The organism is Caulobacter sp. CCH9-E1 (assembly GCF_001556515.1).
Taxonomy (GTDB): Bacteria; Pseudomonadota; Alphaproteobacteria; order Caulobacterales; family Caulobacteraceae; genus Caulobacter.
Window position 1 is genome coordinate 1 of record NZ_LSJA01000075.1, and the last position, 45,384, is coordinate 45,384.

The following is a 45,384-nucleotide window of genomic DNA, read 5'->3' on the forward strand; positions in this document are numbered from 1 at the left end:
CGAGATGGAACGCAGAGCGGCTTAACCCCGTCCACTTTTTCGGGGGAAGATCACTCCTGCTGACCCTCGGCTGTCGGCGTGAAGAAGAAGAAACCGTCCTTCGGGTGCATCCGGACGTGGCGCGTCTTAAGCCGCTCGCGGGTCTCGGCCGCTAGAAGCTGCTTGAGGATGTTGATGTTGTCGATTTCCAGGGAGTCGGCGAGGTCTGAGGCCTCCAGCCGCTCGATCGTACCTACCTGGACTATGCTGGCCAGCCCAGTCGCCTCAAGGTCGTGGAAGGAAAACAGTTTGTTCTCATGGCAAATCCAGGCGTCGGTCTCCACGCCGTTCAGGAGCAGCGCCATCTTGACGATCGACCTGCGGCTACGTGCCTTGCCGCCGTAGCTAAGCTCCGTCCTGGCACGCGATAAAACATCCTTGTCGTCGATCTCCAGCTCCGCGACGTGGACAGCTTCGGGCAGGCGGATCGCTTGCAGGTTTGAGGTGATCGCCATGGGGGCGGCGACCGTCTCGGTGCTGTAGCTGATGAATGCGTCGACCTCGCCGAGGATATGCTTGAACTCGGCCAGGACCCGCTCCTGGGCAGCCAGCCGTAGGCCGGAGACCTCGCCCAGCAGATCGGTCAAATCGATAATGTGCTTCTTGCAGTTGAACGCGAGCTTGTCGCCAAGCAGCTCGTTAACCGAGGCCTGGCTGTAAGAGGACTGCTTCCTGGCCAGCATCAGGACGTACAATTCGTCGAAGGTGTTGTAGTAGGCTCGCTCCATGAACTGACGGACGGTGAACTTCACCTTCTCGAGAGTTGTGGTCGAGGTTAGCTGGAAGGCGACGCGATCATGGTCGTCACCCAGGTCGATCCCCGGGAAATTCTTCTGCTTGCGGTTTAGGTTGACCAGGTGCGGCAGGTTGTAGACGGATTTCAGGATCGGAATGAAAGCGTCTTCTAGAGCCAGATTGATGTCTGTGCGCCCTTGGGCCGTCGCCAGCTCCACTTGGAGCATGATGCGACTGACCACGTCACGAAGCTGGTTTTCGATTTCGAGTTGCCTCACCCCGCGCCCCTCTGCAAACGGAGATCTCTGTGATGGGAACGCACGGGGAACATTTCAAGAGGGGCAAGGTCGAAAGCCCCAAGTAGTTCTAAGCTGCCCACAGCCCACTATCCTCTCTGACGCACCCGCACTCCCCAGGGAGCTTTGCAGTTGGCTGCGTCAAAATCGGTCGCCATGAAAGTGGATGTCGAAGCGACCTAGTCGGGCGTGCCGGAGTAAGGTGGCGGCGCTGTTCAGGTGTCTATGGAATGTCGCGTTCCTGGACCTGTCCCAATGTCTGGTGATGGCGCACGACCGGCTTTGACTTTGGACGGCTCGACTTTGTGTCCAGGCGGCGACTCGGATTTTGATCGTCGCCGCGACGAGGATCCGATGAACCCTGACGAATTTTCAGCGCTGGCGGTGGGCCTTGGTCCGAGTGTCCACGTCAAGCCGATCCTCGAAGCGGTTCAGTTTCGCGTTGGTGGCAAGGCGTTCGCGACCTTGGGCTGGCCGGCGACGGGCTGGGCTGTTGTGAAGGTGGCTCCGTCGCGCCAGGTCTGGGCGTTGTCGTTGAGTGCTGGCTTGGCGCCCGAGCCAGGCCGTCGTCGCAAGTCCGGGATCGTTCTGATGCAGCTGGCGGCGATCGACGAGGCGGTGGCGGTCGACCTTTTGGCGGATGCCTGGTCTTTCGCACACCGCAGCATCGCGCCGCGAGCGCGAGGGACGGCGGCTTCTACTGGGCGAGCGCTCTCGGCCTAGGTCGACTGGACCAACGCCGCCGTTTCCCTGTCTTTGTACGCCACTGTCCGATCCGCCGATTTGGCTGTTGAGATCGACGGATTCCAGGTCTTCTTACTCATCCCCGTAAGCAACGGGGATCAGCCGTGGACCTTTCCGAAACTCAAGTTGGACGCGAACGCAGCCGCCAGATGCTGCGCACCGCGCTCGGACCGCTGCTCCTGGCGCGGCTCGAAGACCCCGGTGTCGCCGAGGTCATGCTCAACCCCGATGGGCGTGTGTGGATCGACCGGTTCGATGCGGGCCTGGTCGATGCCGGCCTATCGGTTTCGGCCGATGACGCCGAACGGATCCTGCGGCTGGTCGCTCATCATGTGGCCGCCGAGATCCATGCGCAGCAGCCGCGGCTGTCGGCCGAGCTCCCCGCCACGGGTGAGCGCTTCGAGGGCTTGATGCCGCCGCTGGCGGCCGCCCCGACCTTCTCCATTCGCAAACCCGCCAGCTTGGTTTTCCGGCTCGACGACTACGTCCGCAGCGAGATCATGACCGAGCGGGAAGCCCAGGTGCTGACCGCCGCGGTCGCAGACCGGGCCAACATCCTGGTGGCCGGGCCGACATCGAGCGGCAAGACCACGCTGGTCAATGCGCTCCTGGCCGAGATCGCCATGGGCGGCGACCGGGTCATCCTGCTTGAGGATCTGCGCGAATTGCAGTGCGCGGCCATCAATCAGGTGGCCCTGCGCACCCGCGAGGGCGTAGCCAGCCTCACCGACCTTGTCCGATCGTCCCTGCGTTTGCGGCCCGATCGCATCATCATCGGTGAGGTGCGCGGACCCGAAGCCCTCGATCTGATCAAGGCCTGGGGAACGGGGCACCCCGGCGGTGTGGGAACCCTTCACGCCGGCTCGGCTCTGGGCGCGCTGCTGCGGCTGGAGCAACTGATCCAGGAAGCGGTGGTCACCGTGCCGCGCGGCCTGATCGCCGAAACCATCGATGTCATCGCCGTGCTCGCCGGACGTGGGCGACAGCGACGCTTGATCGACCTTGTCCGCCTGGAGGGCCAGGCGCCCGACGGCGCCTACCAGCTCAGCCCCGTCTGAGACCCTAAGCCCCCAAACCCCGACATTGTTGAAGGAGATGGTCTCGTGTCCACGAGCCTTGCCCTGCCGCGCGCCTATGCGCCCGGCCTGCTGACCCGCGCGCGTCGCTTTCGTGACCGGCTTCCCAAGCTCAAGCCCTGGCTCATCGCGGGCCAGGCCGGCGGTCTGACCCTGCTCAGCGCCCAGGCCCAAGCGGCCGGCTCGGGCATGCCCTGGGAAGAGCCGCTGCAGCAGATCCTGGAGTCGGTCGAAGGGCCGGTCGCCAAGATCATCGCTGTCATCATCATCATCGTCACGGGCCTGACCCTGGCGTTCGGCGAGACCTCGGGCGGCTCGCGCAAGCTGATCCAGATCGTCTTCGGTCTCTCGATCGCCTTCGCCGCCAGCTCCTTCTTCCTGTCGTTCTTCTCGTTCGGCGGCGGGGCGCTGGTCTGATGGCCGGCGATCGCGCCCTGGGCTTCGCAGCCCCCGTCCATCGGGCCCTGACCGAACCGATGCTCCTGGCCGGCGCCCCGCGCGCGATCGCCCTGGTCAACGGCACCCTGGCCGCGGCCCTGGGCCTTGGCCTGCGCCTGTGGATCGTGGGGCTGCTGGTTTGGATGGTCGGCCATGGGCTGGCCGTCTGGGCCGCGCGCCACGACCCCCAGATCTTCGATGTCGGCCGCCGCCACGTGCGCCTGCCTTCGCATCTGGAGGTCTGAGCGTGCTCGACCTTCGCGAATACCGCCAGCGGCCGGCGCTTTTGGCCGACTACCTGCCGTGGGTGGCCCTGGTCGCGCCCGGCGTGGTGCTCAACAAGGATGGCGGTTTCCAACGCACTGCCGAGTTTCGGGGACCTGACCTCGATAGCTCGACGGACGCGGAGGTCGCCGCCGTCGCCGCGAGGCTCAACGGCGCGCTGCGGCGGCTGGGGTCGGGCTGGGCGATTTTCGTCGAAGCGCGGCGTGATCCGTCGGCGGCCTATCCGACAAGCGCCTTCCCCGATCCGGTCTCGGCCTTGGTCGAAGAGGAGCGGCGGGCCGATTTCCTGGAGAGCGGCGACCACTTCGAGAGCCGCTATTTCCTGACCCTCAGTTATCTGCCGCCGGCCGAGCAGCGCGGCCGGATTGAAAGGCTCTTCGTCGAGGGCCGCAACAGCGCCGACATCGACTGGCGCGCCGAGCTGGCCGCGTTCGTCGACCGCACCGACCGCTTCCTGGCGCTGCTCGACGGCCTGATGCCCAGCCTGGCCTGGCTGGACGACGCCGCGACGCTGAGCGTCCTGCACGGCGCGGTCTCCACGATGCGTCAGCGCGTGGCCGTCCCCGACACGCCGATCTACCTGGATACCCTTCTGGCCACGCAAGGCCTGGCCGGCGGTCTCGAGCCGCGCCTGGGCGCGGCGCACCTGCGGGTCCTGACCGTTGTCGGGTTTCCGCCCGCCACCACGCCAGGTCTTCTCGACGACCTCAACCGGCTGGCCTTCGCCTATCGCTGGTCGACGCGGGCGCTATGCCTGGACAAGACCGCCGCTACAGGCCTGCTGACCAAGATCCGCCGGCAGTGGTTCGCCAAGCGCAAGTCGGTCCTAGTCCTCCTGCGCGAGGCGCTGACCCAGGAGCCGTCGGCGCTCGTCGACAATGATGCGGCCAACAAGGCCAGCGAAGCTGACCTCGCGCTTCAAGATCTCGGCGGCGACGCTGTCGGCTACGCCTATGTCACCGCCAGCATCGTGGTGTGGGATGAGGACCCCGCTCGCGCCGACGCCAAGCTCGCCCTCGTCGAGAAGGTCGTCCAGGGCCGAGAGCTCACGGTTATCCGCGAGAGCGTCAACGCTGTCGAAGCCTGGCTCGGCACACTACCCGGTCATGTCTACGCCAATGTGCGTCAGCCGCCCCTTTCGACGCTGAACCTGGCCCACCTGGCCCCGCTGTCGGCGGTCTGGGCCGGACCGGACCGCAACCGCCACCTCGACGGACCGCCGCTGCTGATCGCCCGCACGGCGGGCTCGACGCCATTCCGGCTCAGTCTGCATGTCGACGATGTGGGTCACACCCTGGTGGTGGGGCCCACGGGCGCTGGCAAGAGCGTCCTCCTGGCGATGCTGGCTCTGTCGTTCCGCCGCTATCCCGGCGCCCAGGTCTTCGCCTTCGATTTCGGCGCGTCCAGTCGCGCTGCCGTGCTGGGCATGGGCGGGGACTTCCATGATCTGTCGGGCGAGGGCGGCAAGACGCCGACCCTGCAGCCGCTGGCGATGATCGATCAGCCCGAGGAGCGTGCGTGGGCCGCCGAGTGGTTGGCGGCGATCCTGGCCCGCGAGGGCGTGATCATCACCCCGGCCGTCCGCGAGCACCTCTGGGCGGCGCTGGGAAGTTTGGCCGGAGCGCCGGTCCCTGAGCGCACCCTGACGGGCCTGGTTGCGCTACTGGCCAGTCCGCCGCTGAAGGCGGCCCTGGCGCCGTTCATTCTGGGCGGTCCCCATGGCCGGCTTCTGGACGGGGCGGGAGAGCGGTTGGGGGAGGGCGATGTCCAGGTCTTCGAGACCGAGGGCCTCGCGCGCATCGCCGCAGCCCCGGCGGTGCTGGCCTATCTCTTCCATCGCATCGGGCGTCGCCTCGATGGTCGGCCGACGTTGATCCTGATCGACGAGGGCTGGCTGGCGCTCGATGACCCCGCGTTCGGCGCCCAGCTGCGCGAATGGCTCAAGACCCTGCGCAAGAAGAACGCGTCGGTCGTGTTCGCCACCCAGTCGCTGGCCGACGTAACCGCCAGCGCCATCGCCGCGGCGATCATCGAAAGCTGCCCGACCCGGATCTTCCTGCCCAATCCACGCGCCCTGGAGCCGCAAGGGGCCGCGGCCTATGCGCGCTTTGGGCTCAACGCGCGGCAGATCGAGATCCTGGCCCGCGCCACGCCGGCCCGCGACTACTACCTGCAATCGCGGGTCGGCGACCGCCTGTTCGATCTGGGCCTTGGCCCCGTGGCCCTGGCGTTCTGCGCGGCCTCGTCGAAGGCCGACCAAGCCGCGATCGGAAAGACGCTCAAGAGCCACGGCAAGCGCGGCTTCGCCGCCGCTTGGCTGCGCGCCAAGCGCCTGTCCTGGGCCGCCACCCTCCTGCCGGGCGGGTCGTCCGCCCCGGCGTCCGCCTCTCCGGAGACATCGTCATGAACGTCACGCGTCGCCGCCTGACGGGCGTCGTGGTCGCGAGCCTGCTCGCCGCCACACCGGCCGTCCCTTCCATGGCCTGGGCCCAGTTCACGGTCTTCGACCCGACGAACTACGCCCAGAACGTTCTGCAGGCCGCCCGCGCTCTGCAGACCATCAACAACCAGATCAGCTCGCTGCAGAACGAGGCGCAGATGCTGATCGGGCAAGCCAAGAGCCTGGCCAGCCTGCCGTACTCGTCCCTGGCGGCGCTGCAGGCTCAGGTCGACCGCACCCGTGGTCTTTTAGCTGAGGCCCAGGGCCTGGCCTACGACGTCGCCCAGATCCGAGAGGCCTTCCGCACGCAGTATGGCGCGGTCGACCTGTCGGCGACGGATGCGGCCCTGACGCAGCGCGCCGATGCTCGCTGGGGCGCGGCGGTCGCCGGGTTCCAGGACGCCCTGAAGGTCCAGGCGGGCGTGGTCGGAGGGATCGGGGCCAGCCGCGACCAGCTGGCGGCGCTGGTGGGCCAGAGCCAGGGCGCGGTCGGTGGGCTGCAGGCAGCCCAGGCCGGAAATCAGCTCCTGGCGCTGCAAGCCCAGCAACTGACGGACCTGATCGCGCTCAGCGCCGCCCAAGGACGAGCCCAGGCCCTTGAAGCCGCCGATCGTGCCGCCGCCCGGGCCGACGCCAAGGCCCGCTTCTCCAAGTTCATGGGGAGCGCAGGCACGCCGTGACCAAAGCCCTCGTTTGGGGGACAGCACTCATCATCCTACTGGGCGCCGCTGTCTTGGCGGGCGGGGCGTCCCAGCCTTCATCGATCACGCAAGCGAGCGTGTCGCCACGTGACCCGGAGCTGGCGCGATGCCGGCGGCTCGGCGAGGCGGGCGGTCAAGACGCGGCCTGCGCGGCCGCGTGGGCCTTGGCCCGCAAGCGCTCCTTCGGCGGGGCCGCGTCATGAGCGACGTCGGCGTCATCGATCGCTTCTTCGACACCTTCAACCGCTACCTCGACTCTGGCTTTGGGCTGCTGGGCGGCGAGGTCGCGTTTCTGTCGACCACCCTGGTGGCCATCGACGTCACCTTGGCGGCGCTGTTCTGGGCCTGGGCCTCGAACGAGGACGTGCTGGCCCGACTGATCAAGAAGACCCTCTATGTCGGGTTCTTCGCCTTCTTGATCGGCAACTTCCAGACCCTCTCCCTGGTGGTGCTCAAGAGCTTCTCGGGCCTTGGCCTGAAAGCCTCTGGCGCCGGGATTTCGGCCGAAGACTTCCTACGGCCAGGGCGGCTAGCGGCGCTGGGCGTCTCGTCCTGCAAGCCGCTCCTGGAGGCGGCCGCCGAGCTGGGCGGCTTTCCGGGCTTCTTCGAAAACATCGTCCAGATCGTCGTCCTGCTTCTGGTGGCGCTCTTCGTGATCGTCGCCTTCTTCATCATCGCCGTGCAGATCTTCGTGGTGCTGATCGAGTTCAAGCTCGTCACCCTGGCCGGCTTCGTTCTCGTTCCCTTCGGCCTCTTCGGACGCACCGCCTTCCTCGCCGAAAAGGTGCTCGGCAACGTCATCGCCAGCGGCGTCAAGGTCATGGTGCTGGCCATCGTCGTCGGCATCGGCTCCTCGCTCTTTTCGGAGTTCACGAACGCCGCCGGCGGCCAGCCGACCCTGGAAGAGGTCCTGGCCATGGCCCTGGCGGCCTTGACCCTGCTGGGCCTGTCGATCTTCGGACCGGGCGTCGCCTCGGGCCTGGTGTCGGGCGCGCCGCAACTTGGCGCCGGCGCGGCTGTCGGAACCGGCCTAGTCGTTGGCGGCATGGCCATGGCCGGCGCGGCCGCCGCCCAGATGGCCGCCAGCGGTGTCGCAAGCTCTGGAGCCGGCGCGGCGGCGGCAGCCGCGAGCGGCGGGCGACCGCCCCCGACCGGCTCCGCGCCCTCGGGGGGCGGGTCTCCCAATTCACCGCCTGGGGGCGGCGGCGCAGGCGCTGCCTCAACGGACGCCGCCTCGTCATCGCCCACCGGCGGCCCCAATGGCGGCAGTGCTGGCGGTGGCTCTGGCGGCCAGGGCGGCGGCGCGCGCCAAGCCCCGCCGAGTTCGCCCGGCCAACCCGACGACGGCTCCGAGCAACCCGCCTGGGCTCGGGATCTCGAGCATCGCCAGACCATGACCCATGGCGCGGCCATGGCCGTCCACGCCGCCGGCAGCGGCGACGACCACAGCGCCGGCGCGGCGCCCAGCCTTTCGGAGGATAGAACATGAGCCCCCTCAAGGGACCGGCCCGCTATGGCGCGACACCGACGCCGGAGACGGCCTATCAGCGCGCCGGCCAGGCGTGGGATCAACGGCTCGGCGCGGCCCGTGTCCAGGCGTTCAACTGGCGCCTGATGGCGCTCGGGTTGCTGGCGCTGAGCGGCGGCTTGTCGGCTGGCCTTGTCACGCTGTCGCTTCGGGGCGGCGTCACGCCCTGGGTCGTCCAGATCGACAAGCTGGGCGAGCCGCGCGTCGTCGCGCCCGCCGTGCAGGGCGCGCGTCCGACCGATGCGATGATCGCCTGGACCTTGGCGCGCTTCGTCACCGACGTGCGCACCGTCTCGACCGATCCGGTCCTGATGCGCCAGGCTTGGCTTCGCGCCTACGACTTCACGTCGACCGAAGGGGCCGCGGCGCTCTCCGATCACGCGCGGCGCGCAGACCCGTTCAGCCAGGTTGGCAAGACGCAGACGACGGTCACCGTGACCAGCGTGGTTCGCGCCTCGCCTGACAGTTTTCGCCTGGCCTGGACCGAGCAGCGCTTCGCCGACGGCCAACTGGTCGCCACCGACCGTTGGACCGCGATCCTGACCATCACCATCAAGCCGCCGCGCACCGCCGAAGGCCTTCGCGCCAATCCGCTGGGCGTCTTCGTCACTGCCCTGTCCTGGTCCAAGGAGTTCGGGGCATGACCCGCCTGGCGCCAATCGCGGGCTGGGCCTGCGTTCTCCTGTCTTCCCCCGCGTGGGCCGAGCCCGTCGAGAGCGACGCGCGCCTGGCCGCGCCGGCGGGCATGACCCGGTTCGCCTGGCGGGAAGGCCTCGTCTATCCGGTGATCGCCACGCCAGGCCGCATCACCGACATCGTCCTGGAACCGGGCGAGGCCTTGGTCGGATCGAATGCGATCGCGGCGGGCGACACCGCGCGCTGGGTGATCGGCGACACGACCAGCGGGGTCGGGTCTGAGCGTCGTGTCCATGTGCTGATCAAGCCGACCGCGACGGGCCTGGCCACCAACCTGCTGATCAACACCGACCGACGCACCTACCATCTGGAGCTTCGCGGCTCTGCACGGACGTGGCAGGCCGAGGTCTCGTGGCGCTATCCGGCGGCGGAGCCGGTCTTGATCGCGGCGCCGCCCGCGCGGCCGGCGCTCGACCTCTCGCGCGTGAACCGGAGCTACCGCATCGAGGGCGATCACCCGGTCTGGCGGCCTATCGCGGTCTTCGACGATGGCCAGCGCGCCTATGTCGAGTTCGGGCCCGGCGTCGCGCTGGACGACCTGCCGCCGCTCTATCGGGTCGGCGGCGACGGCAAGACCAGCGAACTGGTCAACTATCGCATCGAGGGGCGGCGCATCGTCCTGGATCGACTGTTCGACCGCGTGGAGTTGAGGCTCGGGATCAAACGACAAGCCCTTCGCGTGCGCATCGTTCGGCAGGCTGGTGCGACGGAGGGCTTGCGATGAGCAACGAGCGCTCCGAGGCCGAAGAGGCCATCGCCAAGACCCTCCGCCTGCGCGCAACGCCCGTCCCGGTGGCCCGCATCTCACGCCGGGCCCTGATCATCACCACCGCGATCGTTTCGATTGGCCTGTTCGGCGCGGTGAGCTGGTCGATGCTCCAACATCGGCGCGCAGCGCCGCCTGCGGCCGATACACCGGCGATCGCAACGCCTTCGGAGCGGGTAACCGCCTTGCCCAAGGGCTATATCGGTCCCGCCGGGGTCCCGGCCTTGGGACCGCCACTGCCGGGAGACCTCGGCCGTCCGATCCTAGCGGCCCAGCGCGCCGGAACCGTGGAGGGGGCAGGGCAAAGCTCGGTCGTCTCGGCCTCGTCAGTGCCGCCCGCTACCCCGCCGCCAGTTGATCCAGAGCGGGAGGCCAGGGCGGCGGTCCGCCGTGCGGCAGGTCAGAGCGCGCTCTTCGTAAGCGAGCGCGCCGAGCGGGGACCCGGCCAGGCGACAGCGTCGTCCGATGGGACGGCCCAGCCGCCCCAGGATCCGCGCACGACCAGTCCCGAACGTCTTCAGGCTCCGGCCTCTGCCTATGTGCTGCAGGCTGGCGCGGTGATCCCCGCGGCCTTGGTCACCGGGCTTCGATCCGACGCGCCTGGCGCCGCGATCGCGCAGGTCACCCAGGATGTCTATGACAGCCTCGGCGGCGGCTATCTGCTGATCCCGGCGGGCGCGCGTCTGGTCGGCGAGTACGAGGCCGAGGTCAAGGCAGGACAGAGCCGCCTGCGGGTGGGCTGGACGCGCCTGATCCTGCCGTCGGGACGCTCGATCGTGCTGGACAAGCTCCCGGCCGCCGATGCGCAAGGCATGGCCGGCCTTCAAGACGGCGTCGATCGCCACGGCGGGCGGATCCTGGCGGCGGCGGCTTTGAGCACCTTGCTGGCGATCGGCGCTGAAAGCGGATCGTCCAGCGACGAGTCCGACCTTGCCCGTGCTGTCCGAAGAGGAAGCGCGGATGCGGTAACCGACGTTGGCCGCCAGGTTGTTGGTCGCAGTCTCGATCGCGCACCCACCCTGACCATCCGGCCCGGTGCGCCTCTGCGCGTCCTGCTGACCAGGGATCTCGTGCTGGAGCCTTACAGCTCGGGAGCAGGCCGATGAGCAAGCTGAAGTTGCGCCCCCTTGAGGACGAGGCACCGGTCAAGATGACCCTAGATGTGCCGCCGGCGACCTATCGCAACCTGGTGGCTTACGCTCAGGCGCACGCCACCCAGACCGGCGGCAAGGTCGCTGAGCCCGTGCGGCTGGTCGTGCCGATGCTGGATCAGTTCATGGCCAGCGACCGGGCGTTTGTGAGGGGACGCAAGCCTCGGGAGGACTAACGAGGACTTCCATTCTGCAGATCGTCGTCGGGCCGACCCTAAGGCCGCGACGTCGGCGCTAGTGCGAGGCAAGGGTGGCCTTCGGCGTCGTTTGCTGTTAAGGATAAGGCATGGCGTACCCCGCCATGCCGTCCACAGTGGCGAAGCCTTCCGGGCAGGGGCCGACGACTAGAATGACCCTCTCACCCTTTCTGAGGTGCTGGCGGGCGTAGTGGACGCGTCATGAAACAGCACCGAGATTGGGTTTGTCATGACATTCGTTTTCCAGAATCGCGAGCGTGCGAAGAAGGCTGCGCAGCGCATTGCCAAGGCGCTTCCGGACGTCAAGCTGTCTGCCGTGCAGGAGGGCCTGGCCAGGGCCCTCGGCTACCAAGACTGGTTCGCGTTCGAGCAGAGTCCACCGGATCGATCGCCGAGCATCTTGGACCAGGATCTATCCGATCCCGAGTTCCTTGCGCGCGCAGATCACCAGATCGGCGCTCTCGCCAGCTACCTCGATATTCCCGATAGTGACGCGCAATACGCGCTATCTGCGGCGCGGCTCACTGGCGACCGAAACTGGTCACGTGAAGATCACATGATGCTGCGGCTTTCGGCTTGGCGGCGCGGCCCTTTGCTGGCGGCCAAGCCCAGGGGGCGAGGTGACCTCGTTCGCATCAAAGCGTCGGGGCGGCCTCGGGAATACGGCTACGTCCTGAGCCACGGTGAACGTGGCGCCAAGGTGCTGCTCGAGGACAGTATCCTCACCTGCGCAACCTTCGAGGTCGTTCGCCCCAAGGTTCGGCCCGCCGACTTCATCCCATCGCGCTATTGGCGGCCCTACGGTTACTGGACGCTAGAAGACGGCTCCAAGGTTCTGTTCAGCCGTGACTATTATCCACTCTGGCGCGTGGGTGGCGATAGGGTCGAGCGTCTGGGGCCGTGGCTATGGATCGGTCCGCGCAAAGGGCAGACCTACTTCTTCGATTTGTCCGGTGAGCCCAACTGGCTCCACCGAGGTGCAAGGTCGCTCTCAGAGGCCTTCCTGGAGGATCACGGTGTGCGCGGCTTGCCCATCCTGGCCGATGCGGTTCTGCAGTACTTCAACGAAGGCGTCGATAGGCCAGAGGAAGCTGTCAGGGCCGAGCACAAGCGTCGTGGTTCGCCGACCGATGCGCCCGCCTACGCGCGCCTCAACGCCATGCTCGCCTAAAGAACCCTCGCAAGATCGACCGGCGCGCCGGTCGATCTTGCGACTTCGGTAGCCATCGGCGTCTAGGCGCAGCTGGGGCAAGTCCGAACTTCGGTGCGACACGGCGCGTTGCCGTTGTAGGGATCCTTCAAGATGGCCGGGTGGTAGTGAGCGACGATCATCTCGGCCGGCACGGGTACACGCAGGTCGATGCCGAAGTCGATCTTCGGAATGAAGGTTGGCGCGTTGACCACAACACGAACCCACTCCTGAAGCAGCTTTTCGGCCAGTTCGTCCCTCAGGCCAGGCGATATCCAAGAGACCGGCAGATCGACCTCGATCATGGTCGGAATGCCGCGTCTTCGGAGTGTGTCGAAGGCGGAAGGACCAAGCGCACACGTCATCCACTCGCTGCCGTACAGCATGTAGTGGCCGATGTGGTCGAGTTGCACTTGGTCGTCGGCGCAGAGGAAGAGTTGGTCGGTATCGCGCTCTCGGGCATCGAAGGCCGCAAGGCGGCTCTCCAGCGACTTCTGCATCCAGGCGAGCTCCGCTGTCTCGGCGACGATGCGGCGGGCCTCGTCTTCGAGCACGGCGGGGTCGTTCAAGCGGATTCCCTCGCGATGAAATACCCCGGCGTCAGCGACGCGGCAGCCGTGGAAGGCGCGAAGCACTGCTCGGTTGATCACGGTGCTCAGCTGGTCGAGCACTACCTCAAGATCCTCTTTGAGATAGGGCGCGAGGATCTCGTCCAACCAATCGGTATCGTCCCAGCAAAGATCCTGTTCTGGGAGGGCCGACAAAGTTGCATAGCCGCCGTCGACAAAGTGCGGCTGGAGCCACTGCGTCAGCGTCGGATGCCAAGTCGTGCGATCCTTCCAATGCAGGAGTCGATCTCTCCACGGACAGGGCGAGGTGCGTTTGTGGGTAGCGGGCGAATCCGAGGTCATGTCGCCAGCCTAGACAAACGAGGGATCAAGCTTAAGGGCGCGCGGGGGCAGCGGTATCTGGCGGGCTATTGCGACCATTCTCTCCGGCGTCCTTCTGGCCAGGCACAACGGCGCGCATGAGGGACGTCATCGGATGGAACCCATCGATCTCCATCGTCAGCACGCCGTCTTCGCGGGCGATGACACATGTCGCGGGCAGGAAATCCGCAGGCAGCGGTACAGTCGCATTCGGATTCAAAAACAGGGTGACGCCCTGCCACCAGGTTTCCTCCGGCGCGCCGGGATCGCTCACGTCGAACTCGTATTCCCTCGGCTGCGGGTGATCGCCTTCCTCGGGCAGGAGGCACGTGCCCAAGCGCTTCGCAAAGATCGCTGTTCCAAACAGCGACGCCGAAGACAGTCGCCAGAACTTGGATACCGCAAAGCCATTGCAATAGGCGATCGCACTGATCGCGGCAGCGTCTGGGCGGGCGAAGAAACCCGCAGACCCTTTCGTGTCGCCAAATAGCATTGGGACGAGCGCGTCCGCCACGTAGAGGCTGGACCCTGCCTCGAAAGCCGGCTGAGTCATCAGCACAAGCGGTTTTCCCGCCATATGCGTCAGGGCGTCATAGCCGTGTCTCGCCTTTTTGATCAGGGCCGCGCGCATTCGGCGCGGGAAGAGGACGCTGCTGCGCTCCTGCATATCTGCGGGAGATCCGTCCTCCATGCGCAAGATGCTGATGTCGGCTTCGTTCCCGTCAGTGGGATTGGCGGTCATCGCTTCCACGGCGATCTCCAGACCTGCCTTGGAAGCCATGAAGTCTGGAGCGTCAAACGGTCGGCTTGGCGCTAGGCCGGCCGCTTCCAGATAAAGAAAGCACGCAATCTCGAATAGGCGGGCATGGAAGCCATAGCCCTGAAATTGCGAGACAAAGTGCCCGTTCGGGTCGCCCATCCGCGCGAAGGCGTCGCTGATCATCTCGCGCACCAAGGCGTGATGGTCCGACCTCAGCAATGCCGCGAAATTGGGGTGCAGCTTTGTGGGCGGCACGCATGGCGCAAAGAGATCGATACGCTGGGTCATGGTGTTCGCCCTTTGCGGTGACGGACTAGTGTTCGTCGGCCCCCAGCGACTCGATCCGCTCTGGTATCTGCAGGAGCTTCAGGGAGGGGCGCGGTGATAGCCTCCCGGATCGTCGGGAAGGTCTCAGCGGAGCTGAGCGCGACACCGTTAGAGACGGTGACGGTCGCCAGGAAGCTGTTGGCCTTCAGTGTGGCGGACAAGGTCACTTCGCTCATCGAGGGCTCATTGATGGGCTAGCGCGGCCGCCTATTGTGGCAAGTAGAATAGTGGCAAATTTTGAACCTGGACTGTCATCGCAGATATAGGCGAAACCGGCTGTGCTTTCCTCGATTCTCTTCGATACTCGGCTCACGGCTGCGGCTGCCGCGCTGATCGGAGCCTTGATTGGCGTGACGGGCACGTTGCTTGTCACTATCGTCAACGGCCTGTTCGCCCGCGACCGCCACCGGCATGAAAAAGTCTGGGAGCGTCGGCAGGAGGCCTGCAGCGAAATCATCGGAGCGCTTAGGGCCGCAAAACCCCTAGCGGAACGTATCTACGATGGGTTCGACGAGGACGTGCACGGCTACTATGCCAGCGATGCGCTCAAAACCGATCACGATCGATACTGGGTGCAGGTCGTAAAGGCGGATGAGGCCTTCAAGGCCAACTACCTGATCCTGCCAGCGCACTTTCGTGATCGCTACGAGCGCCTTCTTACCGCGCGACGTGCTTGGGACTACGACGCTGGGCCAGATGTCTATCTTGGCCCGATGGGGGAGGTCATATCCGCGACGCGTGATCTGATGGACCTTGCGCTTTCCTCTCTAGGGATCGTGCCCTGGAGCCATCGGCTCGCCATCTCGCTACGCCTGACGGGCGACAAACTCGGTCGGGCCTTCAGAGCGGTGGCGATGTGGCTACGGCGACGCTGGAAGCGCCTCTGGCGCAGGCGCGATCGAGACAGCCTCGATCCGTGATTCAAATCTAACACAGTTCTAGTCCTGCTGGGCCAACGGCTCATGCGCCGCAGATCGGGCGCTCCACTATTTTAGCTTGGGGCTCCGCCCCCGGCGCGCTTCGGATCGGCTTCCGCCCAGCTTCGGCCGGCCTATGGCCGTCCTGCAGCCGGGTCCCCGCGAAGCCGTCCCTCCGCTTGCACCCCCGGTCTCGCCGACGGGCAAGGGTTCGATGTCGAACCCCTGCCTTGAAGGATGAGGATCATGGGAAAAGCCGCTGATGATCTTGAGCCCCGTATCTATGTCGCGTGCCTGGCCGCCTACAATGGCGGCCGATTGCACGGCGCCTGGATCGATGTCGAGGACGACATCGAAGCGGTGTGGGTGGCGATCCGGGCGATGCTGGCGGCCTCGCCCGAGCCGATGGCCGAGGAGTTTGCGATCCATGACTATGAGGGCTTCGGCGGCGTAGAGATCGCCGAATATGCCAACATCGCCAGGGTCGTCGAAATCGCCGCCTTCCTGCGCGCGCGGGGTACGCTCGGCGCCCTGGTGCTGGCCGAGGTCGGAGGCGATCTCGATGCGGCCGCCGCAGCGCTCGACGACCAGTATCACGGGGTCTTCGCCAGTCTGGCCGATTGCTTTCAAGAGATGACCGAGGAGACCACGGCCATTCCGGAGACCCTGCGGCTCTACATCGACTATGAGGCCATGGCGCGCGACGCGCGGCTAAACGGCGAGTTGTTCACGGTCGAGACCGCCGCCGACCAAGTGCATGTTTTCTGGACGCGCTAGGTGCGCGGCAGAACCTGGACGAGGGCGAAGACCAAGCCCGCCGCCAGCAGGACCAAGGCGGCAAGGCCGGCCCAGCCGGCGGGGGTCAGCAGGCGGGCGGTTGGTCGGGAGCGAGCGGGCATGAGGCCATGGTACGGCGCCGCTCATGGCGGCGCTAGCTCGCGTTGAGGCCCGCCCACCAATCGGCATAGACGGTATTCTTGGCCATGTGCCGGTTGAGGTCTGGCGCTCCATCGTTCCACCACACCGGGCCGCGCTCGCCCAGCCCGACCTTGGCGGCGTCGACTTGAGCGCGAGCCTTGGCCAATTGATCTGGGTCCTCGGCCGCCAGCGCCGCCCTGACCGCGCGACGCGCATTCATCAGCGCGTTCACCAAGGTCTGGCGGTGCTCGGCCGAGAGGTGTGGATTGCTTCGTCGCCAGAGCCGCCCGCGCACGACGATGTAGCGGCCATCCGGCGTAATGGGCGCGGGGGGCTTCATCGGAGGAGCTCGATCCAGGCGGGCGCGTGGTCGCTCGCGCCGTCGAGCCCGCGCACCCATCGATCGACACCGGCGTCTTCGAGTTCGTCGGCGAGATCGGGCGACAGAAGCAGATGGTCGATGCGCAGGCCTTTGTCCTTGGGCCAGCGCTCCCGCAGATAGGACCAGTAGGTCCAGGGCGCGGCGTTCGGATGCACGGCGCGCAGGGCGTCGGTCCAGCCCTGATCGAGCAGGCGCTGGAAGGCAGCGCGGCTCTCGGGACGGAGCAGGGCGTCGCCGCCATAGGAGTGATTGGGATAGATGTCAGCTTCGGTCGGCACGACGTTGTAGTCGCCGGCCAGCACCACCGGCGCCCCGGAGTTCAGAAGGCTTTGGGCGTGGGATAGCAGGGCCTCGAACCAGGCGAGTTTGTAATCGAATTTAGGGCCGGGAACCGGATTGCCGTTCGGCAGGTAGAGGCAGCCGATCAGCACGCCTTCTACCGCCGCCTCGATGTAGCGGCTCTGGGATGGATCAGGATCGCCGGGCAGGGCGGTGCGCGTCAGGACCGGGGTCATCCCGCGCGCCAGGATCGCCACGCCGTTCCAGGTGCGCTGGCCCTTCCAGACCGCGCCGTAGCCCATCTGCTCAATGGCCTCGGCTGGAAACCGGCCCTGTTCGGCCTTGAGCTCCTGGAGACAGACGACGTCGGGCTGGGCGTCGTCCAGCCATTCGATCAGCGGGTCGAACCGGCTGAGGACGTTGTTGATGTTCAAGGTGGCGATGCGCACGCCAGGACAACCGTCACCGCCGGGACGTCGTTCCAAAGGCTAGGTGCGGAACAGTTTGGCTGGCCTGCGGATTCGTCTTTCGAAAGGGAGACTTACCGCCATGTCCAAACGTGAACTGATCGAGCCCACGCCCGGTGACAAGCGCTATGTGCGTCGCGACGACAAGGGCCACTTCTCCGAGGTGGTCGATGTCGGCAAATCGTCGGCCGCCGACCAGCGCCGCCACTCCAGCCATGACGCGGGACGCGGCCAGGGCGACAAGGGCGATCGCCAGAAGGCCTAGCCAGCCTTGCGGCGGGCCGGCGCCTTGGCGGGCGCCGGCGCCGTCGTCGCCTTCGATCGACCGCTGGCCTTGGCCGCCGCCTTGGGCGGCTTGGCCTTGGCGCCGGGCGCGCCGCCAAGGCTGGCCCGCAGCGCCGCCATCAGGTCCACGACATTGGTGTCGTCCGGCTCGGCGACCTTGGCCACCTTGTGGCCCTTGCGCTTGTCGGCGATCAGCGCCTTGAGCGCCTCCTCGTAGCGATCGGTAAACTGACTGGGGTCGAACGGGCCTTCCTGCTGCTGGATGATCTTTTCGGCGATTGAGATCATCGCCGCGTCCGGCGCCTTGTCGCTGATTGCCCCGAAAATTTCATCCTCGGCCCGGACCTCCGCATCGGTGCGCAGGGTATAGGCCAGGATGCCCTTGCCGCGCGGCTCCAGGGCTAGCAAGCGCTCGCGGGTCGACATGACCACCCGGCCCAAGGCGATCTGGCCTGAGCGCGCCATGGCCTCGCGGATGACGCTGAAGGCTTCCTGGGCCAGCTTGCCGTCGGGCGCGAGGTAATAGGGATTGTCCCAGTAGATGCGATCGATGTCGGCCTCGGGCACGAACCGCTCGATGTCGATGGTCTTGGTGCTCTCCAGTTTGACCGAGGCGATCTCATCATTGGTCAGCAGCACGTACTGGCCCTTCTCGAACTCGTAGCCCTTCACCAGTTTAGCGCGCTCGATCGGCCCGGTGTCGGGGTCGGTGGTGACCATCTTGATCCGGTTGTTGGTCTCCGGATTGATCAGGTTGAAATGGACCTCGCCGCCGGAGTTGGTCGCGGTGTAGAGCGCCACCGGACAGGTGACGAGCGAGAGGCGAAGGTGTCCCTGCCAAGTAGGGCGATAGCCGGCCATGGTCCTGTTTCCGTGAGGGCCGGCAGGATCGCCGGTCCGTGAAGACTCGACTCAACGGGGCTGGCGGTGATTCGTTCTGGCCGGCCTCTACTGGCAGGGCGCGGCCTCGCCGCTGTCCAGATCGATCCGGAAGCAGTGCTCCACGCCGCTCTCGGTCTCCCGCACGATCAGAGAGACCTCGTTGTCGGCGTCGACTGGCGGATGCCAGAGCTCGACAAAGGCCACCGCCGCGTCCTCGAAGCTGACGGCGTCGACCGCGTGCCCGTGGCTGGCGTCTTCGCCGCGCGCATGGACGCGATAGGTCTGGGTGTCGGGCATGGGAAATCTCCTGGCGCCAAGACAACGCTTCGCATGGCGAAAGGATTCTGCCGCATTGGCCGGTGTGAAACTTGGCCGGCCCGTCTGGCGCTAGAATACCGTCCGCCGCTTGAGTTTGGCGGGCGGGAAAGCCGGTCCGTCGTGTTCGCCCTCTAGCGCCCGCGGGCCGGCCAACCTCTCGAAAATTCACGGGGCGTTCCCATATCTGGGGCATGCACACGCGATCCACGGCGAAGGCCGCGCTCCTGCCGTTCGCCGAGGACCTGACGGTCGAAACGAGCGCGGAGATCCTCGATCTGGAGGGCGTCGCCGAGCGCCGCGAGCGCTTCCTGGCCCATGCCGCAGCCGCCAGCAAAGTCGTCACCTACGAGTTCGCCATTCCCGCCGAAGCCAAGGTCTCGGGTATTGGTCCGGATGGGGAGGTTCGCGACGCGCGCCCCCAGCTTGAACTGATAATCGCTCTGACCGGCGGCGCGCTGGCTAAGTTCCCGGGCGGCTTGACCGCACGCGTTCCAGTCGCGGCCGCCGCGCGCTTCGAAGACCTGGCCAAGGCCTTGATCGAGACGTTCCTCGTCAGCTGGCGCGTCTAGCGCCGCACGGTCCGAAACGTCACCGAATAGCGCAGGGCCTCGAGCGCGGGGATGCTGTGCTGCCAGTCGCTACGCGCCGGACCGGCCATCAGATAGGCCGAGCGTGGCGAGGCGATGATCGACGCGCGATCCCAGCGGTCGCCGGCCTTGCGCCTCAGGCGGAAATGACAGGGCGACAAGAGTGAAACCCCCGCGATCGCCACGGCCGGCGGCCGGTCGCGATGCCAGCCGATCCCCGCGCCCGGCGAATACTCGGTGACCAGGGCATGGCGGAAGCTGTCGCGCGCTAGGCCCGTGAAGGCCGCCACCTTGTCCAGCAACGGCAGGAGCAGGTCGGGGATGGGCTCGCCGGTTTCCACCATCCGGCCGCTCTCGTCCTGCCGCCAGCCAAAGCCGGCGATGCGGCGATTTCCGAAATAGCCCAGATGCTCATAGGCCTTGAACGGCAGGTCCTGGAAGCTAGCGACGAGCTCGCGTTCCTCGGCCGCGTCAATCAGCTCGGCCTTATAGCGAAAGCCTTCCGGCAAGGGCGTCTTGGGCGCGAGAGGAAGGTCGAAGAGCAAGGGTTGGGTGTCGATCATCGCGCGCCTCAACAGAAATTGCGGCTGCGGCGGGCCCAGGAAAGATCGCCGGCGTCGGCGCCGCGATCCTGCAGGTGCGACAGGACCGCGCCGAGGTCATGGAGCTTGTAGGCGACCAGGTGGACGACATCGCCTTCGCGCTGGATGTAGCCCTCGACGCCGAGCAGATGGGCCGAAAGGGCCACTCGGCGCTGCTTTTCGTAGAGCGTCTTCCAGATCACGAGGTTGGAAACGCCACTCTCATCCTCGAGGGTCATGAACATCACGCCCTTGGCGGTGCCCGGCATCTGGCGCACCAGCACCAGGCCTGCCGTCTTGATGAACTGGCGATCGCGACCGCTGGCGGCGGCCTGGCAGGGGCGGTAGCCCTGGGCGGCAAGTTCTTCGCGTAGCAGCGCCAAGGGATGGCGGCGTAAGCTCAGGCCCACGTGGCCATAGTCCTCGACGATCTCGCGCCCCTCGGTCATGGCCTTCAGCGCCGGGGCTGGCTCATTCAGCTCCGGCGCCTTGGCCTGATCAAACAGGGGCAGGGCGACATCACGCAGGCCTTTGATCTTCCAACCCGCTTCGCGTCGGGCAAGGCCAAGGCTTGGCCGAAAAGCGTCGGCTTCGGCCAGGCGCGAGAGGGCGCCAGGGCCGATCTGCGCGCGACGCCAGACCTCGTCGATCGATCCATAGGGCTCTTCCGCGCGGGCCATAACGAGGCGTGCGGCGTCGAGTTCGGACAGCTTGCGCACCATCCGCAGACCCAGACGCACGGCCAGCGACCCGTCCGAGGTCTCCTCCAGGATGCAGTCCCAGCGCGAGGCATTGATGCAGATCGGTCGCACTTCGACGCCGTGCTCGATAGCGTCCCTGACGATCTGGGCCGGTTGGTAAAAGCCCATCGGCTGGCTGTTGAGAAGGGCCGCGCAGAAGACATCGGGGTGGTGGCATTTGAGCCAGGACGAGGCGTAGGCCAGGAGCGCAAAACTAGCGGCATGGCTTTCGGGAAAGCCGTAGGACCCGAAGCCCTCCAGCTGGGTGAAGGTCTGTTCGGCAAATTCCAGCGGATAGCCGCGCTCGACCATGCCGCCGACCAGCTTGTCCTTGAAGTGGCTGACCCCGCCGGTGAACTTGAAGGTGGCCATCGCCCGGCGCAGCTGGTCGGCCTCGCCGGGCGTGAAGCCGGCGCACTCGATGGCCACCCGCATAGCCTGCTCCTGGAAGAGCGGCACGCCCAAGGTCTTGCCCAGCACCTTTTCCAGCTCGGGCTTGGGGAAGGTCACAGGCTCCTTGCCTTCGCGGCGGCGCAGATAGGGATGGACCATGTCGCCCTGGATCGGGCCGGGACGCACGATCGCCACCTCGATGACCAGGTCGTAGAACGAGCGGGGCTTGAGGCGTGGCAGCATGGCCATCTGCGCGCGGCTCTCGATCTGGAAAACGCCCAGGGTGTCGGCCCTGCGGATCATCGCGTAGGTGCGCGGATCCTCGGGCGGAATGGTCGCAAGATCGAGCGCGATCCCCTTGGCGTCCTTGAGTAGGTCCAGGCCGCGCTTGAGGCAGGTCATCATCCCCAGGCCCAGCACATCGACCTTCATGAACTTCAGCTCGTCGATGTCGTCCTTGTCCCACTCGATGATCTGGCGATCCTTCATTCGCGCCGGCTCGATCGGGACGAGCTCGTCCAGGCGGTCATGGGTCAGGACGAAGCCGCCAGGGTGCTGGCCAAAATGGCGCGGGGTGTTGAGCAGCACCTGGGCCAGCTCCAGGGTCAGGCGGAGGCGCCGGTCGGAAAGATCGAGGCCCATGTCGCGGGCGTGCTTTTCTTCGATGTCCTCGCGGGAAAAGCTCCAGATCTGGCTGGAGAGCCCCTTGGTCATGTCCTCGGGCAGGCCCAGGACCTTGCCGACGTCACGCACCGCGCCGCGCGGCCGAAAGCGCTGGACGACCGCGACGATCGCCGAGCGATGGCGGCCATAGGTTTCGAAGATCCATTGCATCACCGTCTCGCGTCGGGCGTGCTCGAAATCGACATCGATGTCCGGCGGCTCGTCGCGCTCGGCGCTGACGAAGCGCTCGAACAGCAGGTCGTTGCGCTCGGGGTCGATGCTGGTGATGCCCAGCACGTAGCAGACCGCCGAATTGGCGGCCGAGCCGCGGCCCTGGCAGAGGATGTCCTGGCTCTTGGAATAGCGGACGATCGAATTGACGGTCAGGAAGTAGGGCGCATAGCCCAGCTGCCCGATAAGCTGCAGCTCATGCTGAAGGATCCGGCGGACCTCCGGCGTCAGGCCGTCGGGAAAACGGTGGGCCGCGCCTTCCCACGTCAGGCGCTCCAGAGTCTGCTGGGCGGTCTCACCGTCGGCGACCACTTCACGCGGATACTGGTAGCTGAGCTCGGACAGCGAGAACCGGCAGCGCTGCGCGATCGCTACCGACGCGGCGACGGCGGCGCGGTGGCGTGGGAAGAGGCGCAGGATTTCGGCCGGGGTTTTCAGGTAGCGGTCGGCGTGCCGGTCGCGCTTGAAGCCGACGTCGTCGATCGTGGTCCCTTCGCGGATGCAGGTGACGACGTCCTGCAGCAGTCGCCGTTCCTTCTCATGGAACAGCACCCGGTTGGTGACCACCGGGGTGACGCCGGCCGCCAGGGCCATCTGTTCAAGCTCATAGAGCCGCAGCGCGTCGCCAGGACGCCGGCGCAAGGTCAGGGCGACATGGGCGTCCGGGCCGAAAATGTACGCGAGCTTGTGGAGCTGCTGGGCGGTGGTCTCGTCGGCGTCCTCGGGCACGAGGATCGCGATCAGCCCCTCGGCGTGGGCGGCGAGATCGGTGAGATCAAGGTCGCAGCCGCCCTTGCCTGCGCGGGTCTTCCCCAAGGACAGCATCCGCGAAAGGCGGCTGTAGGCGGGGCGGTCTGTGGGCAAGACCACGATCGTCATGCGGTCGCGCAGGACCAACTCGCAGCCGACGATCAGCCGAACCCCGGTTTCCTTGGCGGCGATGTGGGCGCGCACCAGGCCAGCCAGGCTGTTGCGATCGCAAATGGCCAGCGCCCGGTAGCCTAGCCGAGCGGCCTCGTCGAACAGCTCGCCCGGGGACGACGCCCCGCGTAGCAGCGAAAAGTGCGAGGCGCATTGGAGCTCGACATATTCGCCAAGATCTTCAGGTGCTTGTCCGGGTGAGTTCATCCGAACACCCCGGCCATGAACCAGCGCTGGCTGCCGGTGGCGGCGTCCTCGCCGTCGCCGTCGCGATAGATCCAGTAGCGCTCGCCGCCGTCGTCCTCGACCTGGAAGTAGTCTCTGGAGCGGGCCAGCTCGGCGTCCGCCTTCCACCACTCGCCGAACACCCGCTCGGGGCCGTCGGCGCGGCGGACCCGCCGACGCACGCCGCGCCAGGTGAACGACGCCGGCGGTTGGTCGGGGAGTAGGGCCACCGTCTCGATCGGCTCGGGACGGGGAAAGAACCGGGTCGGCCGAGGCCAGTCGACGGGCCAGGAGAAGGCGGCCGGCGTCTCGCCGGCGGGCGCCTTGCGCACGCTTCGTTCAGGCAAGTCGCTCTCGGTGCTGGCCAGGCGGTAGACCGCCTCCGCGCCGAGGCGCACCCGCAGCGTGTCGATCAAGCCCGACAGATCGGCGGTGCGTTTGCCGCCCAGCACATCGTCTTGGCTGTAGGCCAGCGGCTCAGCGTTAGACGCGGCCAGGACCATCTTGTCGACGCCGAAGCCCGGATCGACCTTCTCCAGCTTTTCGCAAAGCAACTTGGCCAGCCGACGAGCGTCGCGTGCCGGGGCGGAGAGGCCGATGCGGGCGCTCTCGACGCGGTTGTCGACCCGGTAGAACCAGGCATCGATCGTCTTGGCCCCGAGCGTTAGAGCTTCAAGCGTGGCGCAGAGTTCGACGGTCAGCTCGGTCAAGTAGCGGGCCATGGTCTCGGGCGCACCGATCGGTTCGGCGAAGATCTTGGCCGCGCGTGGGGTCTCGGGCGCGAAGACCGGCTCGATCGGCTCGCGCTCACGGGCATGGGCCTGGTCGAGCCGGCGGATCGGCTCCATCCCGAAGCGATGGGCCAACGGACCCTTGGCCGTGGCCTCCAACTCGCCAATGGTGTCGAAGCCCGGCTTAGCCAGGGCCTGGACGGTCTCCGGCTGCAGGCGCAGCGCTGCGACCGGCAGGTCCTTGAGCTGCACGCCCAGGCCGCCGGGCGGCACGACGAACACCGAGCGCCGGGAATAACGGGCCAGCGCGTGGGCGCCGCCCCAGCTGTCGGCGATCGCGACCGTGGCGGCGTAGCCGGCCTTGGCGAGGCGCCGGCGCAGGTCGATCAGCATCTTCTCTTCCCCACCGAAGAGATGCGCGCAGCCTGTGGCGTCGATGACTAGGCCGTCGGGCGGATCAGCCGCCACTGTCGGCGAGTAGAGCCGCTGGGCCCAGAGCGCCAAGCGCTGGAGGGCGGCGTTGTCGCCCTCGACGTCGAGATCATGGAGCACGAGGCCGGGGACCAGGGCCGTGGCGTGGGCGACGGCCTGGCCAAACCGAAGGCCGGTCTTGGCGGCGGCAAGGTTCATGTGCGCGACCGCGCGCCGGCGACCGACCCGTCCGACCATAACGATCGGCGTGTCAGGCGATGGCGCGCTCTTGCCCTGCAAACGGGCCAGCCGGTCGGTGGGCCAGCGGGGCAGGAAGACGGAGATGACCCTTTGCGTCACAGGCTTCTAGCTCGATGTCGAAGGCGTCGCCGGCCTTGCAGCGGAGGAGTTCGAGAAACCAGCGGGGACGACCCACGCCAGGAACGGAAGGCGGAAGTGGCGAGGAGGGCAGGGGCGAGACCCGCCACCGCGTCTCGGCCGCTGTCGGCTGGCCGAGGTCGGCCGCGTCGGCGATCCGTCGCCACCTTCGGACCGCGATGGCGATCTGGCCGCTCTTCTCGGCCGCCAGCTGCAGGCGCCGCGAGGCGGTCATCGAGAGCTTGCCGACCTCGCCGATCACCCCGGCCAAGCCCGGCCAGCGCAGACCTTCCTCCATGGCGGCCAGCACGCCGGCCTCGTCGCCGGCGTCGGCGAAGATCACCCGCTGTGGCGGCAGGCCGGCCTGGGCCAGGGAGGGGGCGAAGAGGTCCGCTTGCCGCCGGCACCAGAGAACCTCGCCCTGCGCTCGGGCCAGGATGCCGGCGGCGAACTTGGCCGCCGTCGCGCCGTAGAGCGCTTCCTCGGCGCCGCCAACCACTTCGTGCAGCGCCCCGAGCGCCAGGCCGCCGCCGGGCAGGCGCGCGTCCAAGGGTTGGACGCCGAACGGCAACACCGCGCGGGTGACGCGATCCTGGGCTTCCAGGGCGCGAACCTTGCGACGGAGCGCGTCGAGCGCGGCGGGGGATGAGGATGAGATCATGGCAAGAGAACGAATTCGTTCTAGCTTTGTTCTTGTTGCCGTTTCGGAGTCAACGGGGCCATCGGTGCGGCGCAGGCGCGCGCCCGGCCCAAGGTCCAATCGCCACAAGGGTTTGAGCGGAATCGAAATTTTTCGGGGACGACCGAAGCTGACGTAAGCGTGGCCAGAAGCGGCGCCGCCTGCGGTCGCCAAGCCTGGCCATGCGCGTTAGGGTCGTGGTCGGAGGTGGCTGATGGATGATGATGACGAGCCCCGACAGCGCCCAAGGTTTTACGAGTGGGAGGGCTGGGCAGTCTGTCTGGTCGGGGCGGTGATGCCGACGGTTGTGCTCACCAGCTTGGTTCAGATGATCGAGGGCAAGACCGAGCCGTGGTTCTTGCCTGGCCTCTTCATCGGCCTCTTCACGCTGGCCGTCCTGGCGATCCGCCCCTGGACGATGCGCTAGACGGAGGCTGGAGCGTCTTTGGATGGGGCTGCGAGCGCGGCGGCCGCCTCGCGTCGTACTTGGTCCTGGTGGGCCGCATCCAGGACGTCCCTGACCGCGGTGACATGCCAAACCCTGCCGAGGTCGGATTCCGGGTTGAGGCGGCCTGAATAGATGCCCAGGAATTCCCAGACAGACGCGCCGCTCATGACCGATGACAAAGCGCCGTCCGCTCGGCGCGTGCGGTAGGTTCCGGTGCGATAGGAGATCACCGCCGAACCCGATTGGCCTCTCCGCGCGCGACAGTCGACAAGGAACACCGGGTTGTCCGGCGTAATCAGCTCCAGCTCCTGAGCCAGAAAACCGGTCGCCCAAATTGGAAACCGGCCGAACGACGACTGTCCGAAGGGAAAACCGATGACGCTGACGGTGTCTGCGGGGCCGACGTAAATCCCCGCCCGATCCAGATCTAGGTCCATGTAGTACGCGTATTTGCTGACGTCGCCGCCCCAACTAAGGTTCAGCGCCACCAGATCGGCCGCTGCGCCGAGACGAGGGTGCTCGATCCAATACGGCGTGCCGTCGTCCCGAAACAACGGCAGGCGGATTTCAACCCATTCCCCGACATGGCCGGCCTTATGGAAATGGATGACGATGGCGTCCGGCTCGGCGCCCTGGCTGTGCAGGCACTGTCCAGAATCCTGGTCGCGCCCGGTGACGTTGTGCCGGTTGGTGATGAAAGCGCAGTGCGACTGCCGGTCGTTTGCCGCCAGGAAGCCGGTGCCGGACGCCAGCTTCAGCTCGCCCCGGAACATTTCGATGTAGAGCGACTTCATCGTCGGGATTGCGATTTGCGATCCGACTTGGTCCTCAGTCATGTCCAAGCGGTCTCTCCTGAGTGCTGGCTAGGACGGCTCGCCCTGGCTCAAGGCCTCGATCTGGCGCGCCGGGTCCGCCTCGATGGCGCGCCATAGCGCACCGGCAAGAAGGTCCTGGTAGGCGGCCAGGGCGGTGACGGCTGCGCTCCGCTCCAAGGCCATGATCAATACGGCGTGCGCGGCGATCAAGGGCAGGTCACGCGTTGCGGTGACATCCTGATGCACCGCAATCGCGGCGAGCGCCGCGCGGCGCGTCCAACCGTCCAGCGGCCCGGTCAGTTCAGCGACCAGCACGGGGCCCTCGACTTCGCGTCGCACGCAGAAACCAAGCGCCAGGACGCCGCGGCGAGATACGGCCCGCCAGTAGTCGATCGGTTCCAATTCGGGGTTCGGCGGCTGCGTCATTGGGAGGTTTATAGCGCCACGATGACGAACGCCTACGGTCCGAGGCTAGACGGGTAGGGTGGCCTGGGCCTCGATCGGGGCCGGAGCGAAGCTCGACACGGTCACGCCCAACAATCGCACGCCCGCGCGCAAAGGGTACACTGATCGCACCAGATCCTGGGCCACGCCTTTCAGGGTCGTCGCGTCAGCGATGACGTTGGGCAAAGAGCGCCGCCGCGTGGCCTGCTCGAAGTCGGCATACTTGATCTTCACCGTCGCTGTGCGCCCAAACGCCTGGGTCTTTTCGCACCAGCCGAACACCTTGTCGGCCAAGGCGGCGATCTCGGTCTCAATGAGATCGGGATCGGTGAGGTCGGTCTCGAAGGTCGTCTCCGAGCCTGAGGACTTGCGCTCGCGATCGGGATTGACCGGGCGCTCGTCGACACCGCGGGCGATCCCGTAGAACCATGCTCCGCTGTTGCGGAAGTGGTGAACAAGGAAGTCCAGGGTCTGATTGTAGAGGTCCTCGCCGGTCTCGATGTCCAGCGCCTTCATCTTGCGCTCGGTGACTTCGCCTACGCCGTAGAAACGGCCGATCGGCAAGGTAGCCACGAAGGCTTGGCCCCGGCCAGGCGCGACCAGGAACTGGCCGTTGGGCTTGTTCTGGTCGCTAGCCATCTTGGCCAAGAACTTGTTGTAGGAGATGCCCGCCGAGGCGGTGAGGCCCGTCTCGGCCAGGATGCGCGCCCGGATCTGCCGCGCGGTCTCGGTGGCGCTGCCGACGCCGGCCTTGTCGGCGGTGACGTCGAGATAGGCCTCGTCCAGCGACAGCGGTTCGATCAGGTCGGTGAAGTCAGCGAAGATCTCGTGGATCTGGCGCGAAACAGATTTGTAGACCTCGAACCGAGGCGGCACGAAGACGAGCTGCGGGCATTTGCGTAGGGCCGTGGTTGACGGCATGGCCGATCGCACACCGAACCGTCGGGCCTCATAGCTGGCGGCCGCGACCACCCCGCGCCGTGCCCCGTGGCCAACGGCGAGGGGCTTGCCCTTAAGGCTGGGATCATCGCGCTGTTCGACCGACGCATAGAAGGCGTCCATGTCGATATGGATGATTTTGCGAGGCGGCGAGTCCATGTCCCCAGCAAGCTAACACCCTGTGAACGAAACGCGAACTTTCTCCTTGAGCGGGCGGCTGAGATCGGGTGAAACCACGGGTCTTGCGACGCCGCGTCGCAGCGCGAAGGGCCGCTCGGGTGGTCCATCGTGGGGCCAGTCGGGGAGTGCCAGACGTGTCGCGTATCGAGGGTGAATTTCTGAGCCTGGCCCTGGAGATCGGCCTAGCCGAAGCGATTGCCGAGACCCTGCGCGACATCGATCGGGCGATGGCCGAACTACCGCCAACAGACCACGGCTCGCGCTATCGTAAGCGCCTGGAAGATCAGCGGGCCAGTTTGCGCAACCCGACCCTGCGCACGACGGCCGCTCTAGTCGTAGCGATGTGCGTTAAGAACCCGGCGCTAACGCCGAGAATCCGCAAGCCTTTCGCGCACTTGGTCGACCGGCATCCAGAGCTGATCTGGCTCTTTCCGCAGTTGCCTGCCGATCCCAAGCCGACGGAGTTGCGTCGCGCGGGCTAAGCCTACTGCACGCGTGGCGGCGGATCGTAGGGGCGGTCGTCGTCTGGAGACAAAGGTGGTCCTGGCTCGTTGAACGGGACGATCGGCTCGTCGAGCTCAGGCGGCGGGCCGTCCGGCGGGATCTCCAGCGGTGGAGCACCAGGTTCCGGATGGGGCGGTGGGGGTGCGAACGGATCGGACATGGATTACCTCATGATCCGAACGCCAGGGGCGCGCGATCGCTCCTTACGGGATCGAACGACGCCGATGATGTCGATCACGAGGAACAGACCGCCGACATGTCAGAGCGCCCGCCTTCGACGCTGAAGCGACCGCCGGAACAGCTCATTCGGCGCTTCCATCTCGGTCAGGTGGGAAGCGATACGGTGCGCACCTACCTCACCAAGGGCTATTCTCTCGCGATCTGCTGCAAGGACTGCCCTCGGTGCCTGGAATGGACTCCCGAGGATCTTGTCGAGAAATTTGGCGAGCGGACGCACATTAAGATCGCGGATATCGCCGCGCGGCTATCCTGCAGCGGCGAAGAAGGATGCAGGTCCAAGGAGGTGGCTGTCTTCCCGCATCTCTACGACGGCCCTTGGTCTTGGACCCCGCCGGACGACGAGGGCTAGGCGGGGACAACCTCGTCGCTCTTGCCGCCAAAGGCGACGATCTTCAGACGGTCCGGAAGCGGACGCTGGAGCGACTTGACCTCGTCCCAGGGCGCGTCGCTCATCCAGAGGTCCCACTCCTCCGGTTCGGTGAGGATCACCGGCATGGCCTTGGAGTGATAGGTCTTCACCGGCTCGGCGGAATCCGTCGTGAGGAAGCCGTAGGCCACAATCTCTTCCCAGCCCTTGCTGATCATCCGCACGCAGGCGTGGGGCGTCCAGATGCCGGCGAAGAAGGCCAGGGGGCGGCCTTCGTCCAGCGCGAACCAGACGTTCTTGCGGTCTTTCTTGTGGTCCTGATCGGGCTCGGCGAAGGAGGTGAACGGCACGAGGCAGCGACTGCCGGCGCCTAGCCACGGCGCCCAGTGCCGGTTGGTTTTGCCCGTCTTCTTGCTGATCGCGTAGCGGATGTTGGTGGTCCCCTTGTCGGGCTCCATCTTCAGCAACTCGGCGAAGTCGAACTCCGTGCCCTTGGCGCGCAATTTGTCGGCCCGCAGCGTGGCCGCGTCGAACAGCGCTTCCTTTGATGACGGCATGCCCCACCTCGCGTCGCGCATGATCCGCTGACCGTCTTCGCCTTGGGTGATGATCGGCGCGGCGTAGTCAGGATAGATGCCCGGCATAGGCGGCTGGTTGTTATTGAGGTCGGTCATCGCCCGCGCCAGCGCCGCCACTTCAGCGCGCGCCTTCATCAGGGCGTAGAGATTGCACATTCAAGAGGTCTCCAGGCGGCCGTTCAGCCGACGCTAGCGGTCAGCCATCAAACTGCAAGCCGACGTACCGAACGTCTCTAGGCTGCCTTCAACCACACGCGCGCGTGCCACCATCCGCGCGGGGCGTGCTCTGGATCGCCCAGACCATCGAAGAACATCTCCACGTGCTGGGCGCGCGGATGGTCGACAAGCGCTTGGCAGGGTGCGCCCTGGCCATGCAGCTCGACCTCGTGCGGGCGATCAGGACGGGCCTCATCGAGCGCCGGCGCGGCGTCGATCGTGCGGTCAAGCCAGATGACCAAGCCGCCATCGCGGCCGGCTTCCACATGCCGGACAGCGGGGAGGGTTTCCAGGTATCCGGGTGCGCCGACTAAGCCGTCGATTTCCACGGCAGTCAGCGGTTCAGCGGTGACGGGATGAGCGTGGTTCATGGGAACGAATATAGAACATCCTGATGTGAAAGGCGAGTCGACGTGAGGTCGCAGAGGGTGGCCCGAAGCACGAGGCTTCGGGCCGGGCTCCAGGTATCGTCGCTGCTCAAAGGAATGGCGGCGAGTCAGTCCCGAGCCCATGGGGACCGCGCCGCCGCGAAGCGGGGCGCACGAGTCCCCAGTCTGATGGGGATCAGCGCAGCTGGCTGTCTTTGCTGCCGCGGCGATTGATGCTGCTGAACACCACTTGCTTGTCGCGCCCAGCCTGGCACTCGATGCAGGTCCGGCAGCCGGGTAGGGCGCGTCGGCGAGCTTCGGGAATGTCCTCGCCGCACTCGACACAGAAAAAGAAGCTTTCTCCAGCGGGTAGCCGAGCACGCGCGTTGAGGACGCCGTCGGTTACCGTATCTTCGATCTGATCGAGAACGCCCCCGTCATGGGTCCAGCCGCCTGCCATCCGTTCGAAAGCTCCTTTAATCCAGAAGCTTAGATGGTGTTTCTTCCGGCGTTCTCCAGTGGCGCGGGCGGGTTCGGGGCCATGCCAAATTGCCGCATTTCCGCGACGTCCAACGGGTTGGATGTATCACTGGCGGCAATGGAGTAGAGTTCGCGGATGACCGGCAGCGATCCTCATCTCAACGCCTGGGCCATTGGCCAACTTCAGGAAACGCAGGCCCAAGTCGACCATGTGGTCTTCGATCTTGGCGTCGATACCGATGTCGGCATCCCGGGCGCCGGCGGGGTATCGATCGCCAGCGAGGATAACAGGCAGGGCTTGCGAACGCTGTTTCTGACCGCACGCCCGGTCCTTCTGGGTCAGGTCGAGTTGCTCGCCGAGCTGATTACCCAGGCGCCCGACAAGAAACCGCATAGGAAGATCGCCAACCTATCGGCAACGCCCGATGCTCTACGAGACCTGGCGCGCGTGCTCCTCGAGGCGGCCGATGCAGCCGACGAACTGCGACCGCGTCCGACCCCTGTCGGTTAGTCGTCCGGATCCGTCCACGTCTGAAGCTGGGCGACTGCCGCATGGACGGACTTGGCTTTGATGTGCGTGTAGCGGCGCAGCATTTTCCAATCCTTGTGACCGGTGATCAGGGCGACCTGCTCGATCTTCAGGCCTGCCTCGAAGAAGCGGCTCGTGGCTTCATGGCGCGTGTCGTGGAAATGCAGGTCATCGATCTGCAGCTTGGCGGCCGTGCGCGTGAACGCCGCGCTGATCGCTGTCGCCGTGTAGGGGAAGATCCGATCGTCGAAATTGCTACGGATCGCCCGCTGCTCCTCGATCAAACCTAGAGCATCATAGCCATTGATGTTGACGAGCGGCACACGCTGATCGTTGCCGTACTTGTCGCGCGGGTCCTTGCGGTCGCGGATGATGATGGTCTTGGCCCGCAGGTCGAGATCGCTCCAGGTGATCCGGCAGATCTCGTCCTGACGCATGGCCGTGGCGATCGCGAACTGGATGATCCGCGTCATCGGGTTGCGCTGCCAGAGGTTCTCATCGAACGACTTGAACAGCCGATCGAGCTCTTCCTGGGTTGGGCGGCGATCGCGTTCCTGGCTTTTGCCAATCAGGCCCAGATGCTTCAGCGCCAATCGGCCCTTTTCGATCGGCTCGATCTTGGTCTCGATCTCGTGGACGGCCGAGGCGTGGGCGAAGACCAGCTTGATCCAGCCGACATACATGCCGATCGTGACCGGGCCGGTCCCGCCCTTGGCGCGCTCGCGTCCAAAATCGATGATGAACTGCCGGTCGATCTTGGCAAAACGCGTTTCGCCAATCGTCCGGCGCAGATGGAGCAGCGCCTCAAGCTTTGTACGGCCGATGGGCTTTTTGGCTGCGGCGAGATCGTCGATGTGTAGGTCGATAAGATGGGCGAGGGACGTCTTCGTGGTCACATACGTCTTCTTCGGCGCCGCACCGTTGTCGATCGCGCTCTCCTGTGCCGTGGCCCATCGCCGCGCGTCCTCGCGTAGCTTGAACGTCTCGCTTATATAGCGCCCCTTCCGACGGACGATGGCTCGCCAGGCGCCGGAGGGCAAATTCACAAAGGTCGCCATTTTCGTGTACGCCATGTGTACAGTGGAATGTCGGAACATAGAGAAAACCTGCGTACACTCGCGTACGTTCTTCGGTTTTCGGTATCTCCTAACGCATTGAATATACGATAAAAATGACGCGATTTGAACCCCATAGATTTTCTGTTGCGCCCATGATGGACTGGACCGACCGCCACTGCCGGTCGCTGCACCGCGTGCTGTCCAGCCGCGCGCTGCTGTACAGCGAGATGGTCACGAGCGGCGCGGTGGCGCACGGCGATCGCGAGAAGCTGCTGGGCTTCGACGCCGGCCAGCATCCGGTGGCGCTGCAGCTGGGCGGTTCGGACCCCGCCGAGCTGGCCCAGGCCGCGCGGATCGGCGAGGACTGGGGCTATGACGAGATCAATCTGAACGTCGGCTGCCCTTCGGACCGCGTGCAGAGCGGCCGCTTCGGCGCCTGCCTGATGCGCGAGCCCGACCTCGTGGCCGAATGCATGGCCGCGATCAAGGACGCGGTGAAGGTCCCGGCCACGGTGAAGTGCCGGATCGGCGTCGACGACCAGGACCCGGAAGAGAGCCTCTTCACGCTTGTCGACCGTTGCGCGGCCGCCGGGATCGACAATTTCATCGTCCACGCCCGCAAGGCCTGGCTGCAAGGCCTGTCGCCCAAGGAGAACCGGGACATCCCGCCGCTGGACTATGAGCTCGTCTATCGGCTCAAGCGCGAGCGGCCGAGCCTGACCATCGCCATCAACGGCGGCGTGCCCAGCGTCGACGCGGCGCTGGAGCATCTGGCCAACGGCGTCGATGGGGTGATGCTGGGCCGCGCGGCCTATCACGAGGCGGGCCTGTTGGGCGAGGTGGACCGCCGCGTGTTCGGCCTGGATGTCGCCGATGTCGACAGTTTCGAGGCGGTCGAGCGCTATCGGCCTTATCTGGCGCGGGAGCTGGCGGCCGGAACGCATCTGGCGGCGATGACCCGGCACATGCTGGGGCTGTTCCACGGCCTGCCGGGCGCGCGGGCGTGGCGGCGCATCCTGACGGTCGAGGGCGTCAAGCCGGGCGCGGGTCTCGACGTGGTCGACCGCGCGCTGGACGCGGTGCGCGCGGCGCTGGCCTCGCGCGAGGAGCGGACAGCGCCTGTCGCCTGAGGCTCAGGGGTGCAGGATCAGCGCTTCGGGGGTGGCCTCGAACCGCGATAGGCGGCCCAGATAGCTCATGCCCAGCAGCGAATTCTCAAGGCCCTTCTCGATGACCAGGGCGTCGACGTCGCGGACCCTGGCGCCGGCGATGGCGACGCTGGCCAGCTTGACCGAGGCGGCGCGGGTGCGGCCGTCGGCGGTGATGACGTTGTAGTCGTAGGTCAGCTTGCTGGTGTCGATGCCCAGGCGCTGGGCGTCTGCCATGCTGAGCGAGACGGCGGTGGCGCCAGTGTCGACCAGGAAGCGGACGTCGTGACCGTCAACGGCGGCCTTGGCCCAGAAGTGGCCGTCGCTGTCCTTGGCGATCTGGGCGGAGCCGCCTTCGGCGTCGCCCAAGGTGGCGGCGGCGGCCGACGGCGCGCGGAGCTCGGGATGGCGCAGATCGTCCAGCGACACGACGGCCTTGGCCGCGCCCACGGCCGACAGGGCGCCCACCAGAGCGATCGCCGCAAACCTAAACATCGAAGACATCCCGCCTTATAGGCTCCCAAGACCGCTTCTCGGCCCCGTTCAATCATTAGGAGCCAGGCGTTTTCAAGGCGTGAATCGGGCGGGCGTTTTTCGCGCCGGAATCCATCAATCCCATACGCGCGATACGACAGGTCTATTATCGGCGATAAGATTACGCGATCGTAATATATCCTGGATTTTGCGATCTATATTAATGTATTCGATTTAACTTCATCCGAATTTGGGGCGGGTCTATTCCACCAATGGGCTAGTAAACGGCTCATCGAGGGAACGCACCATGAAAGCGCTTATTGTCACAGCCGCCGCCTTCGCGGCCTTTGCCGGCGTCGCCCAGGCCGGAGTGTCGAACCTGAACTATCTGGAAGCGGCGCGGTGCCGGGGGCTGGCGGCCTCCGAAAACCTCGGCAAGCTCGACACCACAACTCTGGACGCCTTCCTGCGCGACGAGGGCGCGGCCCGTGATCTCGCGGTCCGCACCTCGGCCATCAACAAGATGCAGGCCGCCTTGAAGGAGGCCAACGCCGCGGACGGCGAAAAGAAGGCCAAGCTGCTGGCTCAGCGCGACGGCGCCTGCGCCGCCTTTATCGCGGGCGGAAAATAGCGCCTATCGCCCCGTGGTCGCCGCCATCAGGGCGATCATCGGGTCCGGCCGATCGGTGAGGGTGGCGGTGATCGTCGCCCGTTCCTCGTCGCTGAACCGCGCCCAGCCGGCGATCTCCGCCAGGGTGCGGCGACAACCCAGGCAATAGCCGCTGGCGCCGTCCACCGCGCACACCTTGACACAGGGCGTGGCGATCGGGCGGGGCGGTTTGGCTGGAGGCGTCATTGTCATGGCGACAAACATCTCCATTCCCTTGATGGCGCGCAAGGCGCGTCGATCTTGAGGTCATCGGGGCTTGCTTTGGGCGCGGACGGGTTTAAGTCCGCGCCCATGACCGCTTCCCCCTTCGCCGACATCCGCCAACTCGCTGTCTCGCCGCCCGCGCCGGGACCGTCTCCGACGCTGGAACAGGGCGGGCGGCTGGCCGAGATCTCGGCCTGGCTCACCGCGTGGAGCGGCAAGAGCCCGCCGGCGGTGAACCGGCCGGTCGTGGCGCTGTACGCCGGCGCGCGACAAGGCGTCGGGCCGCGCGGCTACGCCCGCGATCGGCTGGAGGCCATCGCCTCGGGCGGCGCCACCGTCTCGCGGTTGGCGGGCGTCCAAGGGGCGGGCCTCGAAGCCTTCGACCTCGCCATCGACCGCCCGTCGCCGGACTCCGTCGAGAAGGCCTCGATGAGCGAGAAGGAAGCCGCCGCCACCATGGCCTTCGGCATGGAAGCCTTGGCCAAGCAGCCCGACCTGCTGATCCCAGGCGTCATCGTCGCCGAGCCGGCCCGCACCGCCGCGGCCCTATGCCTGGCGTTGTTTGGCGGCGAGGCCTCGGACTGGTCGGACGATCCCGAGCCGGTCGCCGCCGCCGTCGCCCGCGCCAAGGCCGAGGGCATGACTGACGACCCGCTGGACATCCTGCGCCAGCTGGGCGGGCGAGAGACGGCCGCCGTGCTCGGCGCGATCCTGGCCGCCCGCGTTCAGAAGGTCCCGGTGCTGCTGGATGGCTACGCCGCCTGCGCCGCCGCCGCCATTCTGCGTTCGGTCGAGCCGACGGCGATCGACCATTGCCTCGCCGCGCATGTCAGCCCGGCGAAGGGCCACGCCCGCCTTCTGGAAATCCTCGACAAGCGGCCGCTTCTGGCGCTCGATACCCTCGATGAGGAAGGTGTCGGCGGCGCCTCGGCCCTGGCGCTCGTCAAGCTGGCCTGCGAGGTTCGGTAGGCGGTTCGGCGTCAGCTCAACTGAACGCGGATCACGTTTGCTTCCGTTGACGCTAACGTCATCTTTCCAAACGGTCGTTCGACCGATATCGTGGCGCTCGAAACGCAATAACGGCCTCCCCTAGAGAGGCCGATTGGAACGGGAGCTGGCCATGAATCTCGACTTCTCGCCCGAGGACCTCGCCTTCCGCGATGAGGTCCGCGCCTTCATCGCCGAGAACTATCCGGCGAGCTTGCGCGACAAGCAGGAGGAGGGCGAGGAAATGGCCAAGGAAGATTTCCTGGCCTGGCATCGCATTTTGGCCAACAAGGGCTGGGTGGCCCCGGCGTGGCCGACCCAATATGGCGGTCCGGGCTGGACCTCCGTTCAGCGCTACATCTGGTCGGAAGAGACCGCTCGCGCCGACTGCGTGCCGATCCTGCCGTTCGGCATCAACATGGTCGGCCCGGTGATCTACACCTTCGGCACGCCCGAGCAGAAAGAGCGCTTCCTGCCGCCGACCCTGTCGGGCGACATCTGGTGGAGCCAAGGCTATTCCGAGCCGGGCGCCGGCTCCGACCTCGCCAGCCTCAAGACCAAGGCCGAACGCTTCACCGGCGACGACGGCAAGGAATACTATCTGGTCAACGGCCAGAAGACCTGGACCACCCTGGCCCAGCACGGCGACTGGATCTTCTGCCTGGTCCGCACCGACCCGAACGCCAAGATCCAGGAGGGCATCTCGTTCCTGCTGATCGACATGAAGTCGCCGGGCGTGACCGTCCGCCCGATCATCACCCTGGGCGGCGAGCACGAGGTCAACGAGGTCTGGTTCGAGAACGTCAAGGTGCCGGTCGAGAACCGCATCTACGAAGAGAACAAGGGCTGGACCTGCGCCAAGTTCCTGCTGGCCCACGAGCGCTCCGGCATCGCCGGCGTCGCCCGCTCCAAGCGCGGTATCGAGCGCATCCGCCAGATGGCCTCGACCGAGCTCGGCGATGACGGCTCGGCCCTGATCAAGGACCCGATGTTCAAGCGCAAGGTGGCCGAACTGGAGATCGACCTGACGGCGCTGGAATACACCGAACTGCGCACCCTGGCGGGCGAAGCCGCCGGCAAGGGTCCTGGTCCGGAATCCAGCCTGCTGAAGATCAAGGGCACCGAGATCCAGCAGCGGATCACCGAGCTCGTGCTGGAGGCGGCCGGCCACTACGGCGCGCCGTACTTCCGCGGCTTCCCGACCGACGGCGACAACGCCCACCCGATCGGCCCCGACTTCGCCCACCGCGCCGCCCCGACCTATTTCAACGTCCGCAAGACGTCGATCTACGGCGGCTCCAACGAGATCCAGCGCAACATCATCGCCAAGATGGTGCTGGGGCTCTGATATAAGCAAAGCACCCCTCCCCCTTGCGGGGAGGGGATGGGGGTGGGGGTGTCAGCACGGACGCCAGGAGCTCTGCACCATTCCGACCGAGCCGATCGCTCGGCCAAGCGGATGCGTCGCGAGCCGACCCTGGCGGAGAAGCTGTTCTGGAAGGCGCTGCGACAGATCGAGATCCCGGGGTCTCACTTCCGTCGCCAGGCGCCGTTCGGACCCTACATCGTGGACTTTGTCTGCCATCATCATCGGCTGATCGTCGAAGTGGATGGCGCGGTTCACGACCTGGATGACGTGGCTGCCCGCGACGCCGAACGCCAAGCCTGGCTCAAGGCGCGTGGGTACCGGGTGATCCGGGTTTCCAATTCGCAGGCCATCAACGACCCGTACTCGGCGGTCGAAAGAATACTGGCGCTCATTGGCGCCGACACCCCCACCCCCGGCCCCTCCCCGCAAGGGGGAGGGGAGCTGGTCATAGAATAATAGAGGAAACCCAGGGATGGATTTCAACTTCACCGAAGAACAGTCGATGCTCCGCGACACGGTCGCGAGCTTCCTGCAGGACAAGTACGACTTCGACACCCGCCGCAAGATCGTCAGCTCCGACAGCGGCTGGCGGGCCGACTACTGGAAGGCGTTCGCCGAGGAGCTGGGCATCCTGGGCGCGCCGTTCTCGGAAGAGCTGGGCGGTCTGGGCGGCGGCGGCGTCGACAACATGATTGTCATGGAGGAGTTCGGTAAGGCGCTCGTCATCGAGCCCTACCTCGGCACCGTGGTGATCGGCGGCGGCTTCCTGAAGCACTCGGGTTACGCCAGCGCGGCCTCGGTGATCGAGGGGATCATCGGCGGGACCACCACCATCGCCTTCGCCTATGGCGAGCCCCAGGCCCGCTACACCTGGCGCGACCTGAAGACGACCGCCAAGAAGGACGGCGCGGGCTGGGTCCTGAACGGCCACAAGGCCGTGGTGATCGGCGCGCCGTTCGCCACCCACCTGATCGTCACCGCCCGCACCGGCGGCGCCCAGCGCGACGCCGGCGGCGTCGGCGTGTTCCTGGTCGACAAGAGTCTGCCGGGCATCGTCACCCGCGACTACCCGACCGTCGACGGCAACCGCGCCTCGGAAGTCTATTTCGAGAACGTCTCGGTCCCGGCCGACGCCCTGATCGCCGAGGATGGCCTGGCTTTGGTCGACAAGGTGATCGACGAGGCCACCGCCGCCGTCGGCGCCGAGGCCGTGGGCGTGCTGCGCAAGCTGCACGAGGGCACGCTGGACTACGCCAAGCAACGCAAGCAGTTCGGCACGGCCATCGCCAACTTCCAGGTGCTGCAGCACCGGATGGTCGACATGTTCATCGAGGTCGAGCAATCGGTGTCGATGACCTACATGGCCACCATCAAGCTCGATGAGGACGCCGCCGAGCGCGCCAAGGCCGTGTCGGCGATGAAGGTCCGCATCGGGCGCGCCTGCAAGTTCGTGGGCCAGAACGCCATCCAGATCCACGGCGGCATGGGCATGACCGACGAGCTGGCCATCGGCCACTACTTCAAGCGGGCCACGATGATCGAGGGCCTGTTCGGCTCGGTCGACCACCATCTGAAGCGCTACGAGTCGCTGTCGTTCGACGCGGCGGCCTGACGAACGCCGTTCGGCGTACGGAGCAATAGGCCAGAATGGAGAGGCCGCCTGCGTCACGCCGACGCGGGCGGCCTTCTTCATGGCTGGGCGTGCTTCCGTCGCATGGGGCGCCGGCGACAGGCGGTCGGGGGGCTGGATGGGGGGAGGCGGATCAGGCGGAACGCCAGCGCCCCTTGCTCCGCTTGAGCCGAGGGCGCCCCGCCAAGGCCGGAGATCGCCCCTGGTTGTGCGTGGACTGATAAATTTTCCTTTGTGACGCGGGTGTTTAGGCGACAGACGGACGAGCTCGCCTGCGCGCTTTGTCGCGTTGCCGACGCACGCTAAGGGCGCAAACTTCACCTCGACGCGCTGACGACTAGGAGGGGACCGCCCCTGTAAGCCGCGCGCGTCTCCTGGTCCTAAAGGTCAATCTGGGAGACGCCGCCATGACCGTATCGAAGATGAACCACGCCATGTTCTCGTTCGCCCTGATGGGCGGCATGCTGGTGGGAGGCCGGTCCTATCCGAAGCCCGCCAAGTCGTCCGCCAAGTCGGAACGAAAGTAAGCTTGCCAGTGGCTTCAGGGTCCCACGCCCTCGAACAAGAAGGCCTCCGTCGTTTCCGGCGGAGGCCTTTTTTCAGCTTAGCCCTTGGGCTTGGCCGCCGCGTTGCACTCGGCGAGGGCGGCGTCCTCGAGCGGTTCGCCGCGATAGTTGAAGGCGGTCAGCTCGCCCAGTTGACCGGCCAGCTTGCGGCAGGCGCGGGCGACAGGCAGGGCCCGGACCTTGGTGGTCGAGCACATGTCGTCCTTGCAGCGCCAGACCGAACCGTCCTGGATGAACTGAGCGGTGGTGGGCGGCGTCTTCAGCTTGAGCCAGGCGCCTTCGCTATCGGCGGCGAAGGCGGTTCCGGCCGACAGGCCAGCGACAAGAGCGCAGGCCATCAGGCCCGCGTGAACAGCGGTACGCATTCCTTTAGTCTCCTATCCCCGCGCCGGATGGGAGTTCCGGCGCACGAGCACACGCGGTCCATGTTGACCGTCGGCTCAAGGACATAGTGCGTCTTTTTTAGAAACTAAGTCAACTGGCGAAGCGTAGCCGGCGCGCCAGCCACGTCGATTTCCTGGTTCCAGGTCAGCAGGGCGGGGGTTACGTCCTCGGCCTTCTCGACCGCGCGCCAGGCGTTCAGCAGGCTGGGCGGGGTCAGGCCCAGATCGACCGTGTGTCGGATCAGGGTGAAGAACGGATCCCAGAAGCCGGCGGGGTTATGGAACACGATCGGCTTCTGGTGAAGGTCTAAACGGCGCCAAGACAGCAGTTCGACGATCTCTTCCAGCGTGCCGATGCCGCCGGGGAGCACGACGAAGGCGTCCGAGCGTTCGAACATCATCATCTTGCGTTCGTGCATCGTCTCGACAACTACGGTCTCTACGTCGTCGAAGGGCTGTTCGCGACCGCGCAGGAAACTTGGGATGACGCCAAGGACAGCGCCGCCCGCTGAATGCGCCCCGCGCGCGGTAGCACCCATCAGGCCGACGCCGCCGCCGCCATAGACCAGCTTCAGGCCGGCCTTGGCGAAGCTCTCGCCGATCTGATGAGCATCGGTCAGGTAGCTGGGCTCGACGGTGTTGGACGATCCGCAATAGACGCAGACCGAGCCCAGACGGCTAGACTCGTTGGGCATCGTCGTCCACTCCACACAAAAGACGAAAGGCGCACGGGCTCGCGCGCCTTCGAACCGTTCCTATTTGAGGGCGCATGATCAGGATTCGCTTCTTGGGTTGCAAGCCGCCGATCGTCGCGGGGGGATTGGCCGCGGCGCTGCTCGCCGCCTGCTCGCCCAGCGCGCCCAAGCCCGCGGATGCGCCCAAGGCCGATGACAGCGCCGAGGCCGGCTATGTCGGCCCGCCCGTCGTCGAGACCGTCCAGCGCGTGAGCGGCGCCCTGGCTCTGTCGGGCCACGGCGCGCCGGAAGCCGACGTTCGCCTGCGCTCGCCCGCCGGCGAGACCTTTGCCGGGCGGACCGATCGCGAAGGACGCTGGAAGCTCACCGTTCCCAATGTCGAGGGCGTGCGCCTCTTTGGCCTGTCGACGACCCGCGCCGGACGCACCGTGCAGGCCGAGGGCTATGTGATGGTGGCGGACGGCGGCGACGTGGCGCTGCTGCGCGCGGGCGCCGGGGCCAAGCGCCTGGCTCCCGGCTCATCGTCGCCCCGCATCCTGACGATCGACGTTGATCGCGAGGGCGGGGCGGTGGTGTCCGGCGTCGCCGCGCCGGACGCCGGCCTCAACGTTCGGGTCGATCGCGTCACGCGCGGCGGAGGGCGGGCCGACGAAGACGGACGGTTCTTTATCTCGCTGACGGCCTCCCTGGCGCCGGGCGGCCACGACATCCAGGTCGCGGGCGACGGCGGGGAAACCGCGGTGTCGGTCGTCACCTCTCCGCCTCAGCCGCTGGTGACCGGGCCGGTGCGCGCGGAGCGTACGCCGCAAGGCTGGCGAGTCGATTGGATGACGCCCGGCGGCGGCGTCCAGACCACCATGCTGATCGGCGGTCCGCGATGAGGGGCATGGGCGGCCCGCCCTCCGCCGGACGCGCGGCCGTTCCCGGCGCGATCGCCAAGGCTGATCAGCCCGTGCGCTTCTGGAGCGCCATGGGCGATTTGGCGCGCCTGGTCGTCCGCTCCGGCGCGCCAGGACTGCGCTGGCGAGTGACGGTCGCGCTGATCCTGACGCTGACGGGCAAGGCGCTGGGCGTGCTGGCGCCGCTGATGCTGGGCAAGGCGGTCAATCAGCTGTCGGCCGGCCAGAGCGCGGCGGTCGCCGTGACCTGGGCCTTTGCCGGCCTGGCCCTGGGCTGGGCGTTCGTGCGGTTCGTCTCGGCCGCCGCGCCTCAGGCCCGCGACACGATCTTCACGCCCGTCGCCCAGGCCGCCCAGAACCGGGCGGCGGTCGAGACCTTCTCGCACGCCCTGTCGCTGTCGATCGACTTCCACCAATCCAAGCGGACCGGCTCGCTGTCGCGGGTGATCGATCGCGGCGCGCGGTCGATGGACTTCCTGCTGCGCAGCCTGGCCTTCAACCTGGCGCCCACGGGCGTCGAACTGGTCATGGCGGCGGTCGTGCTGGCCAAGGCCTATGACTGGCGGTTCGCGGCCATCGCGCTGGGCACCGTGGCCGTCTATGGCTACCTGACCTTCGCGATCTCGGACTGGCGCATCGGCCATCGCCGGGCCCTGAACGAGGCCGACGCCGAAGCCGCCGGCCGGGCGGTCGACGCCTTGCTGAACTATGAGACCGTCAAGTCGTTCGGCGCCGAGGCGCGGGCGGTGGCGGGTTATGGCGGCGCGCTGGATCGCTATGGCGAGGCGCAGATCAAGGCGACCAACTCGCTGAACCTGCTGAACATGGTGCAGGCGGCCGTGATGAGCGTCGGCCTGGGCGGCATGGCGGTGCTGGCGGGCGCCGAGGCCGCGGCCGGCCGCATCGGCCCCGGCGACGTGACGGCCGCCATCCTGATCCTGATCAACCTCTACGCCCCGCTGAACATCCTGGGCTTCGCCTATCGCGAGATCCGCCAGTCTCTGATCGACATGGAGGCGATGATGGACCTGCGCCGTCAGAGCGCCGACGTGGCCGATGCGCCGGACGCCATCGACCTGCCGCCCAGTGTCGACCACCGAGGCGGGGCGGTGGCGTTCGAGACGGTCTCCTTCCGCCACGGCGCGCGGTCCGAGGGTCTGGCGGACGTGACCCTGAACATCGCGCCGGGAACGACGGTCGCCATCGTCGGCCCCTCGGGCGCGGGCAAGACGACGCTGGTGCGGCTGGCGTTGCGGATGATCGATCCTCAGGCGGGGCGGATCACGCTGGACGGCCACGATCTGCGCGCCCTGACCCAGGCTTCGCTGCGTCGCGCGGTGGCGCTGGTGCCGCAGGACGTGGCGCTGTTCAACGACACCCTGGCCGCCAACATCGCCTTCGCCCGGCCCCAGGCCACCGAGGCCGAGGTCTGGGCGGCGGCGGAGGCGGCGGAGCTTGGCGAGTTCATCCGCAATCTGCCGGACGGCATGGCCACCAAGGTCGGCGAGCGCGGCTTGAAGCTTTCTGGCGGCGAGCGCCAACGGGTCGGCATCGCCCGCGCCCTGCTGGCCGATCCGCGCGTGCTGATCCTGGACGAGGCGACCAGCGCGCTCGACAGTCGCACCGAGGCGGCCATCCAGGCGACGCTGCGCAAGGCGCGGGCGGGGCGCACCACCCTGGTCGTGGCCCACCGTCTCTCGACCATCGCCGACGCCGACGAGATCGTGGTGTTACGGCGGGGCAGGGTGGTCGAGCGCGGCCGCCACGAGGCGCTGCTGGAGGCCGGCGGCGAGTACGCGGCCTTGTGGCGCCGCCAGACCCGCGAGCGCGAGCCGGTTTAGGGCTTCGCCGCGCCCGGCGGGGAGACTATATCGACGACGTTTTCCAGAGGAGTTCCGCCTTGCGCTATCTGCACACCATGGTCCGCGTTCGCGATCTGGACGCTTCGCTGCGGTTCTATTGCGAGGGCCTGGGCCTTCAGGAAGTGTCCAGGATGGAGAACGACAAGGGCCGCTTCACGCTCGTCTTCCTGGCCGCCCCGGAAGACGTCGAGCTGGCCAAGGAGCGCAAGGCGCCGCTGGTCGAGCTGACCTACAACTGGGACGACGAGGAATATCTGGGCGGGCGCAACTTCGGTCACCTGGCCTATCGCGTCGACGACATCTACGAGACCTGCCAGCGCCTGATGGACATGGGCGTGACGATAAACCGTCCCCCGCGCGACGGCCACATGGCGTTCGTGCGCTCGCCGGACGGCATCTCGGTCGAACTGCTGCAGGACGGCAGCCTGCCGCCGGCCGAGCCCTGGGCCTCGATGCCCAATACCGGCGCCTGGTAGGCGCGGGGCTAGACGAGACGCGCGCGGGCCAGGTCTTCCAGCCGTCGGACCGGCGCGTCGGCGATGGCCTTCCAGATCACCCGCGCCAACTCCACGCGATAGGCGGTCTTGTAGCCGGTGACGAACGGCGAGCGCGCGCCGCCGGGCGCTTCGGTGTTCAGCGCGTCGGCCAGCGCCTGGCGCACCTTGCGCGCCTGGGCGTCGAACGCGCCCGGGCCGGGCAGGGAGATCAGTCGGTCGACCTCCAGGCCGGCGTGCACCGCCGTCGCCACCAGCGCGGGAAGCGCGGACAGGTTGGAGGGGGCGAATGCGCACATCTTGAAGCTGGGCTTCGTGGTGTTGGCCCCGATCTTTTCGCCGGTGAGCTTGAAATCCAGGATCGCGGCGACGCGGTTCAGCGTCTCTGGCCAGTGATCGTCAGCATTCGCCATTTACTTGTTGTCCCCCTGGGGGCTCCCGATAACCGGGTTCATTGGGCGAGGAAAGCACTCCCAGCGCGAACTTCGCGTTTTGGGTATAGGCTGGCGCTGGAAATACGTCGGACGAGACGCCAAATGCCGACGGCTCCGCTCCGGAGCGGAACACGAGGCTTGAAGCCATGTCGGATCTGTCCGCCTTTCCGATCACTCGCCGCTGGCCCGCCCAGCATCCCGACCAGATCCAGCTGTATTCGCTGCCGACCCCCAACGGCGTGAAGGTCTCGATCATGCTGGAGGAGACGGGGTTGCCGTACGAGCCGCACCTGATCGACATCGGCAAGAACCAGACGTGGGAGCCGGAATATCTGTCCCTGAACCCGAACGGCAAGATTCCGGCGATCCTCGATCCCAACGGTCCGGACGGGAAGCCGCTGGCCCTGTTCGAATCCGGCGCGATCCTGGTCTATCTGGCCGACAAGAGCGGCCAGTTCCTGCCGAGCGACCCGGCCGCGCGCTACGAGACCCTGCAATGGGTCTTCTTCCAGATGGCCGCGATCGGGCCGATGTTCGGCCAGCTGGGCTTCTTCCACAAGTTCGCGGGCAAGGACTACGAGGACAAGCGTCCGCGCGACCGCTACGCCGCCGAATCAAAGCGGCTTCTGGGCGTCTTGGAGGGGCGCCTGGCCGACCGTTCGTGGATCATGGGCGACGACTACACGATCGCCGACATCGCCACGCTGGGCTGGGTGCGAAACCTCGTGGACTTCTACGGCGCGGGCGATCTGGTCGACTACGCGGCCCTGAAACACGTTCCCCGCTGGCTGGAGCAGGGTTTGGCGCGTCCGGCGGTGCGGCGCGGCCTCGACATTCCCAAGCGCGGGTGAGGCCCAAGCAGTGGCTGGGCCGCCTGCGACCTTTTCGCCCCGGCGTTAAGAATTAAGGCCTGATTAACCACGATCGCCCGACCCTGTGCGCGTCTTCTTTGGAAGGCGCACCACCATCACTGACTTTCCACAGCCCGGTCTCGTACCGGGCTGTTTTTTTGGAATAAGGCGCTTGCATCGCCGCGGGGAGGCGGCTATCACGCGGCCTCTTCTGAGAGCGACCTGTTCCGCGGTAGCTCAGTGGTAGAGCAGCCGGCTGTTAACCGG

General features: G+C 66.7%; 56 protein-coding genes. 33 read left to right on the forward strand and 23 right to left on the reverse strand.

Annotation, left to right across the window (positions count from 1 at the left end; all coding sequences use genetic code 11):
- Positions 1-50: 50 nt before the first annotated feature.
- On the reverse strand, positions 51-1,052 hold the full coding sequence (locus AX690_RS03980; protein WP_156449560.1) for an SMEK domain-containing protein: 1,002 nt from the start codon (positions 1,050-1,052) through the stop codon (positions 51-53).
- Positions 1,053-1,325: 273 nt separating this feature from the next.
- Between AX690_RS03980 and AX690_RS03985 the strand changes: the two genes are divergently transcribed.
- From AX690_RS03985 to AX690_RS04040, 13 genes are all read left to right on the forward strand, one after another.
- Positions 1,326-1,793 carry an MmcQ/YjbR family DNA-binding protein gene (locus tag AX690_RS03985; protein ID WP_156449561.1) on the forward strand — a complete coding sequence of 156 codons (468 nt, stop codon included), beginning with the start codon at positions 1,326-1,328 and terminating at the stop codon, positions 1,791-1,793.
- Between the two features lie 170 nt (positions 1,794-1,963).
- Positions 1,964-2,872: a P-type conjugative transfer ATPase TrbB gene (gene trbB, locus AX690_RS03990; protein ID WP_062093663.1), complete on the forward strand. Its 909-nt coding sequence runs from the start codon at positions 1,964-1,966 to the stop codon at positions 2,870-2,872.
- 144 nt (positions 2,873-3,016) lie between these two features.
- Entirely contained in the window at positions 3,017-3,307 is a 291-nt protein-coding gene (locus AX690_RS03995; RefSeq protein WP_062093664.1) for a TrbC/VirB2 family protein, read from the forward strand.
- Positions 3,307-3,573 carry a VirB3 family type IV secretion system protein gene (locus AX690_RS04000; RefSeq protein ID WP_062093608.1) on the forward strand — a complete coding sequence of 89 codons (267 nt, stop codon included), beginning with the start codon at positions 3,307-3,309 and terminating at the stop codon, positions 3,571-3,573. Before AX690_RS03995 ends, AX690_RS04000 begins: the two co-directional genes overlap by 1 nt.
- A gap of 2 nt (positions 3,574-3,575) precedes the next feature.
- A complete protein-coding gene (trbE, locus tag AX690_RS04005) occupies positions 3,576-6,020 on the forward strand; it encodes a conjugal transfer protein TrbE (protein ID WP_062093609.1) in 2,445 nt (814 codons plus the stop codon).
- Positions 6,017-6,733 (forward strand): P-type conjugative transfer protein TrbJ, encoded by a 717-nt coding sequence (gene trbJ, locus AX690_RS04010; protein ID WP_066683924.1) that lies wholly within the window; start codon positions 6,017-6,019, stop codon positions 6,731-6,733. Before trbE ends, trbJ begins: the two co-directional genes overlap by 4 nt.
- Positions 6,730-6,957 (forward strand): putative entry exclusion protein TrbK-alt, encoded by a 228-nt coding sequence (gene trbK-alt, locus AX690_RS22015; RefSeq protein WP_082749312.1) that lies wholly within the window; start codon positions 6,730-6,732, stop codon positions 6,955-6,957. The genes trbJ and trbK-alt overlap by 4 nt, the downstream gene beginning before the upstream one ends.
- Positions 6,954-8,243: a P-type conjugative transfer protein TrbL gene (trbL, locus tag AX690_RS04015; protein WP_062093611.1), complete on the forward strand. Its 1,290-nt coding sequence runs from the start codon at positions 6,954-6,956 to the stop codon at positions 8,241-8,243. Before trbK-alt ends, trbL begins: the two co-directional genes overlap by 4 nt.
- The gene (gene trbF / locus AX690_RS04020) at positions 8,240-8,926 is read left to right on the forward strand and encodes a conjugal transfer protein TrbF (RefSeq protein WP_062093612.1); all 687 of its coding nucleotides are present in this window, start codon (positions 8,240-8,242) and stop codon (positions 8,924-8,926) included. Before trbL ends, trbF begins: the two co-directional genes overlap by 4 nt.
- Positions 8,923-9,702 carry a P-type conjugative transfer protein TrbG gene (gene trbG / locus AX690_RS04025; protein ID WP_062093613.1) on the forward strand — a complete coding sequence of 260 codons (780 nt, stop codon included), beginning with the start codon at positions 8,923-8,925 and terminating at the stop codon, positions 9,700-9,702. The genes trbF and trbG overlap by 4 nt, the downstream gene beginning before the upstream one ends.
- Positions 9,699-10,850 carry a TrbI/VirB10 family protein gene (locus AX690_RS04030; protein ID WP_062093614.1) on the forward strand — a complete coding sequence of 384 codons (1,152 nt, stop codon included), beginning with the start codon at positions 9,699-9,701 and terminating at the stop codon, positions 10,848-10,850. Before trbG ends, AX690_RS04030 begins: the two co-directional genes overlap by 4 nt.
- A complete protein-coding gene (locus tag AX690_RS04035) occupies positions 10,847-11,071 on the forward strand; it encodes a DUF2274 domain-containing protein (RefSeq protein WP_062093615.1) in 225 nt (74 codons plus the stop codon). Before AX690_RS04030 ends, AX690_RS04035 begins: the two co-directional genes overlap by 4 nt.
- 250 nt (positions 11,072-11,321) lie before the next feature.
- Positions 11,322-12,263, forward strand: a complete 942-nt coding sequence (locus tag AX690_RS04040) for a hypothetical protein (protein ID WP_062093616.1) — start codon at positions 11,322-11,324, stop codon at positions 12,261-12,263.
- Between the two features lie 62 nt (positions 12,264-12,325).
- Here AX690_RS04040 and AX690_RS04045 read toward each other — a convergent pair whose 3' ends face one another.
- Together AX690_RS04045 and AX690_RS04050 are read right to left on the reverse strand one after the other, a co-directional pair.
- A complete protein-coding gene (locus tag AX690_RS04045) occupies positions 12,326-13,192 on the reverse strand; it encodes a hypothetical protein (RefSeq protein WP_127846982.1) in 867 nt (288 codons plus the stop codon).
- A gap of 31 nt (positions 13,193-13,223) precedes the next feature.
- Positions 13,224-14,258 (reverse strand): hypothetical protein, encoded by a 1,035-nt coding sequence (locus AX690_RS04050; RefSeq protein WP_062093618.1) that lies wholly within the window; start codon positions 14,256-14,258, stop codon positions 13,224-13,226.
- A gap of 317 nt (positions 14,259-14,575) precedes the next feature.
- Between AX690_RS04050 and AX690_RS04055 the strand changes: the two genes are divergently transcribed.
- Together AX690_RS04055 and AX690_RS04060 are read left to right on the forward strand one after the other, a co-directional pair.
- A complete protein-coding gene (locus tag AX690_RS04055) occupies positions 14,576-15,217 on the forward strand; it encodes a hypothetical protein (protein WP_062093619.1) in 642 nt (213 codons plus the stop codon).
- Between the two features lie 243 nt (positions 15,218-15,460).
- Entirely contained in the window at positions 15,461-15,991 is a 531-nt protein-coding gene (locus tag AX690_RS04060) for an antirestriction protein ArdA (protein ID WP_062093620.1), read from the forward strand.
- On the opposite strand, the gene AX690_RS23915 is transcribed toward AX690_RS04060, so the two are convergent.
- Genes AX690_RS23915 through AX690_RS04070 form a run of 3 tightly spaced genes read right to left on the reverse strand, consistent with a single transcriptional unit; the run spans position 15,988 to position 17,242 of the window.
- Positions 15,988-16,113, reverse strand: a complete 126-nt coding sequence (locus tag AX690_RS23915; protein ID WP_255357051.1) for a hypothetical protein — start codon at positions 16,111-16,113, stop codon at positions 15,988-15,990. The two genes, AX690_RS04060 and AX690_RS23915, sit on opposite strands and share 4 nt — an antisense overlap.
- 32 nt (positions 16,114-16,145) lie before the next feature.
- Positions 16,146-16,472 carry a hypothetical protein gene (locus AX690_RS04065; protein WP_168193664.1) on the reverse strand — a complete coding sequence of 109 codons (327 nt, stop codon included), beginning with the start codon at positions 16,470-16,472 and terminating at the stop codon, positions 16,146-16,148.
- Positions 16,469-17,242, reverse strand: coding sequence for an exodeoxyribonuclease III (locus tag AX690_RS04070; protein WP_062093621.1), 774 nt, complete (start codon positions 17,240-17,242; stop codon positions 16,469-16,471). The genes AX690_RS04065 and AX690_RS04070 overlap by 4 nt, the downstream gene beginning before the upstream one ends.
- Positions 17,243-17,342: 100 nt before the next feature.
- On the opposite strand from AX690_RS04070, the gene AX690_RS04075 reads away from it, so the two are divergent.
- Positions 17,343-17,525, forward strand: coding sequence for a hypothetical protein (locus AX690_RS04075; protein ID WP_062093622.1), 183 nt, complete (start codon positions 17,343-17,345; stop codon positions 17,523-17,525).
- On the opposite strand, the gene AX690_RS04080 is transcribed toward AX690_RS04075, so the two are convergent.
- Both AX690_RS04080 and AX690_RS04085 read right to left on the reverse strand, forming a co-directional pair.
- Positions 17,522-18,406 (reverse strand): Ku protein, encoded by an 885-nt coding sequence (locus AX690_RS04080; RefSeq protein WP_062093623.1) that lies wholly within the window; start codon positions 18,404-18,406, stop codon positions 17,522-17,524. The two genes, AX690_RS04075 and AX690_RS04080, sit on opposite strands and share 4 nt — an antisense overlap.
- 87 nt (positions 18,407-18,493) lie before the next feature.
- On the reverse strand, positions 18,494-18,724 hold the full coding sequence (locus AX690_RS04085) for a DUF5961 family protein (RefSeq protein WP_062093624.1): 231 nt from the start codon (positions 18,722-18,724) through the stop codon (positions 18,494-18,496).
- A gap of 212 nt (positions 18,725-18,936) precedes the next feature.
- On the opposite strand from AX690_RS04085, the gene AX690_RS04090 reads away from it, so the two are divergent.
- Positions 18,937-19,314, forward strand: coding sequence for a hypothetical protein (locus AX690_RS04090; RefSeq protein WP_062093625.1), 378 nt, complete (start codon positions 18,937-18,939; stop codon positions 19,312-19,314).
- On the opposite strand, the gene AX690_RS04095 is transcribed toward AX690_RS04090, so the two are convergent.
- From AX690_RS04095 to AX690_RS04110, 4 genes are read right to left on the reverse strand one after another with little or no spacing between them, the layout of a single operon-like run.
- Positions 19,311-19,895: an alpha-ketoglutarate-dependent dioxygenase AlkB gene (locus AX690_RS04095; RefSeq protein WP_062093626.1), complete on the reverse strand. Its 585-nt coding sequence runs from the start codon at positions 19,893-19,895 to the stop codon at positions 19,311-19,313. The two genes, AX690_RS04090 and AX690_RS04095, sit on opposite strands and share 4 nt — an antisense overlap.
- A gap of 8 nt (positions 19,896-19,903) precedes the next feature.
- On the reverse strand, positions 19,904-23,068 hold the full coding sequence (locus tag AX690_RS04100; RefSeq protein WP_062093627.1) for an error-prone DNA polymerase: 3,165 nt from the start codon (positions 23,066-23,068) through the stop codon (positions 19,904-19,906).
- Positions 23,065-24,588 (reverse strand): DNA polymerase Y family protein, encoded by a 1,524-nt coding sequence (locus AX690_RS04105; RefSeq protein WP_062093628.1) that lies wholly within the window; start codon positions 24,586-24,588, stop codon positions 23,065-23,067. The genes AX690_RS04100 and AX690_RS04105 overlap by 4 nt, the downstream gene beginning before the upstream one ends.
- Positions 24,500-25,267: an ImuA family protein gene (locus AX690_RS04110; protein WP_062093629.1), complete on the reverse strand. Its 768-nt coding sequence runs from the start codon at positions 25,265-25,267 to the stop codon at positions 24,500-24,502. Before AX690_RS04110 ends, AX690_RS04105 begins: the two co-directional genes overlap by 89 nt.
- Before the next feature lie 232 nt (positions 25,268-25,499).
- On the opposite strand from AX690_RS04110, the gene AX690_RS04115 reads away from it, so the two are divergent.
- Positions 25,500-25,712 (forward strand): hypothetical protein, encoded by a 213-nt coding sequence (locus AX690_RS04115; protein WP_062093630.1) that lies wholly within the window; start codon positions 25,500-25,502, stop codon positions 25,710-25,712.
- Here AX690_RS04115 and AX690_RS04120 read toward each other — a convergent pair.
- The 3 genes from AX690_RS04120 to dinB are packed head-to-tail and all read right to left on the reverse strand — an operon-like array spanning position 25,709 to position 28,090.
- Entirely contained in the window at positions 25,709-26,575 is an 867-nt protein-coding gene (locus AX690_RS04120) for a hypothetical protein (protein ID WP_197426776.1), read from the reverse strand. The two genes, AX690_RS04115 and AX690_RS04120, sit on opposite strands and share 4 nt — an antisense overlap.
- 21 nt (positions 26,576-26,596) lie before the next feature.
- On the reverse strand, positions 26,597-26,974 hold the full coding sequence (locus tag AX690_RS04125) for a hypothetical protein (protein ID WP_062093631.1): 378 nt from the start codon (positions 26,972-26,974) through the stop codon (positions 26,597-26,599).
- A gap of 45 nt (positions 26,975-27,019) precedes the next feature.
- A complete protein-coding gene (dinB, locus tag AX690_RS04130) occupies positions 27,020-28,090 on the reverse strand; it encodes a DNA polymerase IV (protein WP_062093632.1) in 1,071 nt (356 codons plus the stop codon).
- A gap of 155 nt (positions 28,091-28,245) precedes the next feature.
- On the opposite strand from dinB, the gene AX690_RS04135 reads away from it, so the two are divergent.
- Together AX690_RS04135 and AX690_RS04140 are read left to right on the forward strand one after the other, a co-directional pair.
- Positions 28,246-28,593 carry a hypothetical protein gene (locus AX690_RS04135; RefSeq protein ID WP_062093633.1) on the forward strand — a complete coding sequence of 116 codons (348 nt, stop codon included), beginning with the start codon at positions 28,246-28,248 and terminating at the stop codon, positions 28,591-28,593.
- 278 nt (positions 28,594-28,871) lie between these two features.
- The gene (locus AX690_RS04140; protein ID WP_062093634.1) at positions 28,872-29,204 is read left to right on the forward strand and encodes a hypothetical protein; all 333 of its coding nucleotides are present in this window, start codon (positions 28,872-28,874) and stop codon (positions 29,202-29,204) included.
- On the opposite strand, the gene AX690_RS04145 is transcribed toward AX690_RS04140, so the two are convergent.
- Positions 29,201-29,956, reverse strand: a complete 756-nt coding sequence (locus AX690_RS04145; RefSeq protein ID WP_062093635.1) for an SOS response-associated peptidase — start codon at positions 29,954-29,956, stop codon at positions 29,201-29,203. The two genes, AX690_RS04140 and AX690_RS04145, sit on opposite strands and share 4 nt — an antisense overlap.
- 125 nt (positions 29,957-30,081) lie before the next feature.
- Between AX690_RS04145 and AX690_RS04150 the strand changes: the two genes are divergently transcribed.
- Positions 30,082-30,330, forward strand: coding sequence for a hypothetical protein (locus AX690_RS04150; protein ID WP_066683928.1), 249 nt, complete (start codon positions 30,082-30,084; stop codon positions 30,328-30,330).
- A gap of 250 nt (positions 30,331-30,580) precedes the next feature.
- On the opposite strand, the gene AX690_RS04155 is transcribed toward AX690_RS04150, so the two are convergent.
- Positions 30,581-30,844, reverse strand: a complete 264-nt coding sequence (locus AX690_RS04155) for a DksA/TraR family C4-type zinc finger protein (protein ID WP_062093637.1) — start codon at positions 30,842-30,844, stop codon at positions 30,581-30,583.
- A 156-nt stretch (positions 30,845-31,000) separates the two neighbouring features.
- On the opposite strand from AX690_RS04155, the gene AX690_RS04160 reads away from it, so the two are divergent.
- Positions 31,001-31,375: a hypothetical protein gene (locus AX690_RS04160; protein ID WP_062093638.1), complete on the forward strand. Its 375-nt coding sequence runs from the start codon at positions 31,001-31,003 to the stop codon at positions 31,373-31,375.
- Here the strand turns inward: AX690_RS04160 and AX690_RS04165 are convergent.
- Entirely contained in the window at positions 31,372-32,289 is a 918-nt protein-coding gene (locus AX690_RS04165) for a site-specific integrase (RefSeq protein ID WP_231732115.1), read from the reverse strand. The two genes, AX690_RS04160 and AX690_RS04165, sit on opposite strands and share 4 nt — an antisense overlap.
- A 275-nt stretch (positions 32,290-32,564) precedes the next feature.
- Here AX690_RS04165 and dusA point away from each other — a divergent pair, with 275 nt between their 5' ends.
- A complete protein-coding gene (gene dusA / locus AX690_RS04170; RefSeq protein ID WP_066683929.1) occupies positions 32,565-33,581 on the forward strand; it encodes a tRNA dihydrouridine(20/20a) synthase DusA in 1,017 nt (338 codons plus the stop codon).
- A 3-nt stretch (positions 33,582-33,584) separates the two neighbouring features.
- Here dusA and AX690_RS04175 read toward each other — a convergent pair whose 3' ends face one another.
- Complete coding sequence (locus AX690_RS04175) at positions 33,585-34,103, reverse strand: TIGR02281 family clan AA aspartic protease (protein ID WP_066683930.1); 519 nt, start codon at positions 34,101-34,103, stop codon at positions 33,585-33,587.
- A 277-nt stretch (positions 34,104-34,380) separates the two neighbouring features.
- Here AX690_RS04175 and AX690_RS04180 point away from each other — a divergent pair, with 277 nt between their 5' ends.
- The gene (locus AX690_RS04180; protein ID WP_066683931.1) at positions 34,381-34,704 is read left to right on the forward strand and encodes a hypothetical protein; all 324 of its coding nucleotides are present in this window, start codon (positions 34,381-34,383) and stop codon (positions 34,702-34,704) included.
- A 3-nt stretch (positions 34,705-34,707) separates the two neighbouring features.
- Here the strand turns inward: AX690_RS04180 and AX690_RS04185 are convergent, their stop codons facing one another.
- Positions 34,708-34,929: a DUF1289 domain-containing protein gene (locus AX690_RS04185; protein WP_066683956.1), complete on the reverse strand. Its 222-nt coding sequence runs from the start codon at positions 34,927-34,929 to the stop codon at positions 34,708-34,710.
- A 105-nt stretch (positions 34,930-35,034) separates the two neighbouring features.
- Here AX690_RS04185 and AX690_RS04190 point away from each other — a divergent pair, with 105 nt between their 5' ends.
- The 5 genes from AX690_RS04190 to AX690_RS22695 all read left to right on the forward strand — a co-directional run bounded on the left by AX690_RS04190 (position 35,035) and on the right by AX690_RS22695 (position 39,460).
- A complete protein-coding gene (locus AX690_RS04190; RefSeq protein ID WP_066683932.1) occupies positions 35,035-35,916 on the forward strand; it encodes a nicotinate-nucleotide--dimethylbenzimidazole phosphoribosyltransferase in 882 nt (293 codons plus the stop codon).
- Between the two features lie 151 nt (positions 35,917-36,067).
- The gene (locus AX690_RS04195; RefSeq protein ID WP_066683933.1) at positions 36,068-37,282 is read left to right on the forward strand and encodes an acyl-CoA dehydrogenase family protein; all 1,215 of its coding nucleotides are present in this window, start codon (positions 36,068-36,070) and stop codon (positions 37,280-37,282) included.
- A 36-nt stretch (positions 37,283-37,318) separates the two neighbouring features.
- Positions 37,319-37,759 (forward strand): endonuclease domain-containing protein, encoded by a 441-nt coding sequence (locus AX690_RS04200; protein WP_082769494.1) that lies wholly within the window; start codon positions 37,319-37,321, stop codon positions 37,757-37,759.
- Positions 37,760-37,775: 16 nt separating this feature from the next.
- Positions 37,776-38,915 (forward strand): acyl-CoA dehydrogenase family protein, encoded by a 1,140-nt coding sequence (locus AX690_RS04205; RefSeq protein ID WP_066683938.1) that lies wholly within the window; start codon positions 37,776-37,778, stop codon positions 38,913-38,915.
- Positions 38,916-39,325: 410 nt separating this feature from the next.
- Positions 39,326-39,460 (forward strand): hypothetical protein, encoded by a 135-nt coding sequence (locus AX690_RS22695; protein ID WP_156449562.1) that lies wholly within the window; start codon positions 39,326-39,328, stop codon positions 39,458-39,460.
- Positions 39,461-39,537: 77 nt separating this feature from the next.
- On the opposite strand, the gene AX690_RS04210 is transcribed toward AX690_RS22695, so the two are convergent.
- Together AX690_RS04210 and AX690_RS04215 are read right to left on the reverse strand one after the other, a co-directional pair.
- Positions 39,538-39,864 (reverse strand): hypothetical protein, encoded by a 327-nt coding sequence (locus AX690_RS04210; RefSeq protein ID WP_066683939.1) that lies wholly within the window; start codon positions 39,862-39,864, stop codon positions 39,538-39,540.
- Positions 39,865-39,968: 104 nt separating this feature from the next.
- Positions 39,969-40,577: a TIGR00730 family Rossman fold protein gene (locus tag AX690_RS04215; RefSeq protein WP_066683940.1), complete on the reverse strand. Its 609-nt coding sequence runs from the start codon at positions 40,575-40,577 to the stop codon at positions 39,969-39,971.
- A 74-nt stretch (positions 40,578-40,651) separates the two neighbouring features.
- On the opposite strand from AX690_RS04215, the gene AX690_RS04220 reads away from it, so the two are divergent.
- From AX690_RS04220 to AX690_RS04230, 3 genes are read left to right on the forward strand one after another with little or no spacing between them, the layout of a single operon-like run.
- Entirely contained in the window at positions 40,652-41,458 is an 807-nt protein-coding gene (locus tag AX690_RS04220) for a hypothetical protein (RefSeq protein WP_066683941.1), read from the forward strand.
- Positions 41,389-43,317, forward strand: coding sequence for an ABC transporter ATP-binding protein/permease (locus tag AX690_RS04225; protein ID WP_082769495.1), 1,929 nt, complete (start codon positions 41,389-41,391; stop codon positions 43,315-43,317). Before AX690_RS04220 ends, AX690_RS04225 begins: the two co-directional genes overlap by 70 nt.
- Positions 43,318-43,376: 59 nt before the next feature.
- Positions 43,377-43,814: a VOC family protein gene (locus AX690_RS04230; protein ID WP_066683945.1), complete on the forward strand. Its 438-nt coding sequence runs from the start codon at positions 43,377-43,379 to the stop codon at positions 43,812-43,814.
- 8 nt (positions 43,815-43,822) lie between these two features.
- Here AX690_RS04230 and AX690_RS04235 read toward each other — a convergent pair whose 3' ends face one another.
- Positions 43,823-44,245 carry a hypothetical protein gene (locus tag AX690_RS04235; RefSeq protein WP_066683946.1) on the reverse strand — a complete coding sequence of 141 codons (423 nt, stop codon included), beginning with the start codon at positions 44,243-44,245 and terminating at the stop codon, positions 43,823-43,825.
- Positions 44,246-44,412: 167 nt separating this feature from the next.
- Between AX690_RS04235 and AX690_RS04240 the strand changes: the two genes are divergently transcribed.
- Positions 44,413-45,117, forward strand: coding sequence for a glutathione S-transferase N-terminal domain-containing protein (locus tag AX690_RS04240; protein WP_066683952.1), 705 nt, complete (start codon positions 44,413-44,415; stop codon positions 45,115-45,117).
- The last annotated feature ends 267 nt before the right edge of the window (positions 45,118-45,384 follow it).

Bases quoted from the DNA above. Each gene is read 5' to 3' on its own strand.
- AX690_RS04065 (WP_168193664.1), bottom strand. From the start codon at position 16,472: ATGAAGCCCCCCGCGCCCATTACGCCGGATGGCCGCTACATCGTCGTG.
- AX690_RS04185 (WP_066683956.1), bottom strand. From the start codon at position 34,929: ATGACGCCTCCAGCCAAACCGCCCCGCCCGATCGCCACGCCCTGTGTC.
- AX690_RS04110 (WP_062093629.1), bottom strand. From the start codon at position 25,267: ATGATCTCATCCTCATCCCCCGCCGCGCTCGACGCGCTCCGTCGCAAG.
- AX690_RS04095 (WP_062093626.1), bottom strand. From the start codon at position 19,895: ATGATCGACACCCAACCCTTGCTCTTCGACCTTCCTCTCGCGCCCAAG.
- trbF (WP_062093612.1), top strand. From the start codon at position 8,240: ATGAGCCCCCTCAAGGGACCGGCCCGCTATGGCGCGACACCGACGCCG.
- dinB (WP_062093632.1), bottom strand. From the start codon at position 28,090: ATGGACTCGCCGCCTCGCAAAATCATCCATATCGACATGGACGCCTTC.
- trbL (WP_062093611.1), top strand. From the start codon at position 6,954: ATGAGCGACGTCGGCGTCATCGATCGCTTCTTCGACACCTTCAACCGC.
- AX690_RS04045 (WP_127846982.1), bottom strand. From the start codon at position 13,192: ATGACCTCGGATTCGCCCGCTACCCACAAACGCACCTCGCCCTGTCCG.
- AX690_RS04085 (WP_062093624.1), bottom strand. From the start codon at position 18,724: ATGCCCGACACCCAGACCTATCGCGTCCATGCGCGCGGCGAAGACGCC.
- AX690_RS04195 (WP_066683933.1), top strand. From the start codon at position 36,068: ATGAATCTCGACTTCTCGCCCGAGGACCTCGCCTTCCGCGATGAGGTC.
- AX690_RS04215 (WP_066683940.1), bottom strand. From the start codon at position 40,577: ATGCCCAACGAGTCTAGCCGTCTGGGCTCGGTCTGCGTCTATTGCGGA.
- trbB (WP_062093663.1), top strand. From the start codon at position 1,964: ATGCTGCGCACCGCGCTCGGACCGCTGCTCCTGGCGCGGCTCGAAGAC.
- AX690_RS04080 (WP_062093623.1), bottom strand. From the start codon at position 18,406: ATGGCCGGCTATCGCCCTACTTGGCAGGGACACCTTCGCCTCTCGCTC.
- AX690_RS04030 (WP_062093614.1), top strand. From the start codon at position 9,699: ATGAGCAACGAGCGCTCCGAGGCCGAAGAGGCCATCGCCAAGACCCTC.
- AX690_RS04240 (WP_066683952.1), top strand. From the start codon at position 44,413: ATGTCGGATCTGTCCGCCTTTCCGATCACTCGCCGCTGGCCCGCCCAG.
- AX690_RS04090 (WP_062093625.1), top strand. From the start codon at position 18,937: ATGCACACGCGATCCACGGCGAAGGCCGCGCTCCTGCCGTTCGCCGAG.
- AX690_RS04155 (WP_062093637.1), bottom strand. From the start codon at position 30,844: ATGGCAGGCGGCTGGACCCATGACGGGGGCGTTCTCGATCAGATCGAA.
- AX690_RS04000 (WP_062093608.1), top strand. From the start codon at position 3,307: ATGGCCGGCGATCGCGCCCTGGGCTTCGCAGCCCCCGTCCATCGGGCC.
- AX690_RS04180 (WP_066683931.1), top strand. From the start codon at position 34,381: ATGAAAGCGCTTATTGTCACAGCCGCCGCCTTCGCGGCCTTTGCCGGC.
- AX690_RS04205 (WP_066683938.1), top strand. From the start codon at position 37,776: ATGGATTTCAACTTCACCGAAGAACAGTCGATGCTCCGCGACACGGTC.
- trbG (WP_062093613.1), top strand. From the start codon at position 8,923: ATGACCCGCCTGGCGCCAATCGCGGGCTGGGCCTGCGTTCTCCTGTCT.
- AX690_RS04115 (WP_062093630.1), top strand. From the start codon at position 25,500: ATGGATGATGATGACGAGCCCCGACAGCGCCCAAGGTTTTACGAGTGG.
- AX690_RS04035 (WP_062093615.1), top strand. From the start codon at position 10,847: ATGAGCAAGCTGAAGTTGCGCCCCCTTGAGGACGAGGCACCGGTCAAG.
- AX690_RS04160 (WP_062093638.1), top strand. From the start codon at position 31,001: ATGACCGGCAGCGATCCTCATCTCAACGCCTGGGCCATTGGCCAACTT.
- AX690_RS04040 (WP_062093616.1), top strand. From the start codon at position 11,322: ATGACATTCGTTTTCCAGAATCGCGAGCGTGCGAAGAAGGCTGCGCAG.
- AX690_RS04125 (WP_062093631.1), bottom strand. From the start codon at position 26,974: ATGACGCAGCCGCCGAACCCCGAATTGGAACCGATCGACTACTGGCGG.
- AX690_RS03985 (WP_156449561.1), top strand. From the start codon at position 1,326: ATGTCTGGTGATGGCGCACGACCGGCTTTGACTTTGGACGGCTCGACT.
- AX690_RS04220 (WP_066683941.1), top strand. From the start codon at position 40,652: ATGATCAGGATTCGCTTCTTGGGTTGCAAGCCGCCGATCGTCGCGGGG.
- AX690_RS04235 (WP_066683946.1), bottom strand. From the start codon at position 44,245: ATGGCGAATGCTGACGATCACTGGCCAGAGACGCTGAACCGCGTCGCC.
- AX690_RS04060 (WP_062093620.1), top strand. From the start codon at position 15,461: ATGGGAAAAGCCGCTGATGATCTTGAGCCCCGTATCTATGTCGCGTGC.
- AX690_RS23915 (WP_255357051.1), bottom strand. From the start codon at position 16,113: ATGCCCGCTCGCTCCCGACCAACCGCCCGCCTGCTGACCCCCGCCGGC.
- AX690_RS04175 (WP_066683930.1), bottom strand. From the start codon at position 34,103: ATGTCTTCGATGTTTAGGTTTGCGGCGATCGCTCTGGTGGGCGCCCTG.
- AX690_RS04140 (WP_062093634.1), top strand. From the start codon at position 28,872: ATGTCAGAGCGCCCGCCTTCGACGCTGAAGCGACCGCCGGAACAGCTC.
- AX690_RS04145 (WP_062093635.1), bottom strand. From the start codon at position 29,956: ATGTGCAATCTCTACGCCCTGATGAAGGCGCGCGCTGAAGTGGCGGCG.
- AX690_RS04100 (WP_062093627.1), bottom strand. From the start codon at position 23,068: ATGAACTCACCCGGACAAGCACCTGAAGATCTTGGCGAATATGTCGAG.
- dusA (WP_066683929.1), top strand. From the start codon at position 32,565: ATGACGCGATTTGAACCCCATAGATTTTCTGTTGCGCCCATGATGGAC.
- AX690_RS04050 (WP_062093618.1), bottom strand. From the start codon at position 14,258: ATGACCCAGCGTATCGATCTCTTTGCGCCATGCGTGCCGCCCACAAAG.
- AX690_RS04200 (WP_082769494.1), top strand. From the start codon at position 37,319: ATGGGGGTGGGGGTGTCAGCACGGACGCCAGGAGCTCTGCACCATTCC.
- AX690_RS04075 (WP_062093622.1), top strand. From the start codon at position 17,343: ATGTCCAAACGTGAACTGATCGAGCCCACGCCCGGTGACAAGCGCTAT.
- AX690_RS04210 (WP_066683939.1), bottom strand. From the start codon at position 39,864: ATGCGTACCGCTGTTCACGCGGGCCTGATGGCCTGCGCTCTTGTCGCT.
- trbJ (WP_066683924.1), top strand. From the start codon at position 6,017: ATGAACGTCACGCGTCGCCGCCTGACGGGCGTCGTGGTCGCGAGCCTG.
- AX690_RS04190 (WP_066683932.1), top strand. From the start codon at position 35,035: ATGACCGCTTCCCCCTTCGCCGACATCCGCCAACTCGCTGTCTCGCCG.